Origin of the sequence: Massilia genomosp. 1 (assembly GCF_011682185.1) — a bacterium.
In the GTDB taxonomy this organism is placed as follows: domain Bacteria; phylum Pseudomonadota; class Gammaproteobacteria; order Burkholderiales; family Burkholderiaceae_D; genus Telluria_A; species Telluria_A rubra.
The window spans coordinates 1-47,459 of sequence record NZ_WHJF01000052.1 but is presented as its reverse complement, the minus strand read 5'-3'; the positions used below and the strand labels follow the sequence as shown (position 1 = coordinate 47,459).

41 protein-coding genes are annotated in these 47,459 nt (G+C 64.5%); 21 read left to right on the top strand and 20 right to left on the bottom strand.

Going from position 1 to position 47,459, the window contains the following annotated elements:
• The 5 genes from F1735_RS19250 to eutC all read left to right on the top strand — a co-directional run.
• A partial coding sequence (locus tag F1735_RS19250; protein WP_187364298.1) for a transposase occupies positions 1-89 on the top strand: 89 nt, incomplete at its 5' end.
• Between the two features lie 182 nt (positions 90-271).
• Positions 272-979 carry a DUF2059 domain-containing protein gene (locus F1735_RS19245; protein ID WP_167238439.1) on the top strand — a complete coding sequence of 236 codons (708 nt, stop codon included), beginning with the start codon at positions 272-274 and terminating at the stop codon, positions 977-979.
• A 60-nt stretch (positions 980-1,039) separates the two neighbouring features.
• Complete coding sequence (locus F1735_RS19240) at positions 1,040-2,257, top strand: metal-dependent hydrolase (RefSeq protein ID WP_167238438.1); 1,218 nt, start codon at positions 1,040-1,042, stop codon at positions 2,255-2,257.
• A gap of 75 nt (positions 2,258-2,332) precedes the next feature.
• Positions 2,333-3,703, top strand: a complete 1,371-nt coding sequence (locus F1735_RS19235; RefSeq protein ID WP_167238446.1) for an ethanolamine ammonia-lyase subunit EutB — start codon at positions 2,333-2,335, stop codon at positions 3,701-3,703.
• Complete coding sequence (eutC, locus tag F1735_RS19230; RefSeq protein ID WP_167238437.1) at positions 3,700-4,536, top strand: ethanolamine ammonia-lyase subunit EutC; 837 nt, start codon at positions 3,700-3,702, stop codon at positions 4,534-4,536. The genes F1735_RS19235 and eutC overlap by 4 nt, the downstream gene beginning before the upstream one ends.
• Positions 4,537-4,682: 146 nt before the next feature.
• Here the strand turns inward: eutC and F1735_RS19225 are convergent, their stop codons facing one another.
• Both F1735_RS19225 and F1735_RS19220 read right to left on the bottom strand, forming a co-directional pair.
• Positions 4,683-6,023 (bottom strand): trypsin-like peptidase domain-containing protein, encoded by a 1,341-nt coding sequence (locus tag F1735_RS19225; protein ID WP_167238436.1) that lies wholly within the window; start codon positions 6,021-6,023, stop codon positions 4,683-4,685.
• A 129-nt stretch (positions 6,024-6,152) separates the two neighbouring features.
• Entirely contained in the window at positions 6,153-8,582 is a 2,430-nt protein-coding gene (locus F1735_RS19220) for a penicillin-binding protein 1A (protein ID WP_373888551.1), read from the bottom strand.
• Between the two features lie 268 nt (positions 8,583-8,850).
• Here F1735_RS19220 and F1735_RS19215 point away from each other — a divergent pair, with 268 nt between their 5' ends.
• Positions 8,851-9,351, top strand: coding sequence for a hemerythrin domain-containing protein (locus F1735_RS19215; RefSeq protein ID WP_167238435.1), 501 nt, complete (start codon positions 8,851-8,853; stop codon positions 9,349-9,351).
• 197 nt (positions 9,352-9,548) lie between these two features.
• Here the strand turns inward: F1735_RS19215 and F1735_RS19210 are convergent, their stop codons facing one another.
• Complete coding sequence (locus F1735_RS19210; RefSeq protein WP_187364296.1) at positions 9,549-11,645, bottom strand: carbohydrate-binding protein; 2,097 nt, start codon at positions 11,643-11,645, stop codon at positions 9,549-9,551.
• 422 nt (positions 11,646-12,067) lie between these two features.
• On the opposite strand from F1735_RS19210, the gene F1735_RS37885 reads away from it, so the two are divergent.
• Positions 12,068-12,628 (top strand): KGG domain-containing protein, encoded by a 561-nt coding sequence (locus tag F1735_RS37885; protein ID WP_222853027.1) that lies wholly within the window; start codon positions 12,068-12,070, stop codon positions 12,626-12,628.
• A gap of 94 nt (positions 12,629-12,722) precedes the next feature.
• On the opposite strand, the gene F1735_RS19200 is transcribed toward F1735_RS37885, so the two are convergent.
• From F1735_RS19200 to modA, 5 genes are all read right to left on the bottom strand, one after another.
• Positions 12,723-14,699 carry a helicase-related protein gene (locus F1735_RS19200; RefSeq protein WP_167238434.1) on the bottom strand — a complete coding sequence of 659 codons (1,977 nt, stop codon included), beginning with the start codon at positions 14,697-14,699 and terminating at the stop codon, positions 12,723-12,725.
• A 193-nt stretch (positions 14,700-14,892) separates the two neighbouring features.
• Positions 14,893-15,285 (bottom strand): winged helix-turn-helix domain-containing protein, encoded by a 393-nt coding sequence (locus F1735_RS19195; protein WP_167238433.1) that lies wholly within the window; start codon positions 15,283-15,285, stop codon positions 14,893-14,895.
• Positions 15,286-15,290: 5 nt separating this feature from the next.
• Complete coding sequence (gene modC, locus F1735_RS19190; protein WP_167238443.1) at positions 15,291-16,361, bottom strand: molybdenum ABC transporter ATP-binding protein; 1,071 nt, start codon at positions 16,359-16,361, stop codon at positions 15,291-15,293.
• 32 nt (positions 16,362-16,393) lie between these two features.
• Positions 16,394-17,068, bottom strand: coding sequence for a molybdate ABC transporter permease subunit (gene modB, locus F1735_RS19185; protein ID WP_167238432.1), 675 nt, complete (start codon positions 17,066-17,068; stop codon positions 16,394-16,396).
• 6 nt (positions 17,069-17,074) lie between these two features.
• Entirely contained in the window at positions 17,075-17,818 is a 744-nt protein-coding gene (modA, locus tag F1735_RS19180) for a molybdate ABC transporter substrate-binding protein (protein ID WP_167238431.1), read from the bottom strand.
• Between the two features lie 274 nt (positions 17,819-18,092).
• Between modA and F1735_RS19175 the strand changes: the two genes are divergently transcribed.
• Both F1735_RS19175 and F1735_RS19170 read left to right on the top strand, forming a co-directional pair.
• The gene (locus F1735_RS19175; RefSeq protein WP_167238430.1) at positions 18,093-19,805 is read left to right on the top strand and encodes a methyl-accepting chemotaxis protein; all 1,713 of its coding nucleotides are present in this window, start codon (positions 18,093-18,095) and stop codon (positions 19,803-19,805) included.
• Between the two features lie 105 nt (positions 19,806-19,910).
• A complete protein-coding gene (locus F1735_RS19170) occupies positions 19,911-20,504 on the top strand; it encodes a hypothetical protein (protein WP_167238429.1) in 594 nt (197 codons plus the stop codon).
• A gap of 6 nt (positions 20,505-20,510) precedes the next feature.
• Here the strand turns inward: F1735_RS19170 and F1735_RS19165 are convergent, their stop codons facing one another.
• The 6 genes from F1735_RS19165 to F1735_RS19145 all read right to left on the bottom strand — a co-directional run bounded on the left by F1735_RS19165 (position 20,511) and on the right by F1735_RS19145 (position 25,343).
• Positions 20,511-20,951 (bottom strand): DUF1801 domain-containing protein, encoded by a 441-nt coding sequence (locus F1735_RS19165; RefSeq protein ID WP_229505857.1) that lies wholly within the window; start codon positions 20,949-20,951, stop codon positions 20,511-20,513.
• Positions 20,952-20,993: 42 nt separating this feature from the next.
• On the bottom strand, positions 20,994-21,134 hold the full coding sequence (locus tag F1735_RS36590) for a hypothetical protein (RefSeq protein ID WP_229505856.1): 141 nt from the start codon (positions 21,132-21,134) through the stop codon (positions 20,994-20,996).
• Positions 21,121-21,315: a hypothetical protein gene (locus F1735_RS36585; RefSeq protein WP_229505855.1), complete on the bottom strand. Its 195-nt coding sequence runs from the start codon at positions 21,313-21,315 to the stop codon at positions 21,121-21,123. Before F1735_RS36585 ends, F1735_RS36590 begins: the two co-directional genes overlap by 14 nt.
• A 101-nt stretch (positions 21,316-21,416) precedes the next feature.
• The gene (locus F1735_RS19155) at positions 21,417-22,790 is read right to left on the bottom strand and encodes a GH1 family beta-glucosidase (protein WP_167238428.1); all 1,374 of its coding nucleotides are present in this window, start codon (positions 22,788-22,790) and stop codon (positions 21,417-21,419) included.
• 221 nt (positions 22,791-23,011) lie between these two features.
• Positions 23,012-24,025, bottom strand: a complete 1,014-nt coding sequence (locus tag F1735_RS19150; RefSeq protein ID WP_167238427.1) for a LacI family DNA-binding transcriptional regulator — start codon at positions 24,023-24,025, stop codon at positions 23,012-23,014.
• Between the two features lie 82 nt (positions 24,026-24,107).
• Entirely contained in the window at positions 24,108-25,343 is a 1,236-nt protein-coding gene (locus F1735_RS19145; RefSeq protein WP_167238426.1) for an ABC transporter substrate-binding protein, read from the bottom strand.
• Between the two features lie 255 nt (positions 25,344-25,598).
• Between F1735_RS19145 and F1735_RS19140 the strand changes: the two genes are divergently transcribed.
• Both F1735_RS19140 and F1735_RS19135 read left to right on the top strand, forming a co-directional pair.
• Complete coding sequence (locus F1735_RS19140) at positions 25,599-26,291, top strand: DUF6445 family protein (RefSeq protein ID WP_167238425.1); 693 nt, start codon at positions 25,599-25,601, stop codon at positions 26,289-26,291.
• A 172-nt stretch (positions 26,292-26,463) separates the two neighbouring features.
• Positions 26,464-27,009: an outer membrane beta-barrel protein gene (locus F1735_RS19135; protein WP_167238424.1), complete on the top strand. Its 546-nt coding sequence runs from the start codon at positions 26,464-26,466 to the stop codon at positions 27,007-27,009.
• Between the two features lie 60 nt (positions 27,010-27,069).
• On the opposite strand, the gene F1735_RS19130 is transcribed toward F1735_RS19135, so the two are convergent.
• Together F1735_RS19130 and F1735_RS19125 are read right to left on the bottom strand one after the other, a co-directional pair.
• Positions 27,070-28,590, bottom strand: a complete 1,521-nt coding sequence (locus F1735_RS19130; protein ID WP_167238423.1) for a tryptophan halogenase family protein — start codon at positions 28,588-28,590, stop codon at positions 27,070-27,072.
• Positions 28,591-28,723: 133 nt separating this feature from the next.
• Positions 28,724-31,375 (bottom strand): TonB-dependent receptor, encoded by a 2,652-nt coding sequence (locus tag F1735_RS19125; RefSeq protein ID WP_167238422.1) that lies wholly within the window; start codon positions 31,373-31,375, stop codon positions 28,724-28,726.
• Between the two features lie 407 nt (positions 31,376-31,782).
• On the opposite strand from F1735_RS19125, the gene F1735_RS19120 reads away from it, so the two are divergent.
• Positions 31,783-32,307 carry a DUF2314 domain-containing protein gene (locus tag F1735_RS19120; RefSeq protein ID WP_167238421.1) on the top strand — a complete coding sequence of 175 codons (525 nt, stop codon included), beginning with the start codon at positions 31,783-31,785 and terminating at the stop codon, positions 32,305-32,307.
• A gap of 40 nt (positions 32,308-32,347) precedes the next feature.
• Here F1735_RS19120 and F1735_RS19115 read toward each other — a convergent pair whose 3' ends face one another.
• The 4 genes from F1735_RS19115 to F1735_RS19100 all read right to left on the bottom strand — a co-directional run bounded on the left by F1735_RS19115 (position 32,348) and on the right by F1735_RS19100 (position 36,242).
• On the bottom strand, positions 32,348-33,586 hold the full coding sequence (locus tag F1735_RS19115; protein ID WP_167238420.1) for a hypothetical protein: 1,239 nt from the start codon (positions 33,584-33,586) through the stop codon (positions 32,348-32,350).
• Between the two features lie 317 nt (positions 33,587-33,903).
• Positions 33,904-34,668, bottom strand: coding sequence for an SDR family oxidoreductase (locus tag F1735_RS19110; RefSeq protein ID WP_167238419.1), 765 nt, complete (start codon positions 34,666-34,668; stop codon positions 33,904-33,906).
• Positions 34,665-35,141, bottom strand: a complete 477-nt coding sequence (locus F1735_RS19105) for a hypothetical protein (RefSeq protein ID WP_167238418.1) — start codon at positions 35,139-35,141, stop codon at positions 34,665-34,667. Before F1735_RS19105 ends, F1735_RS19110 begins: the two co-directional genes overlap by 4 nt.
• Before the next feature lie 210 nt (positions 35,142-35,351).
• Positions 35,352-36,242 carry a hypothetical protein gene (locus F1735_RS19100; protein WP_167238417.1) on the bottom strand — a complete coding sequence of 297 codons (891 nt, stop codon included), beginning with the start codon at positions 36,240-36,242 and terminating at the stop codon, positions 35,352-35,354.
• A 202-nt stretch (positions 36,243-36,444) separates the two neighbouring features.
• On the opposite strand from F1735_RS19100, the gene F1735_RS19095 reads away from it, so the two are divergent.
• The 9 genes from F1735_RS19095 to F1735_RS19055 all read left to right on the top strand — a co-directional run bounded on the left by F1735_RS19095 (position 36,445) and on the right by F1735_RS19055 (position 47,388).
• On the top strand, positions 36,445-37,284 hold the full coding sequence (locus F1735_RS19095; protein WP_373888550.1) for a M15 family metallopeptidase: 840 nt from the start codon (positions 36,445-36,447) through the stop codon (positions 37,282-37,284).
• A 268-nt stretch (positions 37,285-37,552) separates the two neighbouring features.
• Positions 37,553-41,446, top strand: a complete 3,894-nt coding sequence (gene tssM / locus F1735_RS19090) for a type VI secretion system membrane subunit TssM (RefSeq protein WP_167238440.1) — start codon at positions 37,553-37,555, stop codon at positions 41,444-41,446.
• On the top strand, positions 41,443-42,429 hold the full coding sequence (gene tagF / locus F1735_RS19085) for a type VI secretion system-associated protein TagF (RefSeq protein WP_167238416.1): 987 nt from the start codon (positions 41,443-41,445) through the stop codon (positions 42,427-42,429). Before tssM ends, tagF begins: the two co-directional genes overlap by 4 nt.
• 3 nt (positions 42,430-42,432) lie before the next feature.
• The gene (locus F1735_RS19080) at positions 42,433-43,200 is read left to right on the top strand and encodes an OmpA family protein (protein ID WP_167238415.1); all 768 of its coding nucleotides are present in this window, start codon (positions 42,433-42,435) and stop codon (positions 43,198-43,200) included.
• Between the two features lie 24 nt (positions 43,201-43,224).
• Positions 43,225-44,304 carry a type VI secretion system protein TssA gene (tssA, locus tag F1735_RS19075; protein WP_167238414.1) on the top strand — a complete coding sequence of 360 codons (1,080 nt, stop codon included), beginning with the start codon at positions 43,225-43,227 and terminating at the stop codon, positions 44,302-44,304.
• A 35-nt stretch (positions 44,305-44,339) separates the two neighbouring features.
• Positions 44,340-44,951, top strand: coding sequence for a hypothetical protein (locus tag F1735_RS19070; protein WP_167238413.1), 612 nt, complete (start codon positions 44,340-44,342; stop codon positions 44,949-44,951).
• A 49-nt stretch (positions 44,952-45,000) separates the two neighbouring features.
• Positions 45,001-45,783: a hypothetical protein gene (locus F1735_RS19065; RefSeq protein WP_167238412.1), complete on the top strand. Its 783-nt coding sequence runs from the start codon at positions 45,001-45,003 to the stop codon at positions 45,781-45,783.
• Positions 45,784-45,802: 19 nt separating this feature from the next.
• A complete protein-coding gene (locus tag F1735_RS19060; RefSeq protein WP_167238411.1) occupies positions 45,803-46,777 on the top strand; it encodes a hypothetical protein in 975 nt (324 codons plus the stop codon).
• 164 nt (positions 46,778-46,941) lie between these two features.
• Positions 46,942-47,388: a hypothetical protein gene (locus F1735_RS19055; protein ID WP_167238410.1), complete on the top strand. Its 447-nt coding sequence runs from the start codon at positions 46,942-46,944 to the stop codon at positions 47,386-47,388.
• Positions 47,389-47,459 lie beyond the last annotated feature (71 nt).

Here is a 47,459-nt window from a genome sequence, read left to right as displayed (position 1 = left end):
GGTCGCCTTCCTACTTTGCCGGTAGCTGCGGCGGTGCGCCTATCGCCGTTATCCGGCAGTACATCGAACAGCAGCAGACGCCGCACTAGACGCACCAAACCGGACGGCTGCGCCGTCGGCGCTCTTGACCCTGCCCTGAAGGGCGAGGTTTGCCGCGCAACCGATCAATCCATCGTTTGACCGGCCTTGGGCGAACTGGTTCACCGAATTTTTCCGACCGATGAAAATCGCGCCCGCTGTCATGTCGACCTGGTGCTAACAGGAGTCAAGCATGTTGAAACCGATCCGTATCCTTGCCCTGGCTTTGATCTGCCTCTGCCCGACGACGCACGCGGCCGAGCCGGGCACCGAAACGATGCGAGCGCTGCAAACGATCGTGACAGCGGAACACATCGAAGAAAAATACCGGGCCTACCTCGACAGCTCCGCAGCGCGTCATGCCGCGACCTTGCAAAAGATGCTGGAGGAAAAATTGAATGCCGCATCGCAACTGAGTCAAGCGCAACGCAAGCGCGCGCTGGCCATGCTTCCCGCATGGCCTGCCACGCTGGCCGCGGACTTGAAAATACGCGACAAGTCGATGAACCTGCCAGCGCTGATCAGCGACATGGCGCAAACGATCTACCCACGCTATTTCACCGACGCCGAACTCAAGGAGCTGGCGGCGTTTTATGCCAGCAGCGCCTATCAAAAGACCATCGATGTCAGTGCCAGAATCAAGGAGGTCGAGCGCCGCACCGGCGTGGCCGATCCGGCGGCGTGGGACAAATACGAACACCTGTTTACAGAGGCAGAAAATGAGCTCATTCTTGCCAACGGCGATTCTGCCCTCGGCAAGAAACTGACGCGCGTAAGCCCAGCCTTGAACAAGGAGATCCTGATGTATTTCGGCGCCAAAACCAGCGCCAACATTGACGCCATCGCCGGACGCCACATGGCGAAATTTGTCGCCACCATGAACGCCGATACATCCAGATAGGACATCCGGCACCGTTTGCCAGCTCGGCAGGAATACAGCCGGCACGGTAAGATCGCCGTCATGGATAATCTAAGTCACTCTTTAGTTGGACTGGCCGCCGGCGAATTGGTTCACCGTAGTTTGCCGGCCGAAGCCGATCCAGCCTTGCAGCGCACCCGGCGCCGCCTGATGCTGTTTTCGTGCTGGGCCGCCAGCAATTTCCCCGACCTCGACCTGGTGCTCGGCGGCCTCCTGCCCAGTCCGCTGGGCTATCTGCTGCATCATCGCGGCCACACCCACACCTTGTTGCTCGAAATCCCCCAGGCGCTGCTGCTGGTTGCCCTGCTGTGGTTGCTGTGGCCGGGGGCGCGCGCCCTGCTGCGCGCCAGCAAGCCGGCCCGCGCAGGGCTGCTGGCGGCGGTCGCCGCCGGTTTCCTGCTGCACCTGGGCATGGATGCCTTGAACTCCTACGGCGTCCATCCTTTCTACCCGTTCGACACGCGCTGGGTGTATGGCGACATGGTGTTCATCCTCGAACCGGTGTTCTGGGTGGCCGGCGCGGTGCCGCTGGCGATGATGCTGGGCAAGCGCTTCTGGCGTGCGCTGCTGCTGGTCGCGCTGGCCGGCATGCTGGCCTATTTCACCGTGCGCGGTTTCCTGCACTGGGGTTCGCTGGCGGCCTTGCTCGCCTTCGGCGCCGGCCTGGCCCTGCTGCAACAGCGCGCCGGCAAGACCGGCAAGCAAGCCTTGGGCGTGGCGCTGCTGGCCGCGCTCGGCTTCGTGGCGGTCCAGGGCGGCGCGATGCGACAGGGCCAGACCATCGTGGCCGACCACCTGCGCCAGCTCGACCCGGCCAGCACCCTGCTCGACACCGCCATGACGGCGTTTCCAGCCAACCCGCTGTGCTGGATCTTCGTCTCGGCCGAACGCGACAAGGTGGCTGGCACCTACCGCCTGCGGCGCGGCATGGTCAGCATTGCACCGAAGCTGCTCGCGCTCAACGCTTGCCCGGCCGCCCTGTCCGAAGGCGCACCCGCGCCCGGCGCGCAACTGGTCGTCAACTGGAGCCAGGAAGCATCGTTGGCCCGCTTGCGCGCGCTGCGGACCAGCAACTGTCGTTTCGATGCCTGGATGCGCTTTGCGCGCATGCCCGCGCTCGCGCCCGACAACGCCTCCGACCTGCGCTTCAGCACCACGCCGAAAGGCAATTTCACCACCTTGCCGCTGGACGAGAAAAACGGCCAGCCCTGCCCCGCCGGCGTACCCGGCTGGGGCTATCCGCGCGCCGACCTGCTGTAAGCCGGTCCGTGCTATGCTCGTTGCACGCCAACCACCGCCCCCGGAGCCCCCGTGACAACACCGCGGTTTTCGCACATGGTCGGGCCGCGCACCTACGGCTTTCGCGACCTCAAGGACTTGATGGCGCGCGCCTCGCCGGCCCGCTCGGGCGACTTGCTGGCGGGCGTGGCGGCAGCCAGCGCCGAAGAACGGGTGGCGGCCCAAATGGCCCTGGCCGACTTGCCATTGCGCACCATTCTCGACAATCCCCCGATTCCCTACGAAGACGATGAAGTCACGCGCCTGATCGTCGACAGCCACGATGCGGCCGCCTTCGCGCCGATCGCCCACCTGACCGTCGGCGACCTGCGCAACTGGCTGCTGGGCGACGCCGCCGACAGCGCGCTGCTGGCCTTTGTCGCGCCCGGCATCACGCCCGAGATAGCGGCGGCGGTGTCGAAAATCATGCGCATCCAGGACCTGGTGCTGGTGGCGCGCAAATGCCGGGTGGTCACGGCCTTTCGCAACACCCTCGGGCTCGACGGCCGCATGGCCACGCGCCTGCAACCGAACCACCCGACCGACGACGTCACCGGCATCGCCGCCAGCATCCTCGACGGCCTGATGTACGGCAGCGGCGACGCCGTGATCGGCATCAACCCGGCCACCGACAATGTGGCCCAGGTGGTCAACCTGGTCGGCATGCTCGACGCCGTCATTGCCCAATACCAGATTCCGACCCAGTCGTGCGTGCTGACCCACGTCACCAACACCATCGAGGCGATCAGGCGCGGCGCGCCGGTCGACCTGGTATTCCAGTCGGTGGCCGGGACCGAGGCGGCCAACCGCGGCTTCGGCATCGATCTGGCGCTGCTGGCCGAAGCGCGCAGCGCCGCCCTGTCGCTGGGACGCGGCACGGTGGGCGAGAACGTCATGTATTTCGAAACCGGCCAGGGCAGCGCGCTGTCGGCCAACGCCCATCACGGGCTCGACCAGCAAACCTGCGAAGCGCGCGCCTACGCGGTCGCGCGCGCCTTCAAGCCGCTGCTGGTGAACTCGGTGGTCGGCTTCATCGGGCCGGAATACCTGTACGACGGCAAGCAGATCATCCGCGCCGGGCTGGAAGACCACTTCTGCGCCAAGCTGCTCGGCTTGCCGATGGGGTGCGACGTCTGCTACACCAACCATGCCGAAGCCGACCAGGACGATATGGACGTGCTGCTGACCATGCTCGGCGCGGCCGGCTGCAACTTCGTCATGGGCGTGCCGGGTTCGGACGACATCATGCTCAATTACCAGAGCACGTCTTTTCACGACGCGCTGTATGCGCGCCGCGTGCTGGGCCTGCGCGCCGCGCCCGAATTCGAAGCCTGGCTGCACCGCATGCAGATTTTTTGCGGCACTGGCGCCGCCCAACTGCCGGACGCGCTGGCGCCCGTTTTTCAACAAGCCTTGCAGCGCTTATGAACCAATCGAAGCATGTCCTGTCCAATCCCTGGCAAGCCTTGCGCGGCCTGACCCAGGCGCGCATTGCGCTCGGGCGCAGCGGCGTGAGCGTACCGACGTCGGCGCAGCTCGATTTTCAGCTGGCGCATGCGCGCGCGCGCGACGCGGTCCACATGGCGCTCGATGCGGATGCGCTGGTGACGGCGCTGGCCGGGGATGGACTGGCCTGCCTGAAGGTACACAGCGCCTGCCCGGACCGCGCCAGCTACCTGCAGCGTCCGGACCTGGGCCGCATGCTCGATGCGCCGTCGCGCGCCGCGCTGCTGGCGGCGGCCCCGGCCTCGTGCGACCTGGCGCTGGTCATCGGCGACGGCTTGTCGGCGCTGGCCATCGAACAGAATGCGCGCCCGTTCCTGGCGGTGTTGCTGGCGCGCTTGGGCAAAGCCGAGCAACAGGAACAGGCGCAGGAACAGGCGCAGGAACACGCACAGTGGCGCCTCGGGCCGGTCGTGATCGCCAGCCAGGCGCGGGTGGCGGTCGGCGACGAGATCGGCGCCTTGCTGAACGCGCGCGCAGTGGCGATGCTGATCGGGGAGCGGCCGGGGCTCAGTTCACCGGACAGCATGGGCGTCTACCTGAGCTGGGCGCCGCGCGTGGGCTTGACCGATGCCGACCGTAACTGCATTTCGAATGTGCGGCCGGCCGGGCTGAGCTATGAAGAGGCGGCGTACCGGCTGCATTATCTGTTGACGCAAGCCAGGCAGCGCGGGATATCCGGCGTGTTGCTCAAGGATGATACCGTTGCCGAAGGGGGATTGCCGCAGGCGGGGAAAGGGAATTTTTTGCTGCGCTGAGGGTAGCCCGGGAATCGGCATGGGGCTTGCACTTGCCTCCTCGATGCAACACCGTCATTCCCGGCCGAGGCCGGGAATGACGGTTTCATGTGTAGCGGCAAGCATGAGCGGGGGCAAGCGCATCGGGAGCTCCTGCGCCCGCATGCCTAACGCCGTGCGCACACCAGTCGCTGCCCGACATTGAACTTCAGAATCATCTTGTCGCGCGACAGTTCTTCCACCCGCAAGGTGTCATTCACGTTCGAAAACTGAATCGACAGCTGGCTCTCGCGATACATCCAGCGCCCTGGCGAGACCCGGTTCGCATAACGCATCTGCAAGGTGCGGTCGTCGCTGAAGGCAATCATCACCGAGGTTCCGCCAATCGGATCGTTGCAATGCCATTCGCCCACCACCAGGTCGCCATTCTGCGCACTCTGGGCCGGGTTTTCCTGCGCGCGTTCGGCGCTCATCTTGGCAATCAGGCCGCCGCCGCGGCGCGTGCGCATGCTGCCGATCCATTCGGCCGGCGCGGCAAAATTCAGGTTCTGTCCGGTGCGCATCTGGAACGTCACGATCCCCACCAGCCGGCCTGAACTGTCGAACAGTCCGCCGCCGCTCGAGCCGGGCGAGACCGGCGCCGTGGTCTGGATCAGGGTGCCGCCGTCGAGCGGGCGCAGCGACGATACGATGCCGTCGCTGATGGTCAGGTCGAGCCCGTGCGGAGCGCCAATGGCAATCACGCGCTGGCCGGTACGCAACTCGCCCGAGGCGCCGATCACGGCGGCCGGGGCATTGAGGCCCTTGACCGCCAGCTTGCACAGGTCGCGTTCTTCGTCGGCCACGGTCACTGTCGCGTCGTAGCTGTCTTGCCCGAGCTTGACCTGCAGGCGCGAACCGGCCAAGGCCACGTGGCAATTGGTAATGATTTCGTTGCCGCCGAGCGCGACCCCGCTGCCGGTACCGACCATGCTGGCGCCGTTGTACATATTAATACGCGCCACAAACGGCGAGAGCTTGGCGAACAGGTCTTCCATGCCCATGGCGCCGGACCCGTTGCCGGCCACTGGGGCGGACACGGCCTGGCTCTGGGACTGGGCGGGAAAGTTGCCGCCATGCGCGCCGTTATCCTGCCTCGCCACCTGGCTTGCACCCTGGGCTGCGACCAGCGGCGGCGCGGCCGGGGCGCGGCCCTTGGACCAGTACACGAGCGCAGCGACCAGCAAGCCCGCGCCCAGGCCATAGCGCCAGTCGAGGTTGAAACCGGCCTTCGACCCGGCATCGGCATCGACGCTGCGGGTGAGCGGCGGCGCGATCTGGCTACGGTCGTAATGGCCGCGCTTGTCCTTGTTCGACAGCACGGCGTAGGCTTCACGCACCAGCACCCAGTCATTGCGGTCGTACGAGCCGCTCTGAAACGCGGCATGCAAACGCGCGTACGCTGCGGCAATCTCTTCAGACGTGGCGAGGGGATCGACACCCAAAATGGTGTACAGCGTTCGTTTCATTTGCAGCGTCTCCGGTGGGAAACGTCGATCATAGCGTAAATATCATCAGCTATCATAGCCCGCCGGAAATATTGCTTTTTCTTGGTGACGGGCTTGACACCGCCGGCATCATTGACGTGGAGGCCGCTGTTACTGATCGAGCGAGGCCGGCGGCGCGTGTTGCTCGGGCTCGGGCGGCGGTGGCGGCGGTGGCGGATCGCCGCGCTCGCCCTCCATCGGCATCGCTTCCTCGCTCTCCCTATCCTCGGGGTCAAGCTCCGGCGGGGCCGGCGGCGCAACGCCTTCCTGCTGCATGTCGCCGGCTTCTTCGCTGATGTCGCCCGGATTGTCTTCCTGGCGCACCGGTTCCGGGCGGCGTCCGCCGGCAAACAGCGCGGCCGTATCGACTTTGCCTTCGGCAACCGCCGCCTTGAAGAAGTCGCCCACCACCAGAATCGCGTTGTGGCCGCCCTGCCCCCAGTAATTGCTGCGCATGGTGACGCGGTTGTCGTTAAAGCCGACCCAGGCGCCGGCCACGAGTTTCGGATGCATCATGATGAACCAGCCATCGGTGTTGTTCTGGGTGGTGCCGGTCTTGCCGGCAACGTCGCCGGTGATGCCGAAGCGGTAGCGGATGGCCGTGCCGGTGCCGCGGTTGATCACGCCACGCATCATGTCGATCAAGTCGGCCGCGTTTTGCGACGACATGGCGCGCTCCGGCGCCGGGGCGCCGAATTCGGCGACAACCTTGCCTGCCCGGTCGGTGATGCGGGTGACGAACACCGGTTTGCGATACTCGCCCTGGGCCGCAATGCTGCTGTACGCGTTGACCATTTCGAGCAGGGTCACCGGGCTGGTGCCCAGCGCCAGCGAGGGCACCGATTCGAGCTTGCTGTTGCGGATGCCGAGGCCGCGCGCCAGGTTGATGATGCCCGGCAAGCCGACATCCTGCATGACCTGGGCGGTAATGGTGTTCTTGGAAAACACCAGGCCATCGCGCATGCTCATCATGTTGCCGCTCGACCCGCTCATGTCGGTCGGGCGCCAGACGGTGCCGTCGCCCGCCTTGATATTCATCACCGCGTCGCGGTAGGGGCGGTTCGGTGCGAAGCCTTTTTCCAGCGCGGCGCCGTAGACGATCGGCTTGAAGGTCGAGCCGGGCTGGCGCGCGGCCTGCACCACGTGGTCGTACTGTTCTTTATGGAAGTCGCGACTGCCGACCCAGGCCTTGATGTGGCCGGTTTCCGGGTCCATCGCCACGAAGCCGGTTTCCAGGCGCGTCTTGGCCGCGCGCAAGCGGGCGATGAAGGCGCGGTCGGCGCGCAGGCGCTTGAGCGCGAGCGGTCCGGTGTCGCCGCTCTCGATGGCTTTCTTGTACTCTGGCGTTTCGCGAATGAAACTATTGACCAGCGCCCCTTTCGAGCGCCAGAAATACTCGAACGGCGTGATCGATCCGTGCATGCCGGCATAGCCGCCGGCCGAGCCGGAGCCGCTGTCGCTCTGCGCCCATTCGACGTCGGCGACGATCTGCAAGGCATTGCCCTGGCGCTCGACCGCCTTTTCGGCGGCCTCCTGCAGGGAGGAGTCGAGCGTGGTGTGGACCACCAGGCCGTCGCGCTCGACGTTGTAGTCGTTTTCGTCGGCCCATTCGATCAGCCACTTGCGCACATAGGCGGTGAAATGGGTGTCGGTCGGGTTGCGCTCGGCCTGGCGCGAAAAGGACACGCGCAGCGGCTTGCGGCGCAAGCTGTCGTAACGCTTGTCGTCGAGCATGCCGTGCTTGCGCATTTGCGACAGCACCACATTGCGGCGCTGCACCGAGCGCTCCGGATTGTTGACCGGATTATAGTAATTGGTCCCTTTGAGCATGCCCACCAGGGTCGCGCTTTCCAGGATGTCGAGCTTGGCGGCGGTCGTGTTGAAATACGTGCGCGCCGCCATCTCGACGCCGAAGGTGTTGTACAGGAAAGGTACCGTATTCAGGTAGGATTCCAGGATCTCATCCTTGCTGTAAGCCGATTCGATCTTCACGGCGGTAATCATTTCCTTGAGCTTGCGGTTGATGTTGCGCGCACGGCCTATTTCTTCCGGAAACATATTGCGCGCCAGCTGCTGGCTGATGGTCGAGCCGCCCTGCGGATTGCCGAGGGCGGTGTGCAGCACCGATGCCAGCGTACGCTTGAAATCGATGCCGTGATGGTCCCGGAAGCGGTGGTCTTCGGTGGCGATCAGCGCCGCGATCATGTGCGGCGAAATCTGGGCCAGGGTCACGCGCTCTTGCAAGCCTTCTTCGAAGCTGGCCAGTTCCTTGCCGTCGGCGGACACCAGGATCGACGCCTTGGCCGCCCGCGTTTGCTTAAGATCGGCAACGCCAGGCGTGAACGGCAGCAAGATCAGCACCCAGACCAGCAGCACCGCCAGCGGCGCGCCGACACACCACAGCAGCGGCAGTCCGATGCGTTTGTAGGGCGGCTGCGCCATCAGGTAGTCGCGCAGGCGCCCCAGGCGCTCGCCCGCCGCGCCGCCTGCCGCGCGCATGCCTTGTCCCAGTCGTCCCATCAGATTGCGGTCGTCGCCCACGTTTGCTTCCTTGCTTAAAAGTCATTAACTTGCCTCACAGTATATCCGAGGGTACACAAGGTCGCGCGCGTCGGCGTTGCGGGCGCAGGCCAGCGTGCTTCCTGATAGCAGGACGTGGTTTTGTCCTACGCGACAATTGCCAGTACGCCTACTCCCTGCACGAATGAGACCGCCTATCATGACGTTTCTGCTACAAGACAGGCAGCCAGGAATCATCCCAGCCACCCGGTAGCGCAATAGTTACCACAGAAAATATCAGGAGCACACCATGAGGACCTCATCGTCGACTACCCGTAACACGCCGAAAGCCATGTCAGGCGGCCAGGAAGCGCAGGACGCGATCGCGCTGCTGACCGAAGACCACGAGAACGTGAAACAGATGTTCGAACAGTTCGACGGCCTGGGCGAGCGCGCGCATGCAACCAAGAAAAAACTGTCCATGCAAATTTGCACGGAATTGACCAAGCATGCGACGGCCGAGGAAGAAATTTTCTACCCGGCAGTGCGCGCGGCGACCAAGAAGAATGAAGACCTGGTCGACGAAGCCACCGTCGAGCACGCATCGGCCAAAGACCTGATCGCGCAGATCATGGAAATGGAAGCGACCGACGAGCTGTTCGACGCCAAGGTCAAAGTCTTGTCCGAGATGATCGAGCACCACGTCCAGGAAGAAGAGAACGACATGTTTCCAAAGGCGCGCGAGGCTGGCCTGGATCTGGAAGCGCTGGGGCAGCAAATTGCCGAGCGTAAAGCACAGATCGCGGTGTAATTGACAGCACCATCCCGCTTTGGCGGGATGGCGAACGGTTCCTCCTCAATCCGCTGACGTTCAGCGCGGGTTGACGGGGAATCGTTTGCGTTGGTAAGCCAGGAATTTCACGCCGCCGCGCGACCCGGTGAGCATGTCGATAAGACTGGCCCTGCGCCAAGGCGGCCGCCTTGGCGCAGGGATGACGGGCGCTGCCGCTATTGCGCGTCCATCTGCCACCAGTTCATGTTCCACCCACCCACGCGCGCGTAAATGGCCAGGTCCTGCTGGCCGGCTTCCAGATAGGCGCTCGCCGTCACCGTCTGCCAGTTCTGCCATCCGCCCGTGTTGGGCACGACCACGGTCGCCAGGTCGCTGCCATTCTTGCTCAACGCGAACTGCCCGCCGTTGTAGATCGAGGCAACCCGGAACTGCAGCTTGTACCAGCCGGCCTTCGGCACATTGACTGGATAACTCATCCAGTCATTGTTATCGACGTTGCTCACATTAAAGCCGCCGCCCGCATCGCTGGTGGTCTCCATGCGCATGCCGCTGTGCGTGGTAAACATTTCCGCTTCGATTTTCGCGCCCACCGCCGGTTTCCAGTTCATCCAGTACGCAATACTTTCATTGCGCACCAGCGGCTGCGTGGCGAAGCTGCGGAAATAGCTTTCGATCTGCGCGCTCGATGCCGTGCTGACATTCAGGCTGCCCAGCCCTCCCCCATTGCTGCTGTTTGTCACCATGCCCCAGCCCCAGGAGTTGGTGTCGCCATTCGAGCCGCCGTAACTGACGGTCTTGTAGGCCCAGTTGGTCGCCGCCCAGCCATACATATTGTAGGCGTCGTACGTCTTGCGGGTGATCTGTCCGCCGTAGCTGCCCAGCAAGGTCCAGGGCTGGAATTCGCCGATCAGGAATGGCGTATTCAATCCGGTCAGCCTGGCATTCCAGTCGCAGCTTTCACCGCTGCCGTTGACGTTGCAGTGCAGCCAGTTGGCGTGCATATTGGCCTGCTTGGCCGCGCCCTGCACTTCGTTCCAGCCCCACAGCCCCGGATAGAAGTGCATCCAGAAGGCCACGTTGCTCAAGCCACGCGTGTGCGGGTTGCCATAGGCATCGATGCCGCTGTTGTGGCCCGGCAGCAGGATCATGTGTTCCGGGTCCTTCGCCCTGACCACGTTGAACAGTTCGTACGCGTAATTGGCCAGGGTGGTCGCATCCGTGCCCCACGGCTCGTTCAGCAAGTCGTAGGCGGCCACGGCAGTGCGGCCACGGTAACGCTCGGCGATCTTGTCCCACAGCCACTTGGTACGGTCGCGGTAGGCAGCGTTCGACCACAGCTGCGCCGGTCCCACGCAACCATCGTGCTGCTCGGTCGCCGCCGCCTGTCCGCCCACGGCGCCGTGCAGGTCGAGGATCACGTACATGCCGCGCTTTTCCGCTTCGTTGATGGCGAAGTCCAGGTGCTTCCAGGCGTCGGCGCGCAGCTTGTAGGGGCTGTATTCGTTTTCCACCAGGTTGAAGTAGAAAGGCACGCGCACCACGTTCATGCCCATGCCCTTGATCAGGTCGAAATCGCGCGTGGTCATCCAGCTGTCGCGGTACACGCCCATCAGGCGTTCTTTCTCGGCGTTGCCGAAGCGCTGCGCCAGCGTGCCTTCGAGCGTACACTGGTCGTTGACCAGGCCGTTGCCGGTGGACATGCTGTTGTTCATCATCCAGAACTCGAGTTGCAGCCAGTTGCCCAGGTTGACGCCGCGCAGGTTGACGCGTTTGCCGCTGCTGTCGACCCAGTAGCGCCCGTTCTGGCGGATCGCCGGCAGTTTGGCCGACGTGCTTTCGGCGATGAAGTTCATCCAGTTCAGGTTGAAACCGCCGCCTTTGGCGAACACGGCCAGGTTCTGCGGACCGGCGTTGAGAAAGACGCGCGAGCTGATGGTCTGCCAGGTTTGCCAGCCACCGGTGTTGGGCACGCCGACGGCATCGCTGATATCTTTGGCGTTCTGGCTCAGCACCAACTGGCCGCTGGCGCCGTTTGACGCCACCCGGTACTGCACCGTGTACCAGCCGCTGGTCGATGGATTGACCGAATAGCTCATCGAGTCGTTGGTCTCGATCCAGCCGACATTGGCGCCGCCGCCCGTGTCCGCCGTCGCTTCGGTGGCGACGCCCTGCATCGACGCGTACGATTCCGCTTCGAGTTTGCCGGGCAAGGCGGTCTGGGCGGCGCAGGCGATGCTGAGCACACTGCCCGCCAGCGTACACAGCACATGCGGCAAGCGATGCCGCAGCTGCCTGTGAAGGGTAAGTTTCATGACAAGTCTCCGGTTGTTATAGGGAGCAGCCGGTCGATGCCGCGCTGCCGGGAAGACACGCTTGCGATGCACGGGATTGGAAACGCTCCCAATATCGTGTAATTGATGGTATTGATTTCGCCTGGCGGCGTCAACGTCAATATAAAAAGCCCTTGGGAAACTAGCCTTGACGCGCGAACAGCACAGTGTTCGCGTGCGGAAGTTTGCCTGGGTACAGAGCCATTTCCGACTGCACATTTCGTCGGTCAATTTCAGCGGCCTCGGCCTACATTTGTCCTACACGACAATTGCAAGTGCTCCTACTCCAAGGCTCGGGCCGCTGGCCTAAGATGTCTCTACTCGCTTCCGGACGAACAAGTTTGAAAGCGAAAACCAAGTAGTTCCTGCGGCACATTTCAATTAAAACACTAGGAGAAATCACCATGGCATCGAACAACAATCAAGGCGGCAACAAAGACAACAATGCATCGAACAGCGGTTCGAACAGCGCTTCGCAAAGCGGCAGCAAGGGCGGCCAGGGCAACAACCAGAGCGACACCAGCAACCGCGGTTTCGCTTCGATGGACCCTGAGCAGCAGCGCGAGATTGCAGCCGAAGGCGGCCGCGCAGCCCACGCCTCCGGCAATGCCCATGAGTTCACCTCCGAAGAAGCGCGCGAAGCAGGCAAGCTGAGCCACAGCGGCGGCAACCAGCAAAGCGCTTCGGGCAACAGCAAGCAAAGCGATTCGGACAGCGCTTCGTCACGTGGCTCGTCGGCCAGCAACAAGAGCGATTCCGATAGCGCTTCGTCGCGCGGCTCGTCGGCCAGCAACAAGAGCGACTCGGACAGCGGCACCTCGCGCGGCGGCAACAAGCAAAGCGGCTCGTCGGGCGACGATTCGTCTTCGGGCGGCAAATCGGGCGGCTCGAACAATGCCAGCTCGGGCGGCTCCAAATCGGGTTCCGGTTCCGGCTCGAGCTCGGGCAGCAAAAGCGCCAAGTAAGCCAGTCTGAGCCCGCCCCGCTGTAGCGGGGCAGTTAGCGACGACAATAGCCTGCTGTGTGCAGGCGATTGTCGTTTTCAGGGGGGGCGGGCGATCAGCGAAACTTCTTCGGGTGACGCTGGCGCGCCGCCGCGTTTTGCGACTGCAGCATCGAATCGACCCGCTCGGACGCACTGCGCGCCAGTTCCTGGGCCAGCGCCACGCTCGGAAAAAATTCCGGCTCGCGGTAAGCCAGCCAGGCGTACGCCGAATACAGGCGGCAACTATCTTCCACCTCTTGCAGGTTCTGCCACGCCAACTGGCCACTATCCTCGTGCAACTTGCACACCTTCTTCTTGGCCAGCGACTGCGCCCACATTTCCCAGGCCCGGTGCAGCGACGGCACCTTGGTCGACACCGGCACCAGCGAGAGCATGAATTTCTCCGCCACCGACAAGGGCAAGGTATCGAGCCACTCGGCGCGCTCGGACTGCTCCTCGGTAATGCGCGGATAGAAAAAGCCGTCCGGCACATCGATATTGTGGACGAAGCGCTTGAGCAGGCGCACCAGCGAGGTTTCCTCGGTCACGGACGCGATCCGGTGCAAGTGTTCGAGCGAGGGCGCGACCGGAAAGCCGGTGGCGTTGAGCGGCGCCAGCTTTTCCTTGAGCAAGGCGCGCATCACTTCATGCGTCTCGTCATCGTAACCGGCCACCTTGCCCTCCTCGTGTACCCCGTAGCGGCCGGCGCGGCCGGCGATCTGGCGCGCCAGCGAGGCCGAAATTTCCTCTTCATCGATACCGTTGAATTTGACGGTGGTGGTCATCACGATGCGTTCGATCGGCATGTTCAGGCCCATTGCCAGCGCATCGGTGCCGACCACGATATCGGCCGAGCCATCACGGAAACGCTCGGCCTGGGCGCGCCGCACCTCGGGCGCCAGGTTGCCGTACACGGTCGCCACCGACAAGCCGATCTCGGTGATCATGTCGCGCCACATCAACACCTCGCGCCGCGAAAAGCAGATCACCGCATCGCCGCGTTTGAGGTTGCGCAACTTGCGCACCGGACCCGCATCCATCGACAGCGGCGCCATGCGCTTGAGCAGATGCACTTCGAGCGGGCATTCAAGGCGCGCAGCCAACGCCTCGATCGCGCGCCGCGCTTCCGGTGCGCCGACCAGGTACACCACCGAGGCCGGGGCGCCGCACACGGCCGCAGTCCAGGCCGCGCCACGGTCGCGGTCGGCCAGCATCTGGATCTCGTCGATGACGGCCACCTCGACCGGCGTGCGGGAATCGAGCATCTCGACCGTGCTGGCCACGTGGGTGCCGTCCTCGGCGATGCGGCGCTCCTCGCCCGTGACCAGGCTCACCGCCAGCGCCTTGCCGTGTGGGCGCGCCGCTTGCAGGCGCTCGAAATTTTCCAGCGCCAGCAAGCGCAGCGGGGCAAGATAGACGCCGCTTTTGGCGTTGGCCAGCGCTTCCATCGCGCGGTGCGTCTTGCCGGAATTGGTCGGGCCGAGCAAGGCGATGAACTTGCGCGGCATGCGGCGCGCCACCTCGAACGAGGCCGGATACTCGGCCAGGTTGATGCTGGCGCGGGTGCGCGCGGCGTGGCGCTCCTCCTGGGCGCGCTCGAGCGCGTGGGCCACGCGCTGTTCGATGCGTTCGAACAGATAGCTGGCCGGTTCCGACGTTTCCATTTCGAACAGCGGGCCGAGGAATGCGGCGGCGTCCAGGTTATGATCCTCGCACTCGCCGGAAATATCGCGCACGAACACGCGCACGCTCTGGTGCAGCTCATCGATGGTGCGTTCGGACACCCTTTCGCGCAGCAAGGCGCGCTTGACATCCTGATCCATCTTGCGCCACTTGCCGGGACGCGCCAGCACGCCCTGGGCCGGGACCAGGTGATACGGCACATTCAGGCCGCCTTCATCGACCGCCCCGGAAAATTGCAGGAATACGCGGCCCTCCATCTTCACAAGGCGCACGGCCTGGGGATCGAAGCCGAGTTCGGCGACCAGCGCATCGTCGTCGCTGTTGTCGTTGGCGGAAGGGGGTAATTGCTGAGTTGAAGATGCTGTCATTGGTGCTATTCAAAATTATCTATGCGATGAACGTCCACTATATCGCGTCTGCGCCGCTTGCGTAATAGGAAACATTTCCTAACCGGGGTCAGAGCTTTAATTAGTAATGTTTCGAATTAAAGCTCTGACCCCGGTTTGACCCCGGTTGTAGGAATTTTCACCGCGAGTCGGAGCGCTGATCCCGATAAGGAAGTTAATTGTCGGGGCGCAGGAGTTTTATCAGGGCGACGGCGTGGATGGCAGCCGCTTCCATCGCTGCGGCCTGCATGGCGCGGTAGTGCGTCAGCACGTCATTGCCCATCGCGGTCACGCTGGCGCCGCCGCCCTGGCTGCCGCCGGCCGCGCTGCGCACCAGCGGCGCGCCGAAGCTGCGGTTCATCACGTCCACCAGCAGCCACGCGCGCCGGTACGACATGCCCATCGCGCGCGCCGCGGCACTGATCGATCCAGTCCTCCTGATGGCGTCGAGCAAGTCGGCCTTGCCCGGCCCCATCGCAATCTCGTCGTCCTGCAACAGGCGCAGCTTGACGTCGATCCGGGCCGCAGGCCGCCCTCCCCCGTTTTCGTTTTCGTTCTCGCTCTTCATCCGCTTCAGCCTCCCGAGAGCAAGGCGGCAGCCTTGACCTGGGCCCACACCGGCATCCCCACTTCCAGCCCCAGCTGGTCGCACGAGCGCCGCGTGATGCGCGCCAGCAGTGGCGTGCCGCCGGCGTCGAGCCGCACCATGACGTGCGCCGGATCGATACCCGGCGCGATCTGCACCACCGTCGCGCGCAGCTGGTTCAGGATCGAGCTGCCCGCCTGCGCCACCAGCGCCACGCTGACGTCGCGCGCCAGCACGCGCAGCCGCAAGCGCGTCCCCAGCGCCAGCGCGGCGTGCGCGATGTACATGGCGCCGCCCGCCGCCTTCAGGCACAGCAGCCCGTAAGCGCCATCGACACTGTCGACCACGCCGTCGACCAGCGCACCGGCCTCGTCGAGCATGGCACGCGTCACTTCCGGCAACACCAGGGTCTCGGCCGCCGGCCCGCTGGCGACGATGCGCCCGCCGTCGAGCAGCACGATATGGTCGGCCAGGCGCGCCACTTCCTGCATCGCGTGGCTGACGTACAGCATGGGAATGGCCAGCTCGGCCTGCACCCGCTCCAGATACGGCAGCACCTCGTCCTTGCGCCCTGCGTCGAGCGAGGCCAGCGGTTCATCCATCAGCAGCAGGCGCGGGGCGCCCAGCATGGCGCGTGCGATCGCCACCCGCTGGCGCTCGCCGCCGGACAATCCCTGCGGCCGGCGCCCGAGCAAATGGCCGATGCCCAGCAACGCCACCGCATGCGCCATCACCTTGGCGCCATCGGCGGCGCGCGCCCGCTTGCGGGCAAAATCGAGGTTGCCCTGGACCGACAGGTGCGCAAACAGGCTCGCTTCCTGGAACACATAGCCGAGCGCGCGCTGGTGCGTCGGCAGGAACACCCCGGCCGCGTCATCTTGCCACACCTGGCCGTTGACTTCGAGATAGCCGCCGGCATGGCGCTCGAGCCCGGCAATCGCGCGCAGCAGGGTGGTCTTGCCGGAGCCGGAATGGCCGAACAGCGCACTCACCCCATGCCCCGGCAAGTCGAGCCGGACCTGCATGGCAAAACCGCTGCGCCGGATGTCGAAGCGCATGCGCAGCGCCGGCGCCAGCCCCGCGCCGCCAGTCACAGCGCCCGCCGGGTCGGATTGAAGCGGTACAGCAACAGCAAGGCCACGAAGCTGATCGCCAGCATGCCGCCGGACAGCCAGTGCGCCTGGGCATATTCGATCGCTTCCACATGCCCGTAAATCTGGACCGAGACCACCCGCGTCTGTTGCGGAATGTTCCCACCGATCATCATCACCACGCCGAATTCGCCGACCGTGTGGGCGAAGCCGAGCGTGGCGGCGCTCATGTAGCCAGGCTTGGCCAGCGGCAGCACGACCGAAAAGAAGGTGTCGAGCGGACTGGCGCGCAAGGTCGCCGCCACTTCGAGCGGACGCGGGCCGATCGCTTCGAAGGCATTTTGCAGCGGTTGGATCACGAAGGGCATCGAATACAGCAGCGAGCCGATGACCAGCCCGGCAAAGCTGAACGGCAGCAGTCCCAGGCCGAGCGCTTGCGTCAGGTGCCCGAGCGGGCCGTTCGAGCCCATCGCCACCAGCAGGTAAAAGCCGAGCACGGACGGCGGCAGCACCAGCGGCAGCGCCACCACCGCGCCGACCACGCTCCTGGCGCGCGAGCGCGTTTGCGACAACCACCACGCCACGGGCGTACCGAGCACCAGCAGCAGCAGCGTGACAATGCCCGCCAGTTTCAGGGTCAGCCGGATGGCGCCCCAGTCGTCCGCGCTGAGCATGCGCCCTTACAGCTCGTAACCGTAGGAGCGGATCACGGCGCGCGCCGGCGCCCCGCGCAGATAGTCCAGGAAAGCCAGCGCGGCCGGCTGGTCCTTGCCCGCCGCCAGCAGCAGCGCATCTTGCCGGATCGGTGCGTACATTCCCGACGGCACCACCCAAACCGAGCCCGATTCCGGCTTGCCGCCGCCCCGTATTTGCGACAGGGCCACAAAGCCGAGCGGCGCCGCGCCCGAGACGACAAATTGATGGGCTTGGGCAATGCTGTCGCCCTGGACCAGCGTGGGCGCCAGGCGTTCGTGCAAGCGCAGCTTTTCCAGGGTTTGCATGGCTGCCGCGCCGTACGGCGCCAGCTTGGGATTGGCGATGGCCAGGTGCGCGAACTTGCCCTGGCTGAGCACGTCGCCGCGCTGGTCCACCAGCCCCGCCTGCGGACTCCACAAGACCAGCTTGCCGATGGCGTAGGTAAACCGGGAGCCCGGCGCAGCGTTGCCTTCCCGCTCCAGCCGCGCCGGCGTCTCCTCATCGGCCGCCAGCAAGACCTGGAATGGCGCACCGTTCTTGATCTGGGCGTAGAACTTGCCGGTGGCGCCGATGGTGGTGAGCACCTTGTGCCCGCTGGCGCGTTCGAAACCGGTCGCGATCTCTTTCATCGGCCCGCTGAAATTGGCGGCCACGGCCACATGCACCTCGTCGGCGCTGGCAATCCCGGTCGCCGTCAGGGCGAGCCACAAGCTGGCAAGTCGAATCATATTGCTACTCCATTCGTGGTGAAGGCGGGTGCGCCGCGCATGGCGCTATATCCGATTATATACGACGACGTTTGCAGCCCGGAAAAGCGCATCGGGTAGGGATTTTTCGCCATCGTCCCCGCAGCGCGGCGGATGTGGCGAATATGCGACCATTTAAGGAATTTTCGTCCCGTACCGACAGCGGCAAACGCATAATGATTGCGACGATGGCGCGCGGAAATGTCACAAGATGCCGCAGCGATAACGATATTTCAATCTTCACAAGGAAACGCTGATGATCCTGTCCAATATGAAAATCGGAGCGCGCCTGTATCTGGGTTTTGCCGCCGTGGTGCTGTTGCTGGTCCTGTTGGTCAGCGTGGCGTACGCCAACTTCAAGAAGCTCAGCGCCGCCAACGATATCAATGTGCATACCTATCAGGTGGTCGCCGAAGTCAACACCGCCCTGAGCCAGTTGATCAATATCGAAACCGGCCAGCGCGGCTTTCTGCTGACCGGCAATCCGGCTTCGCTGGAGCCTTACAACGCCGGCAAGACCGCGTTTCTCAAGCACGTGAAGCAGGCCACCGCGCTCACGGCCGATAATCCGGTCCAGCAAGAACGCCTGCAGCGCCTGCAGCGCGAGCAGGAAGGATGGCTGGCCAGCGCGATCGATCCGGCCATCGCCCAGCGCAAGGCGGCGGCCGATGGCGACATGGCCGGCGTGGTGGCCGCCGAAAAGGAAGGCAAGGGCAAGAAAGGCATGGACGCCATGCGCGCCCTGATCGCCGAGATCACCGGCGCCGAAGAAGTGCTGCTGGTCCAGCGCGCCAAGGACGCCAAGGAGCTCGATACGCAGACCGCCGGCATGCTGATCGGCGGCGGCGTGCTGGCGGCCGCGCTGGCCAGCGTCATCGCGCTCTGGCTGGCCCGCAATATCACGGTGCCCCTGCGGCGCGCCGTGCGCTTCGCCCAGCAAGTGGCCGAGGGCGACCTGAGCGCGCATGTGGAAGCCGATTCCAGCGATGAAATCGGCGAGCTGCTCGGCGCCCTCAAGACCATGAACACCTCGCTGGCGCGCATCGTCGGCGAAGTACGCACCGGCACCGACACGATCGCCACGGCATCGGCGCAAATTTCGTCCGGCAATTTCGACCTGTCCTCCCGCACCGAGCAGCAAGCCGGTTCGCTGGAAGAAACCGCCTCGTCCATGGAAGAGCTGACCGCCACCGTCAAGCAAAACGCCGACAACGCGCGCCAGGCCAACCAGTTGGCCACCGAAGCGTCCGAGGTGGCGGTGCGCGGCGGCGCCGCCGTGTCGCAAGTGGTGCAAACCATGGGAGCGATTAATGATTCAGCCAAGAAAATTGTCGACATCATCGGCGTGATCGACGGCATCGCTTTCCAGACCAATATCCTGGCGCTCAATGCGGCCGTGGAAGCGGCCCGCGCCGGAGAACAGGGGCGCGGCTTCGCGGTCGTGGCGTCGGAAGTGCGCAACCTGGCCCAGCGCTCGGCCGGTGCTGCCAAGGAAATCAAGACCTTGATCGACAATTCGGTCGAGAAAGTCGAGCTCGGCACACGCCTGGTGGACCAGGCCGGCGTGACAATGGGCGAAGTGGTCGGCAGCGTGCGCCGCGTCAGCGACCTCATCAGCGAAATCGCCCACGCCAGCGACGAGCAGCGCGCCGGCATCGAGCAGGTCAACGCGGCCATTACCCAGATGGACGAGGCAACCCAGCAGAACGCGGCGCTGGTCGAACAGGCCGCGGCCGCGTCGGCCTCGCTGCAGGATCAGGCAAGCCAGCTGGCGGAGGTAGTCAGCGTGTTCAAGCTCGATGGCGCGGCCGCCCTGGGGCGCCCCGCGATCGCCCGCAAAGCGGCGCCAGTAACGCGTACAGCCGTGGCGCGTGCCGCCGCGCCGCGCAAGGCGCTGGCCGCCGCCAGGCCGGCGCCGGCCAAACAGCCCGCCGCCACCGGTGGCGACGATGGCTGGGAAGAGTTTTAACGCGCGGAAAACTTTTCAGAATTGCCATGTTGTGGCAAGATGCACGGGCGCGCTGGAGCGCGTCCTCGCGCCGCCCGGCAGCCGGGGGAACTCATGCGGAGCACCATGCCGACCTCACCCGTACCCGGCATCCTCGCCATCCTGCTTGCCAGCGCGCTGTCCTTGCCCGCCGCCGCCGCCCTGAACATCAGTCTCAAGCACGGCAGCGAGCGCGAACAGCAATCGCAGCAGCAACTCGAGCGCCTGACCGCCAGGTACGACCTGGCCCGGTGGATTCACACCGAACGCATCATCGTCGACCAGGACGCGATTCCACACAGCCATCCGGTGTTGACCTTGCACGCGCGCCACCTGGATGACGACGGCGCCCTGCTGTCGACCTTTATTCACGAACAGATGCACCGGCGGCTGTCCAGCCATCCCCGCCAGACGCGCGCGGCATTGCGCGCGATCAGGCAGCGCTACCCTGTGCTGCCGGTCGGCTATCCCGACGGCGCCGACAGCCTGGCCTCGTCGCAGGAGCACCTGCTGGTGATCTGGCTCGAACTCGACGGCGTGGAAAGCGTGCTGGGTACGGCTGAACATGAGCGCCTGCTGGCGTTCTGGAGCAACGACCACTACAAGAAGCTGTATGAGATCGTAGCCAGGGACAAGCAAGCGATCGGCGCGCTCGTGCGCAAGCACAAGCTCGTGCCGTAGGGGCCGCTAAGCGCGGTGATACGTGAGGGCGCTGGCGATGCAGAATGCCAGCGCATCGAGCGGTACGATGGCGCCTTGCTCGAAGACCAGGGCGCGGCTGCCTTCAAAGACGAAGTCGTGCGGAACGATGCTGCGAAACGTGTCCACCAGCGTGGTTTTGCAGTTGAAATAGATGGCGTACTGCGCCGGCTCGGATTTTTTCCAGCCGAGGCGAATCGTGCTGCCGCTCTTGCTGCCGGTGGTGAGATAGGCGGGCTCCCCCCACTTGAGCGTCTCCTCGATCTCGCCGACACCCTCGGTCGACGCCGCCGTGGCGAAAATAGGTTCGCGCAGCACCATCAGCGGCGCGCGCATCGGGGCGGGATAGGTGTCGTAGGTGCGGCGCACGGCGGCGTTACCAAATGGCGTACCAGGTGGCGTGCTTCGTGGCGTCATGCGGGGCGTCATGCGTTTCCTGGTCGGGTGCGACGCCGCGCGCAACAGGCCCGCTTACGCCGCAATTTTTTTCGATACCAAGCGCGCCGCCATCAGCGCGCTGGCCAGCCCCACCACGATGGCGGCGGTGCTGCCCGAAAACCCCACCGCCGTGTTGGCCGCGATCTTGCCCACCTTGGGCTTAAGCAGTTGCAAACGGCGCTTGGTCATCTGCGCGCCCAATTCGTTGAGGCGATCCTTGAATGGTTTCGGCCAGCGCCTTCTTGACGCCGGCGCGCGAGGCGGTTGTGTACTGGTGGAAAGTTACCAGCACATGCGAATGATCGAAGCGGATCATGTCGGTCACCGACGGGCTCAATCTAGTCAACGAAAACATGATACTTCCTCCTGAAAAGTCATGCCTTCATGATAAATACACCCGCCGCCGCGCGTAGGACCTTGCCTCTTTCGCGTGTCGGCTTGGTCCCTCGGCGACGCCTAGCGCTCGTTGCGTCCGTGCAGAAACTCGCGGTACCAGCGGCCGCTGCTTTTCACGGTGCGCAGCTGGGTGGCGAAGTCGACGTGGACAATGCCGAAGCGGCGCAGGTAGCCTTCCGACCATTCGAAATTGTCCAGCAAGCTCCAGGCGAAGTAGCCTTTCACGTCCACGCCCTGCTCCTGCGCCGCGCGCACGGCCGCCAGGTGGCGCACCAGGTAGTGGCGGCGCGCCTCGTCGTCGACGCTGCCGTCGGCCTGCACCACGTCGTCGTAGGAAGAGCCGTTTTCGGTCACGTAGACCGGGCCGGGCTGGTACTCGCGCGCGATGCGCAGCAGCAGTTCGGTCAGGCCGTCGGGCGCGACTTCCCAGCCGAAATCGGTGCGCTCGCGGTCCTGCGGCAAGGCCACCTCGGTGCGCAGGAAGCCGGCCGATGGCGCGTCGCGCACCACCTCCGGGAAATAGTAATTGAGGCCGACAAAATCGGTCGGCGCGGCGATCGCCTGCATGTCCCCCTCCAGCACCGTCGGTGCGGCCTCGCCCAGCAGCGCCAGGGTCCCTGCCGGATAACCGCGGCCATACAAGGGATCGAGGAACCAGCGGTTGCGAAAGCCATCGTGGCGCGCCAGGGCTTGCTGGTCCGCCTCGCTGCCGGAGGCGGCGCGGATCGGGTGCAGGCTCAGTGCGATGCCGACCCGCGCATCGTGTACATTGGCGCGGATCACGGGGGTGGCCAGGCCGTGCGAGAGCAGCACGTGGTGGCACACCTGCAGCGCGGTCGGCGCGTCGCGCAGGCCCGGCGCGTGCATGCCGTCGAGGTTACCGTGCATGGCGGTACACCATGGCTCGTTGTGGGTGATCCAGTGGCGCACGCGGTCGCCCAGGCGGCGCGTGAGCACATCGGCGTACTCGACGAAGGCGTCGACCGTGGCGCGGTTGGCCCAGCCGCCCTGGTCCTGCAGCGCCTGCGGCAGGTCCCAGTGGTACAGCGTGGCCCACGGTTGCAGGCCGCGTTCGAGCATGCCGTCGACCAGGCGCGAATAGAAGTCGAGCCCCGCTTCGTTGGGCGGCCTGCCCGCGCCGCTGAAAATGCGCGGCCAGGCGATCGAGAAGCGGTAGGCGTTCAGGCCGAGCGACTGGCCGAGGTCGAGGTCTTCCGGCCAGCGGTGATAGTGGTCGCAGGCGACCTGGCCGTCGGCGCCGTCGCGGATTTTTCCGGGGGTGGCGCAGAAGGTGTCCCAGATCGACGCCACGCGCCCATCGGCGCTGCCGGCGCCCTCGATCTGGAAGGCCGACGTCGAACAGCCCCACAGGAAGTCGTCGCCGAAACTGGCGCGTGCAAGGGGCTGGTGCGGGGCGGTTTTCTGGATGGTCATAGGAAGAATCGATCAGTTTAAAATTGCTCGATGAGAAATTGGAATCGCTTCCACTTTACCACAAAAAAAGCGCCGGCAAGGGCGCTGGAAGAGTATTTGATGCGTTTGAGTTAAGGTTTTGGGGCTGGTAGCGTATGCCATCAATCCTCGACCGCACACCTTGCGTCGTTCCCGGCCTCGGCGGCCGCCTTGCCGGGAACGACGGGCGGCGCCTGGCCGATCTACCCTTCGCTGGCACGTCCCAGCGACGCCCTTAGCGCAATCGTCACCGGATAATCATGCGTCACCGGCCGCTCCATCCCGTAGCAGCGATTGAGCAGGCAATTCAAGCCGCTCAAGGTCATCTCGGTCCACGGCATATGCACCGTGGTCAGGCGCGGCGCCGTGTACTCGGCGCTGTTGGTGTCGTCGTACCCCAGCACCGATACCTGCTCCGGCACCGCGATGCCGGCCTGCTGGAAGTACGACAGCGCCCCCACCGCCATATCGTCGTTGGCGCAAAAAACAGCCGTGAACGGATACCCGGATTCGGCCAGCTCCCTGGCCGCCTCCCACCCGCCCTTGGGCGCGAAGTCGCTCTCGACCACCCACAGGCCGTCGGTATCGATCCCGGCCTGCGCCAGCTCGCCCAGGAAGCCGTCGATGCGCTCGACGTTGTCGGGCGCGCCGCGTGGCCCGGCGATGACGGCGATATCGCGATGCCCTTCGCGCAGCAAGGCCTGCGCCGCCAGGCGACCGCCGAGCAAATGATCGATCGTGAAGCTCTGGGCGGCGATCGACGGCACGCTGTGATTGAGCAGCACCAGGCGCGACTTGCGCGGCCCGAGCGCGGCGATGTCTTCATCGCGCAGCACGTTACTCATCACCAGCACGCCGTCGCAGCCGCGCTCCTTGAGAAAATCGATGCCCTGCACCGCCTGCGTGCGCTCGTCGTCGCTGCCGATGCCGAAACCGACCACCATGTTCAGCCCCGCCGCGCGCAGTTCGGCGTAAATGAGCTTGAGGATCGGCGTGTAAAAGGTGCCGCTCAGGTAGGGTATGTACACCCCGATCATCTGCGAGCTGCCCAGCATCAGCGAGCGGGCCGCGTACGAGGGATGGAATTCGAGCTCCTCGATCGCCTTCTGGACCCGCGCCAGCGTCTTGGGCGAGACCGCGCCCTTGCCGCTGACGACACGCGAGGCGGTTCCGAGGCCGACGCCGGCCCGCAATGCTACGTCTTTGAGAGTTGCCACGCGCGCTTCTTCCGTTCAAAAGTGGGGACCAAAAAAAGCCAGCATACTGCATCCGGGCGCCCTCTCACAAGCGCGCGCCGCTTCACTGCTCGTTGCGCAACGCCGCCGCGATCTGCTTTTGCGCCTTCTCGACCGGCATTTTGGTGTTCCAGAAGGCGGTCAGCACGTCCTGCATGGCGCCGTTCTGGTCGGGCGTCAGGTACACCTCGCCGATGCCGACATGGCGCGTGCGGTCCTTCATGATGGCCATGCCGGCGCGCGCGCACGGGTCCATGCCCGAGGCGTCGACGTCGCCGCGGATCGGGATCGATCCTTTGAGCTTGTTGAAGGCGACCTGGGTACTCGGCGCGACCACCACGCTGGCCAGCAGCTTCTGGTACTTGACCTGCTGCGCGTTGGCGGTCTTGGGAAAGACGAAGGCGTCGCCCTGGATCAGGTAGGGCGAGCGCGGGCCGAAGCCGGCGATGCAGCCGTACTCCTTGCCGGCGCTTTGGCGTGCGGCGGAAAATTCGCCCTTGGCCCAGTCGCCCATGACCTGCACGCCGGCCTTGCCCGCAATGACCAGGGCGGTGGCGTCGTTCCAGTTGCGGCCCGGCGCGCCGGGGTCGACATACGATTGCAGGCGCTTGAAGTTGAGCAGCACGCGGCGGAAGGCCTCGGAATTGATCGCCGCCGGATCGCGCTCGCGCAGCACCTTGAGGTACAAGTCGGTGCCGCCCATGTGGGCCAGCATCGACAGGAACAGGATGTTTTCCTGCCACGGCTGGCCGCCGTGGGCCAGGGGAATGAGGCCGGCGGCCTTGAGCTTGTCGAGCGCGGCGAACAGTTCGTCGACGCTGGCCGGCTCTTTCGCAATGCCGGCCTTCTGGAACGCGGCCTTGGAATACCAGATCCAGGCCTGCATGTGGATATTCACCGGCACCGCGTAGTAATGGCCCTTGACGCGGATGACGCTCAGGACCGGCTCGGGCAGGAACTTGTCCCAGCCTTCCTTGAGGGCGACATCGTCAACGTTATTGAGCATGCCCTGCTCGACCAGGTCGGTGAACTGCTTGGTGGTGTTGAACTGGGCCGCCATCGGCGGATTGCCGCCGACGATGCGGTTCACCGCCACCGCGCGCGCCTGGTCGGCGCCGGCAATGGCGGTGTCGGTCCAGACGCCGCCGGCGGCGCGGTAGGCGTCGGCGATGGTGCGCACGGCGGCAGCCTCGCTGCTGGACGTCCACCAGTGGATCACTTCGGGTTTGGGGTCGGCGCCGAAGGCGGCCCCGGCGCTTGCCAGCGCCAGCGTTGCAAGCAAAATACCTTGTTTCAACATCGTCTCCTGGTAGGGCGGGTCTGTCTCTGATGACGCCAATTTCAAGACCGTCGTCCCGCGCCAAGGCGGCACCCGGCGGGGGCGACGGCTGATATGCCAACGCCCTGACGCATTCAACGCCGGTGCCCGCCTTGCATTGGAAGGCTTTCCAATTTCGTCGGCTGACTATATCATTCAAAGAATTTCAGTGTCAACGCGCAAACAGACGGGAACGCGATGACGGTCGTTTTCACACCCTGTCCGCATGGAGCCGCCGTGTTCAATCCCCGCCCCACCGTCCGTTACGTCGCCATTGCCGGGCATGCGCCCTGCGTCGTGGTGGACGATTTTCTGCGCGATCCGCGCGCGCTGGTCGCCCAAGCGGTGGCCGCGCAGGCGTGCTTTGCCGTCGATCCGGCCAATTATTATCCCGGCCCGGAACTGGACCTGGGGCGCGAGACCGCCTTGCGTCTCGACGAATTCTTCATCCAGCACATCCGGCGCGCACTGGGAGCCCAACGCACCATCAGCGTGGCGGCGCGCCTGGCGCTGGCCACCCTGTCGGCGCCCGAACTGCATCCCTTGCAGCGCCTGTGCCATCGCGACTGCACCGACCTCGCGCCCGGCACCGGTGCGGCCGCCGCCGTGGTCTACCTGTTCGACGACGCCCGCATGGGCGGCACCAGTTTTTACCGCCCCACGCAAGGTTCCGGGCACACGGTACGCGTGCTGCGCGCGGCCCACGCCGGCGTCGCTTCCGAGGCGCACGCGGCGGGCTACCTGAGCGCGTCGAACGCCGATTTCGAGCAGCTGTGTACCATTCCGGCGCAATTTAACCGCGCCATTTTTTACGATGGCGAGATTTTCCACGCGGCCCAGATCGAGGACGCCGCCCTGCTCCACCCCGATCCGGCGCGCGGGCGCCTGACCATGAACGGCTTCTTCCGCTTCCGCCAACGCAGCGCCTGATCCTGCCAGCCAGCGAAAACAGTGTTGTTTTGCAGCAAATTTCGGTGGATTCGATATCAAGAAAGCAAGTCTCGGATGGCCCGGCAAGGTTGACCGATATATAATTTCGGCTGCTTTTGCCGAGTGGCGACATTTGGCGACATATTTTTACAAACTACTTACAGGATTTCACGTGAAAAACAAACTCGCTCTCGCCCTGCTGGCCGCCGCCGCCGTTCCAATGGCAGCGCACGCCGAAGGCTCTTACGTTGGCGCCGGCATCGGCCGCGCCGAGCAAAAAGTGGCCATCAACAACTTTGGCACATACAAGGATACGGACGTTGGCGTCAAAGTGTTCGGCGGTTTTAACTTCGACAAGAATTTCGGCGTTGAAGCTGGCTATACCGATTTCGGCAAAATCGAATACGGCAATACCGGCACCGGCACCAAGGGCCGCTCGTTCTACGCCGCCGGCACCGCTACCCTGCCGCTGGGCGAAAAATTCGCCCTGACCGGCAAGCTCGGCGTTGCTAAAAATCGCGCCAAGCTCCAGATGCGCGGCGGCGATGTGAAAGACCAGAAGACCGACGCCCTGATCGGCGTGGGCGCGACCTATGCAGTTACCAAAAATATCGCTGCATATGTCGAATTCGAAAACTACGGCAACATCGCCCAGCCAGCCGGCGGCGGTTCGCTCAAGGTTACCGTGCTCTCGACCGGCATGCGCTTCTCGTTCTAAGCTGCTGCGGCAGTCAAAAAAAACCGGCTGCGTGCCGGTTTTTTTACGCCCTGTTCTCAGTCAGGCCGCGCGCCGCAGCGGCGCCGCCTGGCAGTTGGCCTTGATAAATTGCTCGTGACTACTCATAGCGTCCACGCACTTGCGGATCACCGCCTGCGTCCCCTGCAGGAAGTCGGCGATCTCGTCGGGCGCACGCTGGTCCACCACCGGGTTGTAGCCACGCGCGCGCACGCCCTGCCCGTGCATCACCTGCAGCCAGCTATCCTCGGGAAACAACTCCTCATCCTCGCGCAGGATGCGGCCGTGGCTGGCGTACAGGTCGAGCTTGCGCTGCAACTCACGCGGCACTTCCATGTCGCGGCAATAGCGCCAGAAGGCCGAATCGTCGCGCGTGCCGACCTTGTAATGCAGGATCAAAAAGTCGCGGATCTGCGCGTATTCCTTGTCGCACAGGCGATTGAAGGTGTCGATATCGACCTGGTCGAAGCCGCGGTCCGGGAAAAAGCTGATCAGGCGCATCAGCGCCGTCTTGACCATATGGATGCTGGTCGACTCCAGCGGTTCCATGAAGCCGCCCGACAAGCCAATCGCCACGCAGTTCTTGTTCCAGGCGCGCTTGCGCTTGCCGGTGGTGAACTTGAGCAGGCGCGGTTCGGCCAGCGGTTGGCCGTCCAGATTGTTCATCAGGATGGCCTGGGCTTCGTCGGCGCTCATGAACTTGCTTGAGAACACATGGCCATTGCCGGTGCGGTGCTGCAAGGGAATGCGCCATTGCCAGCCGGCCGCGTGCGCGGTCGAGCGCGTGAGCGCCGCCATCGGGCCGTGCGCTTCGCAGGGCACGGCAATGGCGCGGTCGCACGGCAGCCAGCCGCTCCAATCCTCATAGCCGGTGTGCAGGGCTTGCTCGATCAGCAAGCCCGCCATGCCGGAGCAATCGATAAAGAAATCGCCGCCGATACGCTCGCCGTTTTCCATCAGCAGCGCGCAAATCGATCCATCCGCGTGCAGCTCGGTGTCGACGATGCGCCCTTCGGTGCGCCGCACGCCGCGCGCTTCGCTGTAGCTGCGCAGGTAGCGCGCATACAGGCCGGCATCGAAATGGAAGGCGTACGACAGGTCCGCCAGCGGCGAATTGGGCAGGTCCGGCCGCCCGCGGCTGAACTTGCCCAAGCGCGCGGCCATGCTGTTGATCGAGTACGGTTCCAGGCTGTCGGCCTGCCCGGCCTGATGCATTTTGAGCCAGTAGTGGAAAAAATTGGCGGTCGGCTGGTCGCGTCCGACCGAGCCGAAGCCGTGGATATAGTTGCTGCCCTGCCGGCCCCAGTTGACGAACTCGATGCCGAGCTTGAAGGTGCCCTGGGTGGCGCGGATGAAGTCGTTCTCATCGATGCCCAGGTGCAGGTTGAAATTGCGGATGCTGGGGATGGTGGCCTCCCCCACCCCGATGGTGGAAATCTGGTCCGACTCGATCAGCCGGTACTGGTGGCCCACGGGCAGCAGCTGCGACAGCGCCGCGGCGCTCATCCAGCCGGCCGTGCCGCCGCCGACGATCACGATCTGTTTGATGCGATGCTCTGTCATCCGGTTCTCCGGTCGATATGCAGTTGACATACACAGGCAAGCAAAAAAACCGGCGTGGCCTGGGGACAGGGCCACGCCGGTCCACCGTGCGCCTTGCGGCACGCGGGGCTCGCCAAACGGTTGTTTCAGTGCCTTAGTAGCTGATCCCGGCGCGCAAGCCGAACATGCGCGGCTCGATGTAGCTGGCGATCATCTGCCCGCCCAGGCCAGTGTTGCCGGACGTCTTCACGCGCTTGTCCGACACATTGCGCACATACAGTTCCGCGTGCCAGTTGCCGTTCGGCGCGTCCAGCCGCAACGAGGCGTCGCCGAGGGTGTGGGCTTTCTGGAAGCGGCCGATGTGCGCGAACTCGTCGTTGCGTACGTCGAAGTAGATCTTGTCACGCCAGTTGAGCTTGAAGTACGGGGTCAGCTTGTAGCCGCTGTCGAGCACGAAGGCTTGCGACGCGTTGAGCATGAACGTGTATTTCGGCGCATTCGGCAGGCGGTTGTTGGTCACGTCATAGAGGCGCTTGCCGTTGTCGGGACCGGCGCCGGCATATTGGGCCGGGCAACGTTCCTGCTTGAACTCGACACGCTCGTCGCACAGGTAATCGTCGCTGTAGGAGCCGTAGTCGCGGATCGAGGTGTTCAGGTTGGAAAAGGCGCCGCCCACCTTGGCGCCCTTCCACGGCTTGTAATCCCACTCGACTTCGATCCCCGAAATGCGGTTGTTGCCGACGTTGATGGTACGCCAGGTTTCGTACACGTCGCACTTGGGCTGGTCGCTGGCGCATGGCTTGCCATCGTCCGGACGGAACTTGTTGACGAAATAGGTGTTGGTCAGCTGCTGGTCCTTGTAGCGCATCATGAAGGCCACGGCCGAGACGCTCAGGCGGTTTTCCAGGAACTTGCCCTTGTAGCCCAATTCCAGGTTGGTAACCAGTTCCGGCTTGTACGGCAAGAAAGTTTCCACGCCTTTCTTGCCATCGACGCAGCTGTGGTTGCCGCAGCTGTCGACCTTGTCGCCAAAACCGCCGGCCTTGTAGCCGGTCGACAGCGCCGTATAAGCCATCTGGTTCTCGGTCACCTGTTTTTGCAGGCCGAGGCGCCAGGTGACTTTTTTCCATTCTTCCTTGTGGTCGTTCGGCGACGGCCGGCCGTAGCCGGAATACGCCTCGACGCTGCCGCCCATGCCGGGTTTCAGGTCGTTGGCCTGGGGAAAGCGGTAGCCGGGCGTGTTGGGGATGCCGCCGTTGTACTGGCCGCGGTAGAACGCGGTCTCGCCGGCCCAGCCGCCCAGGTTCAGGCCGTTCTTGTCTTCCTTGGTGTCGACGCTGTAGCGCGCGCCCGCCGTGGCGGTCCAGGTCGGGATGAATTTCCAGTCGGCCTGCGCGAACGCGGCCTTGGCGTCGACCTGGCGGTCCGGTTGCGAGTAGAAGGCGCCCGACGCGATGCCGTGCGGCTTGCGGAAGAAATCGACAACTTCGTAGTTGATCTGGTTTTTCTCGTGCATCCAGAACAGGCCGGCGACGTATTGCAGGGTGTCGAACTGCTGCTTGAGCTGCAATTCCTGCACCGAGGACTTGTATGTCGAGTCCCAGGTGGCCTGGTAGCGGTCGTCCAGCGGCCAGGTGCTCCAGTTGGCCGCGTCCGGACGGTTCGGGTAGTCGGCGGTGACCTGGAACGGCAACGCGGCGGTCAGGCCCTTGTCGGCGTCATACAGTTGGGAACGCTGCTGGTTGGCCAGCATGAAGCTGTAGTCGATGCTGGTGTTCTTGCTGACGTTCCAGCTGAGCCCGGCGCGCAGCGACTTGATCGTCATGTCGGTCTTGCCGGGCACATTGATCAGCAGGTCCCACTGGCCGCCGCTGCAGGCGTAACGGGTGCCGGCGCCCTGGTCGCAGTCGCGGAAACTGGTGTTGCCGGCGCCATTGTCCTGGAACAGCTCATAGGCGGCGTTCAGGGTCAGGTCGGGGGTGATCTTGAATTTGGCCGCCAGGCGCGCCGCGTACTGGTCCTGGTTGGTGTAGAAATCCTTGGCGCTGACCGGGTGGTTGTAGCGCTGGTCGACGTCGGGAATGCCGTCGGGAATCCACCCCTTGGACGGCACGTTCGCTTCGCGCGTGTCCGACATCTGGTTGGCCCAGCCGTTGCGGGTGACCTTGGTAAACGAGCCGCGCAGCGCCAGCTGGTCGTTGACGGTGATATTCTGGATCAGGTTGACCTGCTTCTTGCCGTAATTGCCGATGTCGACCTCGGCTTTGCCGTAATTGCCGCTAAAGTCGGGCTTGGCAGAGATGACGTTGACGCTGCCTCCGGTGGAATTGCGTCCGAACAGCGTTCCTTGCGGGCCGCGCAGCACTTCGACCTGGTCGACATCGAACATGAGCGCCTGGGCGCCCTGCGGACGCGGCGAGTACAAGCCGTCGATATGAAAGCCGACGGCCGGATCGCCGATTTCGGTGGTGTTGGACGACGTCACGCCGCGGATGGTGATCTGCACCGCCGAGTCGCCGGTGGCCTGGAAGGTGACGTTGGGAATTTCATTGGCCAGGTCCTTGGCGCTGGTGATGCCCATGCGGTTCAGGTTGTCCTGGCTGTAGGCGGTGACCGCCAGCGGGGTCTTGAGCAGCGAAGTCGAGTAGCGGGTCGCGGTAATCTTGACCTCGGGAATGAAATCCTTGTTGCTTTCGCTGGACGGCGCGGCTGCGGGAGCCTGGGCATGGGCGGACATGCCGATCAGCCCGCACGCGCTGGCAACGGCGAGGCTGACCAGGGTCCTTCTTGTCTTCGGATACAACATTGCGTCTCCTTGATTTTTTTGATTATCGTTTTTGTACGCGGCCCTGGACGGCGCCACGTCTTGACTCCACTACTCCCTGCTGCACAGACCTGGTAATACAGCCGCGATGACTGTCACGGCGCTTGCGGCTGATTGGAAACGCTCCCAATCGATGAGCAAAATATATCACTCAATGTTTTTCAATGTCAACGAGACTTTGTCGCGAGTTAAAAATGCAACAACAAGGGAGCCGCTGGCGCACGCGGCGACATCCTGCAAGGCGACTGGATGACGGGTGAAAAGCATTCCAAGTGGCAATGATCCACCAAGTGCGCGAAGGTATTTTGCGCGCGCCGCGAAGCCGATGCGGAACGTTTTGGAACGGCGCCACTCCAATGACTGTAGATCCCTTGACAACAGGTGCCCCCATGCCGCTCATCGATACCGACCTTGCGCTCATTTTCGTGCTCGCCCTCCTCCTGTGCCTGTGCCTGTACATGCGCTGGCGCTACCCGGTACCGGAATTTCCGCCCATGGCCACCCAGGCGGACGACCCGCTCATGCAGGCGGCGAAAGAACAGGCCAAAGCCGGGCTGGGCCGGTTTCGCGCGCTGCTGGGCCACCCGTACGAGAATGCGCTGGTCAAGCTGCGCTTTGTCAGCAGTTCACAGCGGGTGGAATATCTGTGGGCGGAAGTGCTGGAAGTGCTCGGCCCCGACGAACTGGGCATCCGGCTGGTCACGCCGCCGGTCACGCACAGGGGTCGGCTGGAACGGATCTACCGCTGCCGCTACGAGGAACTGGTCGACTGGCTGGTGCGCGACCGCGCCGGCGGCCTGCACGGCGGGTTTACCGAGCGCGCCATGTTCGCCGTGGCGCGCCGCGACGGCCTGCAACTGCCCGACAGCCTGCTGCGACGCGAGCAGGCTTACGTGGACAGCGAGACGGGCTAGCGACATGGCCCACAGCAAGCGGCGCGAGGCCATCGATCGATCAGCGTCCGAACGGATATTCCAGCTTGTTGCCAATGACAACAGGCCTCGCAATATCCCTGCCAGAATCAAAGGCCCTGTTCATCAGCTTCACGTCTTGCGCCGAGATGACGGGCGGCGCCGAATCCCTGTTCGTCGCGCCGCGCACCGGCGTCCTCGAACGGTTCAGGTTTTGGATGCCCATGGCGATTTGCAGCGAGTAGTCAGTCGGGATGGCACCGGCGTCGAAAGCGCGGCTACCGGGGTAATTGGCGAACCAGCGCGGCGCATCGGCTTGCGAGGGAGGAATCAACGGTGATCGGGAGGGCGTCTGTGCCGTCGCATGACAAGACATGCAGGACGACCTGGGATTGTCAACCGGTCCATTGAGCCGCCCTTGCGCGCCCAGATGCTGGGGCGTCCCGTTGGCACTGTTGATCCATTGCTGTTTTTTGGCCAAATCGTTACCCCACATCACGCCGACCAGCTCCATCCGTTCCCACGGCGTGCCCCCTGCCAGCATGCCGTTATACGACAGCGTGGCGAACACCCATCCTGTGTCCACCGCGCGCGCATCCTTGACCGCAAGATCGACTTGAATCAGCCGTACCGTCTGCGGCTGCCGGGCAAGCGCCCCGTTGGGGCAGCTTACGCCATTGAAAACATGAATATTGGCGCGCCACTCGACAGTGTTCTTGAGATAAGGCACTTCGGCATCGGGCGCCGTCGTGAATAACAGCTTCGCGATAACGGTGCCGTTCGGAAATTGCGATAAGCCGGCATTCGGCTTGCCTGCTTGTTGCCATATTTTTCCGACCTGATATCCGCCCGGGGAATTGTAAAAACCAACCGCCCAGTTCTGGAAACATCGTGTCTGGGCCGGACCCAGTTCGCCCTTGCCGGCAGTGGCCGGCCTTGGCGTTGTGCGCTCCCTGGTCAAGCCGTGAATGAACTCCCGGCCAGTATCGCCATAATGCATCCACGGCGCGTGATACCATTTGCGAACATTGTTGGCGCGCACGTCCCAGTCGACTTCCGTATTGCCCTCCAGGACGTAGTTGTAAATCGTCCGGCCAAAGCGCTCCGGCTCCACAGTCGGATCGATGTCCCGCCAAGGCAATGCTTCGTCCGCCAGCGTGGTGGGGTAGTCCTGGCTCAGCTTGAAAACGGGACCGTTCCAGCCGGCAGGCACTTTATCATTGGACGAAGGAAAACCTTGTGCCCCAACCTGTCCATGAATCAGACCGGCGAACAGCACCATCCATATACCGACCGCCCCCGAACGCCTTGTTGCACGTTCCGCGCAACAAATCATGGCCGCTGCGCGGGTGATCCTGGCAAGCGTGTGAGCATGCATATCCATTCTCCCGGTGAAATACAGTCTGCAAAGGAAGTCATGCCGGTCAACGACCCGGCCTTGTCCGATTCACTGTATCCCCACCGTCAAGCGAAAACGTTGATGCATTCTGCCCGTGTGCCCCATCGCCGCGGGTGTTCCAGGTGCGGATTGACGCACCACGCCTGTCGATTCCTTTCAGGAAGCTGCCATCGGTTTTGCCGGGCGCATGCGGGGCGATGCTATTGCTGGCGCGCAGCAGTGCGCAGATCGTCAACCGGCACGCGCCCGAAGTGCTGGTCGAGCACGTAGTCGATGATGCCGGCGGCGCACTGCGCGGGCGAGGCGAGCGCGCCGTCCCGCTGCAAGGCGGTAAACCGCTCACGCTGCGGAAACAGGCTCTCTGGCGTGGCGCGGATCTGCGCCTGCATGGCGGTATCGATGACGCCCGGCGCCAGGCTGCAAATGCGCACGCCGCCGTCCGGGACGATGGGGTAATCCAGCGCCACCGAGCGCGCATGATGATCGAGCGCGGCCTTGGTGGCCCCATACACGCTCCAGCCCGTGTAAGGATTGCGCGCGGCGCCGCTCGACACGTGTACGATGCGCCGTTCGGCCTGCGCGGCTGCGGCGACCACGGCGGCGGCCAGCATCAGCGGCGCCGCCACGTTCAGCGCGACCGCCCGCGCCACCACCAGCGGATCCTGGTCGTGCAGCGCGCCGACCGGATCGACCGTGCCGGCATTATTCATCAGCAGCACCAGCGTGCTGGCGCCGATATGCTCGCGCAAAACGGAGCTGGCCAGCCAGGCGCCCAGCGCTTGACTGTCGGCCAGGTTCACCCGGCACTCGCGCAGCAGCGGGCCGAAGCGCTCCGCCAGTGCGGGCGCCGTGCCGCGCGCCACGCCCAGCACCGCAATGTCGCGCTCCATTAGCCCGGCAGCAAGCGCCGCGCCCAAGCCCTGCGTGTGGCCGGTGACGATGGCGGTGATGGCGCTCCGGCTCATGAAGCGCCCCCCTGCGCCGCCTTGCGGCTGCGGTAATCGGCGTCGATGGTTTCGCCGCGCTTGCTCAGCCCCGGCACCCGGCGCGAGAAATTGAATTCGACTGTGAAATCGGGATAGATGTGGATCGACAGATTGCGCGCATCGGACGGGATTTCGCCCATGCTGGGGGTGTTCGACGAGCGCACGATCGGGCCGGTTTCCTGTCCGTCGGTCCCGGCCACGCGCCAGGTGACCGTTTGCTGGCCGTCGTTAAAGCGCGCGCCCACTTTGTTGCGGCGGCCACTGTACGGATACGGCCCGGGACTGCCCACGCGCACCCCGTTGACGGAAACGTCGAGCAGGGTCCGGTCGGAGTAGTTGAAAATGTAGACATCGAGCACCTTGTCGCTCTGGGCCATCGTCGAGGATGTTCCCACCAGCCAGAGCGCAGCGCCGGCCAGCAGCGTGCGGCGGGAAACGATCTTGTTCAGCATGTGATGCTCCTGCAGATGAATGAGCCGTCATTGTGAAGGAAAATCCTTGCCACGACGAGTATTGTTGCACTCAGGCTTTTTTAGCCAGCCCTACGGGCGCGCAAGCCTGTCGCGCCCTCGTTCCGGACGACGAGCGGGACCGGCTGCATGCGGGCCGGATGACATTGCCATCACGCCGGACCATGCCGGACAGCCGAGCGGTGCGCCCGCTCAGTCCGCCACCGGCTTGGCCACGCGCAGCGAGCGGCATTGCGGATCGTCCTTGGCGCTGCCGGCGCACAGCCTGACCCGGCATTGTTCCGCCTGGGCGGCGTTGAGCTGCTTGCATTGCTTCAATGAGGTCGGGGCGGGGCCAGGATTGCTGGCCTTGGCGGCGCCGCCCTCCTTGGAGTGGGCCACCAGCGCGGCCAGCAGGCTGGCATCGTCGCCGGGAGCGGGCTTGGCCGGGATTGCCTTGGCGGGAACCGCCTTGGCCAGCAGCACCGGCTTTTTGACGCCGTCTTTGGCGGCCACGGGTTTTTGTTCGCGTGCCGCCGGCTTGACTTGCGCCTTCGACGCATCCTTCGCTTGCCCCGCCGGCGCATCGGCGGGACTGCTGGCGAGCAGTTGGTTCAGTTCTTCGGCGGCGGTCCTGGGCCTGGCGGGCGCGTCGAGCATCTCCTTGAGCGAGCCCCGCTTGACGGTCGGTGGCGCCGCCCCATGCTCGAGGATGGCGGCGGCCGACACATCGGATTCGGGCTCGCCCGGCTTCAATTCCACTGCCGCGCCAGGCCGGGCCGCGCCAGGCCGGGCCGCGCCAGGCCGGGCCGCGCCAGGCGTACTCGCGTCCGTGCTCGCCGCCGCCACGGTCACCTCGTCCGGCTTGCCGGACTGCAGCGCCACCCAGACGGCGGCGCCCGCGCACACAGCCAGCACTGCGGCGCCGCCGGCCAGCCAGCCCTTCTTGCTGCGCTTGGCCTGGTCGGCCCGCAGGGCGGCGCTGTCCGCCGCTTGCGCGGCCTCGCGGGCTTGCGCACTCGCGCGCGCCGCTGCTTCTTGTTGCTCGGTAGAAAGTAAACTGGGCCGACTATAGGCTGGCGGCTGATCTTCACGATGTTGCAAAAGGTGCTCCTTGTTGATCTCTACATAACTTTACGCTATTCAAAAAAAACGTGAAGCTTTTTTTACCATGTCAACAGTGCGTTTCTTCACACAAAAGAGTGTTAAATCCTATGTCGGATTGCTAGAACAGTAAGATATACTTCCAAGCAATCCTTTGTGTCAGTATCGCACTTTTTGTTTTGAATGTCCCGATGAGGTCCCCGTGCTGTTCCTTGCAGTAGCCTTGTATTTCCTGCTGGCGTGCCTGATCAGCTTCCTGGTGCTGTTTCCGGCCGGACGCGCGTTCGCGCTGCGCATGCTCGCGCATGCCGGCGCACGCCTGCGCGGCTGGTTCGGCAAGGCGGAGCACGTCAGGGGACAGAGTGTTGCGGCAATACGACAGAGCGGCACGGCATCTGCTCACGAAGCGGGCAATTTTCTGCGCCGTCATTATTTGCTGGTGATCGGCGGCGTGGTGCTCGTTTCGCTGCCGCCGCTGGTGGCGCTGTTCAGTGGCGGCTCGTCGCTGGGCGGCTACGAAGAATCGACCCGCCAGATGGATACCCAGGTGGCCGACCTGCTCGAAGGCGAAAACCTGGTGCCGCCGCCACCGCTGCCGCCGATGCTGTTTGCTACCGTGGAAGTCGAACAGGAACGTCCGATGATCGTCTCGGCCAGCCGCGACTGGGGCTTGATGAATTCGGCTTACACCCAACGCCTGCTCCAAGCGTTTAAAATAATGAAAGAACGGCATGGTTACGACATGGCGATCCTGGAAGGCTATCGCAGTCCGGAGCGCCAGAACAAGCTGGCCGCGATGGGCTCGTCCGTCACCAACGCCGCCGCCTTCCAGAGCTGGCACCAGTACGGCCTGGCGGCCGACTGTGCGTTCGTGCGTAACGGTAAAATTGTAATTTCGGAAAAAGATCCTTGGGCCATGCGTGGCTACCAGCTGTACGGCGAAGTGGCCGAATCGCTCGGGCTGACCTGGGGCGGACGCTGGAAAATGATGGACTTCGGCCATACCGAGCTGCGCATGCCGGGTGTCATGAAGCGCCGTTGACGCTCGCCTTGCCTCGGGCGCCTGTCCGGCATGCCCCTGTACTATGGGGGGCCTCGAAAAACCGTAGCGAACGGTGCAAGTTTCGTCCGAGAAGCGCAGCCGTACGAAGGTACGGTGAGCATCGCAGGACGAAAATTGCGCCGCGCAGTAGGTTTTTCGAGGTCCCCCGTGTCTTGAGCAATGAAATTCTCGCCATCGCGGCGCCGCCCTGGTCCGGCCCGCGACGGTCCTGATGTACATGTTTTTATAAACTGAGTTTCTGATAATGATGCAATCAATCTGGCAGTTCCTGACGAGCCGTCGCACCCTGATCGTCGTGGGGTGGGTGGCGTTTGCCGCCATCTTGCTGATCGGGGCGGCGGCACTGGACATTCCCATCGAATACGCGTTCGCCGTGCTCGGCGTGGCGCTGTTCTTCGCCTTGCTGATCTGGCTGTGGCGCCGCCACAAGCGCCAGCAAGCCGCCGGCAACCTGGGCGAGATGCTCGAACAGCAAGTGACCCAATCGCCGGTGCGCGCCGATCCGGCCCAGCGCCAGGAACACGAGACCATCAAGAAACGCATGCTCGATGCGATCGCCACCATCAAGGGCTCCAAGCTGGGCCAGTTGTCCGGTGACGCGGCCCTGTACGAATTGCCTTGGTACATGATCATCGGCAATCCGGCGGCCGGCAAGAGCACCGCGATCGCCAGCTCCGGCCTGCAATTTCCGTTTGCCGACAGCCAGATCGTCCAGGGCGTGGGCGGCACCCGCAATTGCGACTGGTTCTTCACCACCGACGGCATCCTGCTCGACACCGCCGGACGCTACTCGGTGGTCGACGAAGACCGCACCGAATGGTTCGGCTTCCTGTCGCTGCTGAAAAAATACCGTAAAAAAGCCCCGATCAACGGCATCATCATCGCCGTCAGCGTGGCCGAACTGACCGGCAACCGTCCCGAGTTCGCCATCAACCTGGCCAAGAACCTGCGCATGCGCGTGCAGGAACTGACCGAACGCCTCGAAGTGCATGCGCCGGTGTACGTGGTATTTACCAAGGCCGACCTGATCGCCGGCTTTAACGAATTCTTCCAGGATACCGAACGCGCCGAACGCGACCGTGTCTGGGGCGCCACCCTGCCCTACAGCCACACCACCGGCAGCGAAAAAGCACTGTCCCAGTTCGACGCCCGCTTCGACGAGCTGTACGACGGCCTGAAAGACTTGAGCGCGGCCAACATGGCACTGCAATGGCGCGAACGCATGCCGCCGGGCGTGTTCACCTTCCCGCTCGAGTTTTCCACCATCAAGCAGCCGCTGCGCACCTTCATCGCCACCCTGTTCGAGGAAAACCCGTTCCAGTTCAAGCCGGTGTTCCGCGGCTTTTACTTCACCAGCGCGCTGCAGGAAGGCGAATCGATTTCGGCCTCCTCGCAGCACGTGGCGCAGTTGTTCGACATTAAACTGCAACCGCAGCACCACGCCGAAACCCAGACCCAGAGCGGCTTCTTCCTGCTCAACCTGTTCCGTAACGTGATTTTCGCCGACCGCGACCTGGTGGCCCAGTATGCCAGCCCGAACAAGACGCGCATGCGCTACGCCGCCTTCTTCCTGGCCACCGCCATGGTCGGCGTGACCCTGGGCGGCTGGAGCTGGTCGTACATGAGCAACCGCAAGCTGGTCGAAAACGTCCAGGCCGACCTGGACCAGGTGGTCAAGATCCAGTCCAACAAGATCGACCTGCAATCGCGCTTCGAAGCGCTGCAGATCCTGCAGGACCGTATAGAACAGCTGGAACGCTACCGTGAAGACCGTCCCCTGTCGCTGAGCCTCGGCCTGTACCAGGGCGAAATGCTCGACCGCAAGCTGCGTGAGGAATACTTCAACGGCGTGCGCGAAATCATGCTCAAGCCGGTGGCCGGCTCGCTCGAAACCTTCCTCGCCGAAGTCAACGCCAATGCCGGCCAGTTGCAGGGCAATGTGCGTCCGGTCGCGCCGGACGCGCCCGGCGGTGGCGTGCGCGCCGCCGTGGCCGGGGCGCTCGGCGCCGCCGCACCTGCCGCACCTGCCGCGACGGCTGCCACGGCTGCCACTGCCGCGCCGGCCAGCACCCAGTTCCAGGATGCCTCGCCGACCAAGACCGAAGACGGCTACAACGCCCTCAAGACTTACCTGATGCTGGCCGATAAATCGCGCTTCGAAGGCGGCCACCTGAACGACCAGCTGACCCGCTTCTGGCGCGGCTGGCTCGACGCCAACCGCGGCGCCATGCCGCGCGAGCAAATGATCCGCAGCGCCGAGCGCACCATCTCGTTCTACCTGGCCCAGGTACAGGACGTGTCGTGGCCGCAGATCGAAAACAAGCTGGCCCTGGTCGACCAGACCCGCGACACCCTGCGCCTGGTGGTGCGCGGCATGCCGGCGCGCGAACGCGTGTACGCCGACGTCAAGGCGCGCGCCGCCACCCGTTACCCGTCGGCCACGGTGAGCCGTATCGTCGGCGAGCAAGACAAGGATCTGGTGCTGGGCAGCTACTCGGTGCCGGGCAGCTTCACGCGCGAAGCCTGGGAAGGCTATGTGCAGGCCGCCTTCAAGGATGCCGCCAACAAGGAACTGCAAAGCGCCGACTGGGTGCTGCGCACCGCCTCGACCAACGACTTGACCCTCGAGGGCAGCCCGGAGCAGATCCAGAAGGCCCTCATCGAGATGTACAAGAACGACTACGCCAAGGAATGGCAGAAGTTCGTGCAGGGCGTGACCATCCGCGACTTGCATGGCTTCGAAGCGGCGGTCACGGCCATGAACCGCCTGGGCGACCCGCAAACCTCGCCGATCCACAAGCTGATCAGCACGGTGGCCGAACAAACCTCGTGGGATAACCCGACCCTGGCCGACGCCGGCATCGCCAGCGCCAAGCGCGACTTCATGACCTGGCTCAAGGAAGTGGTGCTGCGCCGCAAACCGTCGCAGATCCAGGTGAACGTGCCGCAAAACCAGAACGCGGTCAATCCGGCCAACCTGCCGCTCGGCCCGATCGGACGCGAGTTCTCGGGCGTGGCGCGGCTGGTCGTCACCCGCGAAAAAGACGCTTCGCTCATGCGCGGCTACATGGAACACCTGTCGAAACTGCGCAGCCGCTTTAACACCATCAAGAACCAGGGCGACCCGGGTCCGGGCGCCAAGCAGCTGATGCAGCAAACGCTCGAAGGCAGCGGCTCGGAACTGGCCGATGCGCTCAAGTATGTCGATGAACAGATGCTCACCGGTATGACCGACATCCAGAAGCAGGCGATCCGCCCGATCCTGGTGCGTCCGCTGATGCAAACCTTCGCCGTGATCGTGCGTCCGACCGAAGCCGAAATCGACAAGGTCTGGGCGGCCCAGGTATTGCAGCCGTTCCGCCAGAACCTGGCCGGCAAATATCCGTTCTCGTCCGACTCGCGCTCGGAAGCGACCAATGAAGAAATCGGCCTGGTGTTCGGTCCGTCCGGCGGCATCGCCAAGTTCTTCGACACCACCATCGGCCCGCTGGTGGTGCGCCGTGGCGACGTGGTCGCGGCCCGCACCTGGGCCAATATGGGAGTCGGCTTGTCGCCGTCGGCGGTGAGCAGCTTCCCCGGCTGGATCGCACCGCTGTCGGCCGGCGGCGTGGCCAACGCGACCGCCGCCGCCAGCGCCAGCACCGAAGCGCAGACCCAGTTCGAGCTGCAGGCGCTGAGCGCGAGCGGCGCGACCGAGTTCACCATCGAAATCGATGGCCAGTCGCTGCGCTGGAAAGGCCAGGCGCAGCCGTACGTACGGATGGTCTGGCCGAACCCGCAGGGTACGCCCGGCTCGCGCATTACCGCCATCACGCCGCAGGGCCAGACGGTGGTGCTGCTCAATGAACCGGGCCGCAACGGCCTGCAAAAAATGGTCGAATCGGCCCAGCGCAAGCGCAAGGATGACGGCGCGTTCGAGTTGAGCTGGGACAGCGGTGGCGTGAAGGTCACCTCCAACCTGAAGATCATGCCGGCCGGCTCCGCGCCGCGCGCGGCGCCGGCAGCGGCGCCGGCAACGGGCAGGGGCTTCAAAGGCCTGCGCCTGCCGGACACGATCATCAGTTCGACCCTGCCGGCTGGCGCGCCGGCGAGCGCGCCCGCGCCGGCCGCGCCGGGCGCCGTGGCGGGAGCGCGTCCATGACCCGCGCCGCCACCCCGACCCCGGTCGGCTACTTCGGCAAGATTCCCAGCCGCGGCGACTTCGTCAAGGGCAGCGACAGCCCGGCCCTGATCAAGGTGCTGGACGACTGGCTGGCCCAGGCCATGGACCTGATGAGCGCCGACGCGCGCTGGAAACTGAGCTACGACGCGCTGGCGCCGCTGCACTTCGCCTTCATCGGCCCGCGCCGCAGGAATGCGATCGCCGGCCATATCGTGGCCAGCAGCGACCAGTCCAACCGGCGCTTCCCGTTCCTGATGATGAGCGCGATGGAAGTGCCGGACCCGGCCACCTTCGTGCCGGATGCGCCGCTGGTGCTCAGCCGCCTGTGGAACCGGCTCGAATCGCTCAGCGCCGGCGTGATCGGCGCGGCCGATGCCGCCGCCCCGCTGCAGGCCGCCGCCACCCACATGATCGACGTCGACCTGCGCACCTCGGCCTACGAAGCGGCGTTCGAAGACTTCCTCGACATGCAGACCGTCGGCGCGCTCGACGCTTTGCTGCACCAGGCCGGCTACGAATGCTCGGCGCGCCAGGTGTTGCTGGCGCTCGGCATGCTGATGCAGCCGGTCATGGCCAGCAGTTCGAGCCGGCTCGAAAAAAGCCTGGTGCTGCCGCTGCCGGTCGACCCGATCCACCGCAACCTGGTGGCGGCCTTCTGGATGCACCTGATTACCCCGTTCCTGGCGCGCGCCGACTTCGAGCTGGCCCTGTTCGTGGCCCGCATCAACGCCAGGCCGGCGCTGGTGATCGGCTTTTCCGGCGCCTCGCCGCAGACGCTGCAAGCGATCATGGACCCGACCGCCGGCCTGGAACGCCACATCACGTTCGACCAGCTCGAGTGGGTCGAAGAGCAGGCCGACTCCGACTACGCCGTCCAGAAACTGTCCACCTATCTGGCGCAAGCCAATTTGTCACTCAAATCCGCGCTGGAATCCTTGCGCGCGGCGTTTATCGGATCTTAGAACATGCGCCACCTCCTCGCCCTAGTCATCCTGCTTGCCGGCGCAGTCAATGCCGGCGCCCAAACCGCCGTCCCCCAGCCGGGCCAGGTGCTCGTCTCGGGCACCGTGCCCGATGAAGAGACCAAGCTGGCCGTGCTGGCGCGCCTGCGCGACGTGTACGGCGCCGCGCTCGTGGTCGACCAGATCAGCATCGGCAAGGTCGCCACCCCGGCCAACTGGAACGGCTATGTGCAAAAACTGATCACGCCCGACCTCAAGTCGATCTCGCGCGGGCAGCTCAAGATCGACGGCAGCACCGTCAGCATCAAGGGCGAAGTGGCGAGCGAAGCGACGCGCCAGAAAATCGCCGGCAACGTCGCGGCCAGCCTGAACCCGACCTACACGGTCAACAACACCCTGCGCGTGTCGGCCGCCGACCAGAGCGTGCTCGATACCACCCTGGCCAACCGCATCGTCGAATTCGAGAGCGGCAAGGCCGAGCTGACCCAGACCGGGCGCGCGATCCTCGACGAGATGGCCGCCGCCATGAAAAAACTCAACGACCGCAAGGTCGACGTCATCGGCCACACCGACAGCCAGGGCAACAAGCTCACCAACCAGAACCTGAGCCAGGCGCGCGCCGAAGCGGTCAAGGCCTACCTGATCAACTCCGGCATCAAGGGCGAGCTGCTCAGCGCCTCCGGCCAGGGCGCCGACCGCCCGGTCGCCAGCAACGACAGTGCCGACGGCCGCGCGCGCAACCGCCGCATCGAATTCCGGATGGCGCAATAAGCGCCTCCACACCACGAGGAAAACATGTTTGTAGCAGAACAGCTTTTAAACCCGATCAGCGAGGACCAGCCGGCCGGCGAAGACCTGGCTTTTTCGCCTGACCTGGACGCCATCAACCTGGCGCGCAAGGCCGACGACCCTTCGCTCGACCAGGGTGAATGGGTCACCGACATCAAGGAAGCGGATTGGGAGTTCGTCGTCACGCGCTGCGCCGCCCTGCTGGAAAAGCGCAGCAAGGACTTGCGCCTGGCGGTCTGGCTGGCCGAAGCGGCCGCCAAAAAACACCAGTTGCGCGGCCTGGGCGAGAGTTTTCGCGTCATCGCCGGCCTGATCGACCAGTACTGGGAACGCGGCCTGTACCCGGAAGCCGAAGACGGCGACCAGGACCAGCGCGTCGGCAACCTGTCGTGGATCCTGGGCCGCACCCCCGCCCTGGTGCGCGAAACGCGCATCACCGAAGGCACGCGCGGTTACACCATCATCGACTTCGAAGTGGCGCGCAAGCTGGCCAACGCCCCCGCCCCCAGCGGCAGCCACAGCAACGGCCACACCAATCCCAGCAGCGGACCGCCGCCGCTCAAGCTGCCCGACCTGGAAAAGGCGCGCAGCGCCACCTCCGCCAGATTCCGCGAAACCTTCACCGCCGACGCCCAGTACTGCCTCGATGGGCTCAAGCTGTTCGAACAGGCGGCCGACACAAGGCTCGGGCACGACAGCCCGGGGTTTTCCAACGCGCGCGAAGCGCTGCAGAACATGGTCACCCTGATGCCGGCCGCCGTCGTCGCGGCGCCGGATGCGCCGGCCGAGAGCGGCGACATGTATCACCTCGAACCGGTCAACGAGCAAGGCCCGCCAGGTGCGGCGGCGCCGTCCGGGCCGCCGGGCGTGATCCGCACCCGCGAGCAGGCCGTGACCCAGCTGCGCAATGTGGCCGAATTTTTCCGCCGCACCGAGCCGCACAGCCCGGCCTCGTACTTCGCCGACAAGGCGGCCGACGCCGCCACCACCGACCTGCACGTCTGGCTGCGCTCGGTGGTCAAGGATGCGGGCGCCATGGCCCACATCGAAGAGTTGCTGGGCGTGAAACCGCCGAAGGACAATTGAGAACCGGCCGCACGTTCAGGGCCACGCTGTGCGCCTTGACGCTGCTGGCCGCGTCGGGCGCGGCGCTGGCCCAGTCGTGCCAGCGCAATGAGGACTACGGGGATCACCTCTACCCTTGGGAATTCTGCGACGACGATTTCAGCCGCCGTCACCTTGCGCAATTCAAGGATTTCCCAGCCGAGCCGACAGCGCACTTCACCCCTGTGCTGCCGGCACGCCTCGCGGGCGCGGACGTCGCGGTCAACGCGGCGTGGATGGAGGCGATCCGGCGCGATCATCAATCGCAACAAGGCCTGTTCGCAGGTCATTATCTGTTTGTCCACCGTGGCGGCTGCGGCGCGGGATGCCATCAGTCCCTCATCGTCGACCTGCGCAATGGCCGCATCCACGAGCCGAAACAAATCAGTCTGGTGCAGGCGAACGTCAACACGCTCACGCCGACCCTGTGTAAAAAGCTCGACATCGACTGCATGCAAGACACCTTCAGCTTCCGCAAAAACAGCAAGCTGCTGGTGGTGGTCGGGGCCGTGGACGGGAACGAGAGCAAGCGCGGAATCTACCATTTCCGCTGGGATGACGACAAGCTGGCCTTGATCTCGACGCTCGAAAAGTCGCCTTACGACAAACCGACAAAGCGCGCACGCTAGCGTACGGGCCCGCCGGGCCGCGACCGCCTTCTCCCACCCTCAGATCCGCATGCCAAACTCTCCCACGGTCACCTATGCCGGCCAAGAACTGTTCCTGGTCGACGGCACGCTCGCATCGCTCCACCACGCGGCATCGAAAACACGCCTGCTCGACACGCTCGCCCGTCGCATGCGCGTGCCGCGCCCGCGGTCCGGCGACAGTGGGGAAGCAGCCGCCATGCACCAGGCGCTGACGCAAGAAACCATCATGGTTGACGTGTCTGAATATGAGACGCCCGTGTTCATCGCGCAGCTGGACGGCTCGCTGTCATTTGGCATGTTCGACAACGCCTGCGCGCTGGTCGAGGGCGACCGGGTGCGCGCCGTGGTCGCGCGCAGCGGCGCACATCTCCACGTGCATAGCGTGCTGCGCGATGCCGACCAGATGATGCTGCTGCCGACCGGCGCCGACTCCGGCCCGCTGGCGCGGGTGCGCAGCAACAAGCGCTCGCTGTGGCGGCATATACGGGGCATCTGGATCGCCTCCGCGCTCATCATGGCGGTGCTGATGTACGCAAATGGCGGTTTCCGGTTCGGATGGGAGGGGTTCTTTTTCACACTGGCGATGATGGTGCTCTCGGCCGGGTTGATCCGGCTGGGCGAAGGCTCGCCCTACCAGATCATGCCGGGCGGAGACGAGGCGCAAGCCATCTTCACGGTGTACGACTTCCCGCTCCCGGAATACTTCGACGCCAGCGAGGGCATGACGTGGTTCAGCGGACCGGAGGGGGCTTTTTGCGCGCCCAGGGCCGACCTCGCCCTCGCAAGACACAAGAAGAAATTCGATCGTTGAACGCAACCGGGCCAACACCATGACCATCATTCATCTCCGGCGGCGCGCCCTCGCCACCGCCCTGCTGCTCGGCGCAGCCAGCATCTGCGCCGCCGGCGGCGTCAGCGCCGGCGTGTATTCCAACTTCGGCAACGACCTGCTGGTACCTATCTTCCCCGGCAAAAACTGGCTGCCGATGTACGCCAACAAGGACGACACCAAGCCGTTCCGGGAACTGTTCGATGCGCGGGTGCTCGATGTCGGCTCCGGCAACTGGGAAGCCTGCATCGGCATGGCCGCCCCGGCCGGACGCGTGCGCTGCCGTGTTGAAGCCGCCGATGTCTGGGTCGATCGCTGGGGCTTCATCGGCCCGCGCGAAGTCCTGCCGGTCGAACCATGGCCGTTTCGCTACTGGCTGTACCTCGCCAGCGAAGGATCGGACAGCGAAGAAACCACGGACCTCTACAAAGCGGTGCCGCGCTCGCCCTACCTGGTCAAGCCGCAGCAGTTCGCCAGCGTGTTTTTCATCGTCAGATTCGACAAGCGCGGCTTTGCCATCAGCCCCAAGACCGGCAAGCGCAGCGGCGACCGGGTGTTCCTGGCCGGCAGCGGCGTGTACCTGGTGCCTGACGATCCGGCCAGGCGCCTGCTCCAGCCCTGGCTGTTTCTGAGCTACTATCACAGCATTCCCAAGGCGCTGTGCCCCGGCGCCGCCGCCGAGAGCTGCGCCAGCGCGGTCAACCTGCAACCGCAATGGCGCGGCATCCAGGCGCTCCACGGCGAACCGGCCAGGCCCGATGCGGGACCGATGTTCGGGCCCGGCCAGACTGCCTTCGCGCGCCATGGCGAGGCGGCGCGGCCCTTCCATTACAGCGTGCCGGCCGGGGTCGCCATGACCGCCGACGAACTTGCGCCCGACAACGCCGGACGCGCCGCGCACCGGGCCACGCCGTTCTGCCTGATCGATTGCCCGCCCGGCGCCAATGTGGCCATCCGGGATCCGGCGCCACGTTGACTACGCCACAGAACATGCTGACGACACTGCGCGCTTCCCTCTTGCTGGCCCTCGCACTGGCCAGCCAACTCTGGTCACGAAGGCTGGAGCGTTGACGTCCCTGGACGGAGGGGATCCGAATATCTTGATATCTTGTTGTACGAACTCACAGACCAAAGCAGACCATGAGCTATGTCATTCACGTGTGGGAATCACCCCGCCCAGCCTCGTTTGAGGAAGCGGCCCACATCGCCTTCGATCTGGCGGAAGAGGTGGTGGGGCAAAATCCCCGTTTCCTGATCCTGGCCGCACGGCTCACTGCGCGCTTCCCCTGCATCACGCGCGCGCCAGGCGGGGTCTGGAGCGATGGCCCGCTCGACGGCAAGACCGGGGAACGGGTCTATGTGCTGGGCATCAGCCACAGTCATGCGGAAGTGTTCGCCCATATCGTCGAATGCGCCGCCAGGCTCGGGCTGACGGTATTCGACATGCAGGCGGCGCGTGCCTACCTCCCGTCGGGCCGGATGCTGGCCCAGCTTCCTGCCGCGCCGGTTGCCGCGTTGCCCGAGCCGCCAGCCGCCCCCTGTGTCAGACTACTTGTCGGGTGTGTTTTTGAACAAAGTATGTCGTGATCTTGAGCGTTGTAGTGGGGTTTTTAGGGTTCGTTCTTGTGCTGTACTTTTGACATCGTTTCCGGGAGCGG

Coding starts and splice junctions, on each gene's coding strand:
- F1735_RS19245 (WP_167238439.1), top strand. CDS start 272: ATGTTGAAACCGATCCGTATCCTTGCCCTGGCTTTGATCTGCCTCTGC.
- F1735_RS19240 (WP_167238438.1), top strand. CDS start 1,040: ATGGATAATCTAAGTCACTCTTTAGTTGGACTGGCCGCCGGCGAATTG.
- F1735_RS19235 (WP_167238446.1), top strand. CDS start 2,333: ATGGTCGGGCCGCGCACCTACGGCTTTCGCGACCTCAAGGACTTGATG.
- eutC (WP_167238437.1), top strand. CDS start 3,700: ATGAACCAATCGAAGCATGTCCTGTCCAATCCCTGGCAAGCCTTGCGC.
- F1735_RS19225 (WP_167238436.1), bottom strand. CDS start 6,023: ATGAAACGAACGCTGTACACCATTTTGGGTGTCGATCCCCTCGCCACG.
- F1735_RS19215 (WP_167238435.1), top strand. CDS start 8,851: ATGAGGACCTCATCGTCGACTACCCGTAACACGCCGAAAGCCATGTCA.
- F1735_RS19210 (WP_187364296.1), bottom strand. CDS start 11,645: ATGAAACTTACCCTTCACAGGCAGCTGCGGCATCGCTTGCCGCATGTG.
- F1735_RS37885 (WP_222853027.1), top strand. CDS start 12,068: ATGGCATCGAACAACAATCAAGGCGGCAACAAAGACAACAATGCATCG.
- F1735_RS19200 (WP_167238434.1), bottom strand. CDS start 14,699: ATGACAGCATCTTCAACTCAGCAATTACCCCCTTCCGCCAACGACAAC.
- F1735_RS19195 (WP_167238433.1), bottom strand. CDS start 15,285: ATGAAGAGCGAGAACGAAAACGAAAACGGGGGAGGGCGGCCTGCGGCC.
- modC (WP_167238443.1), bottom strand. CDS start 16,361: ATGCGCTTCGACATCCGGCGCAGCGGTTTTGCCATGCAGGTCCGGCTC.
- modB (WP_167238432.1), bottom strand. CDS start 17,068: ATGCTCAGCGCGGACGACTGGGGCGCCATCCGGCTGACCCTGAAACTG.
- modA (WP_167238431.1), bottom strand. CDS start 17,818: ATGATTCGACTTGCCAGCTTGTGGCTCGCCCTGACGGCGACCGGGATT.
- F1735_RS19175 (WP_167238430.1), top strand. CDS start 18,093: ATGATCCTGTCCAATATGAAAATCGGAGCGCGCCTGTATCTGGGTTTT.
- F1735_RS19170 (WP_167238429.1), top strand. CDS start 19,911: ATGCCGACCTCACCCGTACCCGGCATCCTCGCCATCCTGCTTGCCAGC.
- F1735_RS19165 (WP_229505857.1), bottom strand. CDS start 20,951: ATGACGCCCCGCATGACGCCACGAAGCACGCCACCTGGTACGCCATTT.
- F1735_RS36585 (WP_229505855.1), bottom strand. CDS start 21,315: ATGTTTTCGTTGACTAGATTGAGCCCGTCGGTGACCGACATGATCCGC.
- F1735_RS19155 (WP_167238428.1), bottom strand. CDS start 22,790: ATGACCATCCAGAAAACCGCCCCGCACCAGCCCCTTGCACGCGCCAGT.
- F1735_RS19145 (WP_167238426.1), bottom strand. CDS start 25,343: ATGTTGAAACAAGGTATTTTGCTTGCAACGCTGGCGCTGGCAAGCGCC.
- F1735_RS19130 (WP_167238423.1), bottom strand. CDS start 28,590: ATGACAGAGCATCGCATCAAACAGATCGTGATCGTCGGCGGCGGCACG.
- F1735_RS19125 (WP_167238422.1), bottom strand. CDS start 31,375: ATGTTGTATCCGAAGACAAGAAGGACCCTGGTCAGCCTCGCCGTTGCC.
- F1735_RS19120 (WP_167238421.1), top strand. CDS start 31,783: ATGCCGCTCATCGATACCGACCTTGCGCTCATTTTCGTGCTCGCCCTC.
- F1735_RS19115 (WP_167238420.1), bottom strand. CDS start 33,586: ATGGTGCTGTTCGCCGGTCTGATTCATGGACAGGTTGGGGCACAAGGT.
- F1735_RS19110 (WP_167238419.1), bottom strand. CDS start 34,668: ATGAGCCGGAGCGCCATCACCGCCATCGTCACCGGCCACACGCAGGGC.
- F1735_RS19105 (WP_167238418.1), bottom strand. CDS start 35,141: ATGCTGAACAAGATCGTTTCCCGCCGCACGCTGCTGGCCGGCGCTGCG.
- tssM (WP_167238440.1), top strand. CDS start 37,553: ATGCAATCAATCTGGCAGTTCCTGACGAGCCGTCGCACCCTGATCGTC.
- tagF (WP_167238416.1), top strand. CDS start 41,443: ATGACCCGCGCCGCCACCCCGACCCCGGTCGGCTACTTCGGCAAGATT.
- F1735_RS19080 (WP_167238415.1), top strand. CDS start 42,433: ATGCGCCACCTCCTCGCCCTAGTCATCCTGCTTGCCGGCGCAGTCAAT.
- tssA (WP_167238414.1), top strand. CDS start 43,225: ATGTTTGTAGCAGAACAGCTTTTAAACCCGATCAGCGAGGACCAGCCG.
- F1735_RS19065 (WP_167238412.1), top strand. CDS start 45,001: ATGCCAAACTCTCCCACGGTCACCTATGCCGGCCAAGAACTGTTCCTG.
- F1735_RS19060 (WP_167238411.1), top strand. CDS start 45,803: ATGACCATCATTCATCTCCGGCGGCGCGCCCTCGCCACCGCCCTGCTG.
- F1735_RS19055 (WP_167238410.1), top strand. CDS start 46,942: ATGAGCTATGTCATTCACGTGTGGGAATCACCCCGCCCAGCCTCGTTT.